We start from the raw sequence: 56,719 nt of genomic DNA, 5'->3' as shown, positions 1-56,719 counted from the left end.
CCGCCGCCATCAACGCGGCCTTGAGCCGGTCACCCGACCAGTCGGGCTGCTGCTGCGCGAGCAGCGCGGCGGCGCCCACGACGTGCGGTGTCGCCATCGACGTGCCGGAGGCGGCCATGTGGTCCGCCGGACCGGCCCCGGGGACGCCCCTCGACTTCGCGGCCACGATGTCCACGCCCGGCGCGGTGATGTCGGGCTTCACGCCGCCGTCGCCGGTGCGCGGGCCGCGGCTGGAGAAGTCCGCGATGCTGTCGTCCCGGTCGACCGCGCCGACGGTCAGCGCGGCCTCCGCGCTGCCCGGCGACCCCACGGTCTCCGGGGCGCCGCTGTTCCCGGCCGCGATGACGAACAGCGTGCCGTGCGTCGCGGAGAGGGTGTTGACCGCTTCCTCCAGCAGGTCGACCTCCGGCCCGTCGGCGCCGCCCAGGCTGACGTTCACCACGTCCGCGCCCTGCTCGGCGGTCCAGCGCAGGCCTTCCAGGATCGCGGACTCGGGGCAGCCCGCCTCACCGCACACCTTGGCGTCGAGCAGTTGCGCGCCGGGCGCGACACCGCGGTACCGCGTGCCGTTGCTCGCGATGGTCGACGCGACGTGCGTGCCGTGGCCGATGGTGTCGGTGGAGTCGGGGTCGCTGGTGAAGTTGCGCTCGGCGATCTCCCTGCCCACGAGGTCCGGGTGTCCGCCGTCGACACCCGTGTCCACGACGCCGACCTTCACGCCCGCCCCGGTGTACCCGGCCGCCCACGCGGCGGGCGCGCCGATCTGCGCGACGCTGCGGTCCAGCACGGGCCGGCGCACGCCGTCCAGCCAGACCTTCGCCACGCCGGGAGCGGTCAGCAACGCCTGCCAGTCGGCCCCGGACGCCTTGGCCGCCGTCGTGGCCACCGCCCGCACGGTCGGCAGGTCCCGCTCGACCCGGAGCGCGTCCAGCGACGCCGCCCGGTCGTCGGAGCGCTTGACGATCAGCGGCACGCGGTCGCGGCGCGCGTCGTCGTAGCCGGCCTCGACCAGTCCCGTGACGTCGAACAGCCGCGCGTCGAACCGGCCCTCGGCGAGCGGACGCGCCGCGTCGCGCGGGACGACGTGCACGTGGCCCCGGCGTTGGAAGGTCAGGTAGCCGATGCCCTCCCGGCCGGGGCCCGCGGTGACCGAGGCGACCCGGTCCCCGTCGAGCACGACCCGGTCCCCGCTGACGAGCGTGACGACCCGCTTCGCGCCTCCCGGCACGCCGCCGGCCGGCGCCGCCGCGGCGGGTGTTGCCAGGGGCGTGGCCATCGCGGCGACAACCCCCATGGTGAGCACCGCGGCCGGCCAGGCCGTCCGCCTTCGTGATCTCGAACCCGACACGAGTTCCTCCCCGTTCCTCCGGTGGTGATCGGCGCCGCGGAGCCGTGGGCGGTGCGTCGTGCACGGAGCGTGGAACACGGGCTCGTCGGCGCTGACCGGGTCGGACGTTAGGGGCTTCGGCGTTGTTCAGGCTCGTGGCCGATGGGCTGAACAACGTTCTCCGAACAACGTCGGGCCTCGCCACCTGATCGGCTCGTGCACCGGGTGTCCGGCGTGCCAGGGTGTCGCCGGCCGGACCGCGCCGGACGGGGGGTGGAGGCAGTGGCGGTGCTGCGCCAGGTTCGCGCCGGCTTCGACCGCGACACGATTCGGGTGTACCAGGCCTATCCGGCCGCGATCGCGGACCCGGCGCCGGCCGCGGGCCGGTTCGTGGCGCCGTTCTCGTTCACCCGCATGACGTGGATCAAGCCGTCGCGGCGGTGGTTGGCGCACCGCGGCGACTGGGCCCGCAAGCCGGGGTAGGAACGCATCCTGGCGGTCGGCGTCACCCGCGCCGGCTGGGAGCAGGCGCTGTCGCGAGCCGTGCTCACCGCGCCCGAACCGTCCATCCACGGCAGCGCGGCGGCGTGGAGCGCGGTGTTCGAGCAGGCCGACGTCCACGTGCAGTGGGACCCGGAGCGGACGTTGCGCGGCGCTCAACCAGTACAGCATCCAGGTCGGCATCGGCCGCGCGCTGATCAGGACCTACGCCGAGGACTGGGTGGTCGGCCTGACCGACCTCACCCCGACCGTGCACAAGATCGCGGCACTGGTCCGGACCGGTCGGCACGCCGACGCGCAGCGACTGCTGCCACCGGAACGCCCCTACCCGCTCCCCTCCCCCATCGCCCGGCGGATCCAAGCCGACACCTGACCCGAGCACCCACGCGTGCTGCACCCCGGGACGACTGTTGACCTGGAGCGCGCTCCAGCCACTAGCGTCGCGGCCGTCGATGGCGGAGCAGGTGGAGAACGGAGCACGACGTGCGACTGGGTGTGCACATCAACCGGTTCAACCAGGGTGCGGCGCGGCTCGGTCCCGAGCTGGCCGCCGCCGGCGCGGCGGCCGAGGCGGCCGGGGTCGGGTGGCTGTCGGTCATGGACCACTTCTTCCAGATGGAGCACAACGGCGGCGCCGAGGACCCGATGCTGGAGAGCTACACCACGCTCGGGTTCCTCGCCGCGCACACCTCCACCATCCGGCTCGGCGCGCTCGTCACCGGCGTCACCTACCGCCACCCGGGCCTGCTGGCCAAGAACGTCACCACGCTGGACGTGCTGTCGGGCGGTCGCGCGACGCTGGGCATCGGCGCCGCCTGGTACGAGCGCGAGCACCGCGGGCTGGGCGTGCCGTTCCCGCCGTTGGGCGAGCGCTTCGAACGGCTGGAGGAGGCACTGCGGATCTGCCTGCGGATGTGGGACCCGGCGGACAACGGCCCGTTCGAGGGCGAGCACTACCGGCTGGCCGAGACCCTGTGCGAGCCCGCGCCGGTGAGCGCGCCGCACCCCGAGATCATGATCGGCGGCAACGGCGAGCAGAAGACCCTGCGGCTGGTCGCCCGCTACGCCGACGCCTGCAACCTCCTGCTCACGTCCCCCGCCGAGGTGCCGCACAAGCTCGACGTGCTGCGCCGGCACTGCGACGACCTGGGCCGTGACTACGACGCGATCCGCAAGACCGTGGTGCACCTCGGGGACCTGCCCGACGACGCGGACGGGTGCGCCGAGGCCCTGGAGGGCTACGCCGACCTCGGCGTCGAGACCGTCATCCTGCGATCGCCGGACGGCGACCAGGCCGCCTGGATCGAGCGGGTGCTCGCCCCGATCACCGGTCGTCTGGCCGAGCTCGGCTGACGGGCCACGGCCTGGGCGTCGGGGGCGGCTGGTGCTTCCCCCGGCGCCCGGTCGGGTGTCGGCCGTGGATTTACGGGCACCAGGCCGCCACGGGATTCGAAGAATGCCCGGGAAATATAGTTTGACGACACCCGTGCCGGTCGGCACGATGGGCGCACACCGAGCCGAGGAGCGGACATGACGAACACGCGTCGACGCCGTCCGGGCAGCCCGTGCTCCCCGCCGTGACCTGTTGAAAGGTCCGGCCCAGGGAGCCGCCCGTCGGGGAACCGACCAGGGCGGCTTTCTCTTTTCGCGCACCACGGAAAGGGCATCGGAAACATCGGGGAAGTCATTTTTCGGCAACCCCGGAGAACTACCGCACGACCAGGCCCCCATAGCTCAGCAGGACAGAGCGCGCCGCTACGAACGGCGAGGTCCCAGGTTCGACTCCTGGTGGGGGCACCGCTGGAACCCCGTGCCACCGCGTCTCGCCGGGACGAGCCCGGCGGGGCGCGGTCGGCGGTTCCAGACCAGCACCGCCTTCGCGCGCGGCGGGCGAGAATAGCCGCGTGGAGCATTCCCGGTTACCCGGAATGGGTCTCCGGTGACACATATGTGAACTCGTCCGTCGAATAGGGCGGCCACATATGTGAACCTCGAACCGGGGTCGCCACGGGCCGTTGACACGCCGGAAACATGCGCTACGGTGCGATCAGAGAGCGCTTTCCCGATAACCCCTGCACTCACCCCTCATACGGGAGAGGAAATAGCCATGCCCACATCTTTCGGGAACCGGCGCGCCCTGCTGAAGGTCGTCGTGGCCGCCGCGCTGGCCACGACCGCGGCCACCGTGCCCGGCGCCGCGCCGGCGTTGGCCGCGACCACCGCGGACGGGTTCGCCTCGGTGAACGCACTGGGACAGAACGGCACGACCGGAGGCGCGGGCGGTGCCGTCGTCACGGCCACCACCACCGCGCAGTTCCTGGCCTACATCGCCCGGCCGGAACCGCTGGTCGTGCAGGTCAAGGGCACGATCACGCTGCCGACCGGCACGTCGGACGGCATGCACGCCGTCGCCTCGGACAAGACCATCATCGGCCTCGGCTCCGACGCACGGCTCGTCGGCGGCGGGCTCACCATCGGCCTGCCGGTGGACGACGACGTCACCTCTCCCCCGGCCGACGCCGTGCACAACATCATCATCCGCAACCTCGCCCTCACCGGCGCCACGGACGACCTGATCAACGTGCAGATGTTCAGCCACCACATCTGGATCGACCACAACGACTTCTCCAACGGCGACGACGGCGCGGTCGACATCAAGAGGGGCAGCGATTTCGTCACCGTCTCGTGGAACAGGTTCCACGACCACGACAAGACGCTGCTGCTCGGGCACGACGACGACAACGGCGCGCAGGACATCGGCCGCCTGCGGGTCACCTACCACCACAACTACTTCGACGGCTCCGACCAGCGCAACCCGCGCGTCCGGTTCGGCGAGTCCGTGCACGTCTACAACAACTACTACCGCGACAACAGCTACGGCGTGGCCTCGGCGATGAACGCGGGCGTGGTGCTGGAGGGCAACTACTTCTTCAGCGTCAACAACCCGGGCCGGGTCGACTTCAGCGGCGACCTGGGCCGGATGGTCGCCCGCGACAACATCCTCGTCGAGTGCAACCACGAGATCGAGCTCCGCGGCTCCGTGGTCGAACCCCGCACCTACTACGCCTACGCCCTCAACCGCGCCGCCGAGGTCCCCACGATCGTGCCCGCCGGTGCGGGCACCGGTCGCATCTGACAGGAGCACCGACGATGAGCGACATCAGCAGGCGCAGCCTCCTCACCGGCGCCGCCGCGACGGCCCTCACCGCCGTCGCCGCACGCGCCGCGACCGCCGAACCCCTCCGCACCGGCCCGGTCACCACGAGCCCGGCGTGGGCGGCGCCGTTCCACACCGCCGACGGGTTCGCCGGTACGAACACCCTCGGCCAGAACGGCACCACCGGCGGCGTCGGCGGGCCCGTGGTCACCGTGCGGGACACCGAGACGTTCCTGGACTACTGCGACCGCAACGAGCCCTACGTGATCCAGGTCGACGGGATCATGACGTTCAGCAGCAAGCAGGGCCTGCGGTCCAACAAGACCGTCATCGGCCTGCCCGGCGCGGAGATCCGCGGCGGCGGCCTCGACATGTACCGCAGGCAGAACGTGATCATCCGCAACCTCAGGTTCACCGGCGCGGACGACGACGCGATCAGCATCCAGCAGTCCTCGCACCACATCTGGATCGACCACTGCGACCTCAGCGGCGGCGCCGACGGCCTGATCGACATCGTGCGCGGCGCGGACTTCATCACGGTGTCGTGGAACAACTTCCACGACCACAGCAAGACCGCGCTGCTCGGCCACTCCGACTCCAACGCGGGACCGGACACCGGCAAGCTCCGCACCACGTTCCACCACAACTACTTCAACGCCACCGAGCAGCGGCACCCGCGCGTCCGCTTCGGCGAGCCGATCCACGTCTACAACAACTACTTCCGCAACAACCGCCTGTACGGGGTCGCGTCCACCGAGAACGCAGGCGTCCTGGTGGAGGCCAACTACTTCGAGAACGTGCCGCACCCGATCTACTCCGGCTACGACGAGAGCGGACCGGGTCGCGTCGTGCAGCGCGACAACGTCTTCGTCAACTCCGGCACGCCGCAGACCCTCGGCACGGTCGTCGAACCGCGCACCTACTACGCCTACACCCCCGACAACCCGTCGACCCTGCCCACCACCGTCCCCGCCGGTGTCGGCGTCGGCCGGATCTGACCCCAGGAGGACCAGGACCATGAGCGCCATCAACCGTCGTCGGCTGCTCGCCGGCACGGCACTCGCCGCCGTGGCCGCCGCCGTGCCACGCGCCGCCTGGGCCGGAGTCGGCCCGCTGGACGCCGCCAACGGGTTCGCCGGGGTCGACGCGCTGGGCCAGAACGGCACCACCGGCGGCGCGGGCGGCCAGTCGGTCACCGTGACCACGGCCGCTGCCCTCGCCGACTACGTCGGCCGCAAGGAGCCGTACGTCATCTCCGTGTCCGGCCGGATCCAGACCGGCGACGAGATGCTGACCGTCGTCGCGAACAAGACCATCGTCGGCGTCGGCTCCACCGCCGAGATCACCGGCGGCGGGCTGCAACTCGGCTCCACCACCCGCCCCGGCAACAACGTGATCATCCGCAACCTGCGGTTCACCAACGCCTCGGACGACTCGATCAGCGTCACCAACTCCGCGCACCACGTGTGGATCGACCACTGCGACCTGTCCGACGGCTACGACGGCCTGCTGGACATCAAGCGCAACTCCGACTACGTCACCGTGTCGTGGAACCACTTCCACCACCACAGCAAGGCCGCGCTGCTCGGCCACTCCGACACCTACACCAGCGACAAGGGCAAGCTGCGCGTCACCTACCACCACAACTTCTTCGACGGCACGGACCAGCGCCACCCGCGCGTGCGCTTCGGCGAGCCCGTGCACGTCTACAACAACTACTACCGGGGCAACTCGCTCTACGGCGTCGCGTCCACCATGGACGCCGGGGTCGTGGTCGAGGGCAACTACTTCGAGAACGTCGCCCACCCGGTCCTGTCCGGCTACGACAAGAGCGGGCCGGGACGGGTGATCGAGCGCAACAACGTCTACGCGGGCTCCGGCGCGCCGGAAACGCTCGGCACCGTCGTGGAACCGCGCACCTACTACAGCTACACCCTGGACGACCCCGCCTCCGTGCCGCGCATCGTCACGGCCGGCGCCGGTGTCGGCCGCGTCCAGGGGGTGGCGCGGTGAAGACGAGCACCGCTGTCGCGCTCGCCGCGACGCTGATCGGAAGCTTGGCCGTGGCGACGCCCGTCACGGCCACCGCCGCGGACAGCGCGCCGATCGGCTTCGCCGCCGTCAACGCCCTCGGCCAGAACGGCACCACCGGCGGCGCCGGCGGCCCCGAGGTCACGGTGTCCACCGCCGCCGACCTCATCGCCGCGATCAAGGCGACCGGGCCGCGCGTGGTGCGCGTGCAGGGCATGATCACGCTGCCGGCCGGCATGCACGACGTCAGCTCGGACAAGACCATCGTGGGCGTCGGCGCGGCGTCGGGCGTCACCGGCGGCGGGTTCAACATCGGCCTGCCGGTGAGCGAGACGACCACTCCCCCGGCGGACGCCGTGCACAACGTGATCATCCGAAACCTGGTGTTCCGCAACGCCACCGACGACTCGATCAACGTCCAGATGTTCAGCCACCACATCTGGATCGACCACAACGACCTCTCCCGCGGCTACGACGGGCTGATCGACATCAAGCGCGGGTCCAGCTACGTCACGGTGTCGTGGAACCACGTCCACGACCACGCCAAGAACATGCTGCTCGGGCACTCCGACAGCAACGGCGCGCAGGACACGGGCTACCTGAAGGTCTCCTACCACCACAACTTCTTCAACAAGACCTCGCAGCGCAACCCGCGCACCCGGTTCGGCAACCCGGTGCACATCTTCAACAACTACTTTCTCAACAACAGCGACACCGGCCCGGCGTGCCAGGCCCAGTCCGGCTGCTGGATCGAGGGCAACTACTTCGACAACGTCGAAGAGCCGATGACCAACAGCTACTCCGGGCCCAAGGGCAACATCGTCGAGCGGAACAACGTCTACGTGAACAGCGGCGAGCCGGTCGTCGGCGGCACGGTCACCGACCCGCGCACCTACTACCAGTACGCCCTCGATCCCCCGGCGAACGTGAAGGCGCTCGTCACCCAGGGAGCGGGCACGGGCAAGGTCTGACGAACGGCGGTATTCCGCACGCACCACCCTTCCCCGGGGTGCGGATCAGGGCGGCCGACCCTATAGTTCGGCCGCCCTGATCCGCGTTCCGAAGGGAATACCGACGATGTCGAGACGATTAAGACGAGCGTTGCTCTCGTTGTCCGGCTGCGTGGCGCTGGTCCTCGCCGCGAACGGCACGGCGTCCGCGAGCGGTTCGGCGTGGCAGGCGATCGCCGCCGTCGACCCCGTGGTCGGCGCCCGGCTCCAGCCCCACCAAGGCCTGTTGAGCGCACCGACCACGATCACGACCCCGCTGCCCGCCGACCCGGTGGGCGCGCTGACCACCGCCGTGTCCGCCCTCTCCGCCGGGGTCGGCCTGCCGCAGGACGCAGCCGCGGCCATCGGTTCCTCGGGCCTCTCCACCGAGGTCGCCGGTCGGGTCGCGAACCTGCTCACCGCGATGACCACCTGCCAGCAGGTCACCGAGACGCGCTTCGCGGCCATCCCGACCGGCCTGCTGCCGCTCGTGCTCAAGACCGGCGGCGCCCTGGACGCCTTGGCGCACGCCGGCATCCGGGCGTGCGCCGAGCCGGTGTGGCGGCGGACGGTCGAGCTGCAACTCGTGCTGGACGACCTGGCGTCCGGCCAGGCGGCCGCCTCGTGCGCCGTCCCCGGCGTCTCCGACCTGGACCTCTGGCCCGTGCTGCGGCTGGACGGCAGCACGTGCGACGACGACACCTACGCGCACGACTACCTGCTGGTCATCGACCTCGGCGGTGACGACACGTACCGCAACAACGCCGGCGGCAACATGGTCGACCTCAACTTCTCCCCCGCCGGCTCCGCCGTCACGGGCCTGCGCGGCACCGGCCCCGCGCGGGGGTGCCAGCGCGCCATCCCCGGCCTGACCGCGCTCGACTGCGTGCCCGCGGTCGGCATCCTGCTCGACCTGGCGGGCCAGGACACCTACGGCGTCAAGGAAGCGCCGGACCACGACACCGGTTGCACCACCGACCCGGTCGTGCGCCGGATGATGACCGCGGGCGCGGGCTTCCTGGGCGTGAGCGTGCTGCGCGACTCGGGCGGCACGGCCGACGTCTACACCGGCAAGACCGGCTCGCTCGGTGCGGGCCACATCTTCGGCGTCGGCCTGCTGTCGGACGACGGCGGGGACGACACGTACTCCGCCGTGCGCAACAGCCAGGGCTTCGCGCTGGTCGGCGGTTTCGGCCTGCTGCACGACCAGGCGGGGGCGGACACCTACGACTACTACATGCCGGCCCCGATCACCCCGTCGGCGCCCAACCAGACGGAGGGGGCGGGCGGCGTGCGGGACGACGAGGGCGAGGGCCTGTGCGACCGGATCCCGCGGTTCGTCCAGGGCACGGCGAACGTGCTGCCCGGCACCACCGGCGTCCTGATCGACGAGTCCGGCGCGGACAGCTACCGCGGCGCGTTCGCCGGTGAGTTCGTCGGCCCGATCCAGAACCCGAGCACCAGGGCGGGCAGCCTCGGCTTCGGCAACAACCAGGGCCTCGGCGTCTTCCTCGACCGCGCGACTTCCGACGACACCTACGTGGTGGACGGCGAGCCGACGGTGGTGGGCGTGCCGGCGCGCGGCGACGACGTGACCGTGCTGCCGGGCAACGACTCCTCCGGCTCCGGCCTGGGCCAGGGCTTGTTCATCGACCAGTGACGGCAACGGTTCCGCGCCCACCCCTGCCCGGGTGGGCGCGGAACCCTGCCCGCCTACTGGAAGATGACGTCGCTGCCGAAGGCGGGGGGGGCGGCCCCCCCCCCGCCCCCCCCGGGGCCCCCCCCCCCCCCCGGGGCGGGGGGGCCCCCGCAACCCTGCCCGCCTACTGGAAGATGACGTCGCTGCAGAAGTAGTACGACTGGTCCGAGTGGCTGGCCTGCCAGATCGCGAAGACCACGTGGCGGCCGGTGCGGCTGCCCGCGTTCACCGCGACCCGGTAGTGGTCCGACGGCGCGTAGCGGCCGGTCGTTGCGACCAGGTCCAGGTGGTTCCAGCCCAACGGCGTCGTCGTCGCGTCATAGCCCTGCTTCGACACGTACACCCGCAGGTAGTCCGCGCCGTGCCGGGCCTGGTCCCAGATGTCGAGCGTGAACTGCCGCGGCTTGGTCGCGGCCTTCCACTGACCCGGGTTGTCCAGCGCCGCGTACCGCATGCCACCGGTCCGGCCGCCGCTGCACAGCTGGCCGTTGGGGATGGCGCCCTGGTGGTTGCCCGCGACACCTTCGCGGTACAGGCCGTTCCAGTTCCACATGGCGGTGGTGTCGGCCTGCCACGCCTGCCAGCACATGGGGTCCTGCTGGGCCATCGTCGGGTTCTGGAAATCGTTGCCCCACCGCTGCCAGCAGCCGTAGTTGCGCGACGGCGGGTCGACGGTCGACCCGTGCGCCTGGGCGACGCCGGTCATCATGCTCGCCATGAGCCCGGCGACGGCCGCGACCGTCGCGAAGACCTTGGCCAGCGAACTCTTGTTCGCACGGACGGATATGAGCGCCACTCTCTCCTCCTCGTTGAGGACAACCATGTTGGTAGTGACCATGGGTGGGCTGGGAGCGCTCCCAAATCGCACTGTAACCAAGCGTGCGCGGAAATGGGAAGTGGTGGCGCACAAGGCGTTCGCATTCGACGCGCATTCGACCGCAATTCGACGAAACGCCCTCCCGACAGCCGCCGGGAGGGCGTTTCGGGAGCGTCTCCCCCGCTACAGCGCCGACAGGTCGACGGCCTCGGCCATCGCCCGGTAGCCCGCGTCGTTCGGGTGCAGGTGGTCGCCGCTGTCGTAGGCGGGCCGCAACGCGTCGGGGTCCACCGGGTCGGCCATCGCGCGGTCGAAGTCGACCACCGCGTCGAACTCGCCGGAGGTGCGGATCCAGGCGTTCACCTCATCCCGCACCGCCTCACCCGGCTCGGTGTGGTACGCGGCGCCCTTGAAGGGCAGGAGCGTGCCGCCGACCACGCGCACGCCCTTCGCGCGCGCCTCGCCGATCAGCTCCCGGTAACCCTTGATCAGCTCGGCCGCCGTGACCACGGGGTTGGGCGCGGTGCAGTCGATGGGGAACTGGCTGAACCCGATGTCGTTGATGCCCTCCAGCACGATCACCGTGCGCACGTCCGGCTGCGCCAACGCGTCGCGCTCGAACCGCGACGTCGCCTTCTCGCCGAAGCACGACGAGTCGTTGAGCACGCGGTTGCCGCCGATGCCCGCGTTCACCACACCGCGCCGTCCGCCCAGCCGCTCCGCCAGCTCGTCCGGGTAGCGGTTGTCGCCGTCCACAGTGGACGCCGTGCCGTCCGTGATGGAGTCGCCGAACGCCACCACGACCTCGCGCCGCGGCGTCGGGTCGACGACCTCGACCGCGTTGAGGTAGAACCACGACGACGACGTCTCGGTGAACGCGTCCGCCGCCGCGTCCGCCCGGTGGTCGCCAGACGCCCGCCAGCTCGTCGCGCTCGCGAACGTGTGCCCGGTGGCGGGCCCGGTCTTCCCCGCCAGGTACAGCGTCACGGTCACCCGGCTCAGCGGCGCCACGGCCAGCGGCGCGAGGTCGCCGACCGCCTCACCGCCGACCGGCACCGTCACCGTGCGCCGGCCGCCGAACGTCAGGTGCCGCACCGTCTCCGGTCGCACCGCCGCGCCCTGCGCCGTCCGCGCGATCGTCGCGCCGGTCACGACCAGCGGGGACGTGCCGTAGGCGTTGGAGAGCCTGATCCGCACCGCGGCGCCGCCGTCGCTGACCCGCACGACCTGGCGGACGGTGTGGTCGTCGAAACCGACCGTTCCCCAACCCGGCCCGAACGCGTCGGTCGGCGCGTGCGGCGAGGCGGCCCACGTCGCGTTCCACCCGTGGCCCGAAGCCCCGGCCGAACCCGCCGCCCCGCCCGGTACCAGTGCCAGTCCCAGCACGGCGACCAGCGCTACCGCCAGTTTCCTCATGTGCACGCCCCCGGTCGCTCACTCGCCCGTTCGGCGACCACGGTAGTCCTCGACCCCGACAAAACTCTCCGACCAGCACCGACGGTCAGTCGTGAGTACTTGACGAAGGCTTGACGATCGCCCGGCGGCCGTCTTAGGGTCCGGCATCTCGAAAATTGCCGGAACAATGACGAAACTTTCGAACGCCGCCGCTGTAGTCGTCCGAGAAAGCGAAGACCGCCATGAAGCCGATCCGCCTCGTCACCGCCGCGCTCGCCGCGATGGCGTCGACGTCTCCGCTGGCCCTCGTGGCCGCGGCCTCCCCCGACACGGGTGACCTGGCCGCGGGCCACGCGAAGAAGGACAGCCTCCGCTGGGTGGCGCCCAAGGGGTTCTACATCGGCACCGCCGCTGCCGGTGGCGGGCACCACGAGGACCAGCCCTACCCCGACCCGTTCACCAAGGACCTCGAGTACCGCTCCGTGCTGGCCAAGGAGTTCAGCTCGGTGTCCGCCGAGAACCAGATGAAGTGGGAGTACATCCACCCGGAGCGCGACCGCTACAACTTCGGGATGGCCGACGCCATCGTGAAGTTCGCGCAGCGCAACCGCCAGGTGGTCCGCGGGCACACGCTCCTGTGGCACAGCCAGAACCCGACGTGGCTCGAGCAGGGCGACTTCTCCGCCGAGGAGCTCCGCGAGATCCTGCGCGAGCACATCACCACCGTCGTCGGCCGCTACAAGGGCAAGATCCAGCAGTGGGACGTGGCCAACGAGATCTTCACCGAGACCGGCGCGCTGCGCACCACCGAGAACATCTGGATCCGCGAGCTCGGCCCCGGCATCATCGCGGACGCGTTCCGCTGGGCGCACGAGGCCGACCCCAAGGCCGACCTGTACTTCAACGACTACGGCGTGGAGAGCGTCAACGCCAAGAGCAACGCCTACCTCGCGTTGATCAAGGACTTGAAGGCGCAGGGCGTGCCGGTGCACGGCTTCTCCGCCCAGTCGCACCTCAGCACCCGGTACGGCTTCCCCGGTGACCTGGAGGCGAACCTGAAGCGGTTCGCCGCCCTCGGTCTCGGCACCGCCATCACCGAGCTGGACGTGCGGATGGACCTGCCGGCGAACGGCGTGCCGACCGCGGAGATGCTGGCCAAGCAGGCCGACTACTACAACCGCACGTTGGTCGCCTGCCTCAACGTCGAAGGCTGTGACTCCTTCACGATCTGGGGCTTCACCGACAAGTACTCCTGGGTGCCGGTGTTCTTCGCCGGCGAGGGCGCGGCCACGGTGATGTGGGACGACTTCACCCGCAAGCCCGCCTACGACGTCATGCAGTGCACGCTGGCCAAGGAGTCGGTCGAGCGCGGCGAGCGCCACCCGCACCTGCCGGCCTGCGCCAAGTAAGACGCGACGCGCGTTCCGACAGCGTCGTTCGCAAGCCGTCGGCCCCCGTCCGGACTTCGAGTTCGGGCGGGGGCCGATCACCATTCGCGGGTCGGTGCGGCACGGGTCAGGCGCCGAACGCGATCACCGCGCAGGAGGTGGCCAGCGCCAGGCACAGCGGCGAGTAGAAGCGCAGGTCGAGCCGGGCGAACTCGGTCGACTTCCGGGACGAGACGGCGAGGCCGCCCGCCCCGCGCAGCAGGAACACCGCCGCCACGCCCGCCGTGCCCGCCACCGTCAGCCACGCCGGCCCGGGTACGCCCACCAAGCCCGCACGGCCGGCCACCAGGTACGCGGCCACGCCGAGGAGCACGGCCACCGCGAGCGTGAGACCCGCCGAGGGCAGCTTCTCCGGCGGCACGTCCACCACCCGCCGGGCGAACTCCTCCCGCGTCCGCAGCGGCCACGGCGAGAAGGTCCACAGCACGTGCAACGCGCCCACGAGCACCAGCACACCCGCCGTGAGCAGGGCCAACACCGTCATACGACACCCCCGTACGCTTGCGTATGGTCAACGCGCCGTACGGTAGCGTACGGAAGCTGAGGAACCGTGACGCACGCCACGGCGAGGCGGGAACACCGAGCGCCCACCGGCCGTTGGAACACTCGGTCGGTGCGGTCGTGTCCCCGGGCCTCACCCAGCGCCTTCGCGGAATACCGTTCGGCTGGAGCCGCGTCGAGCCACTCGCCGAGAGGCGACCGCCGCGCCGACCCTCAACTTCCCGCGGCGACGCTGGTGACGTCCCGGAGCAACCCCCGGACGTGGTCGTCCCCGGCGAGCGTGCCGTGCAGCAGGGTCAACGTGGCATCGGTGATCCCGCAGTAGTGGGACACACCCACCCGCAGCTGCCGGTCGAGCATGTCGTCCATGCCGCGTTCGACGAACGTCTCCCGCGTCTCACCCGCCAGCCCGATCCACCGCATCCGCTTGCCGGTCAGGCGGGATCGGCCGCGGCCGTAGGCGAAGCCGTGGTTCCACACCCGGTCGATCCAGCCCTTGAGGATCGCGGGCGGGGCGAACCACCAGACCGGGAACACCACCAGCAGCAGGTCCGCCGCCTCGATCCGGGCCATGTGCTCCCGCACCGGCGCCGAGTACACCTTGTCGCGGTCGGCCCAGTCGGGTTCGTCCTCGACCGTCATGCGGGGGTCGAACCCCTCGCCGTGCAGGTCGAGCAGGTCAACCTCGACGTCTTGCGCGGTCAGGTGGTCCACCAGCCTGGACGCCACCTGTGACGTGAGCGAGTCGGCGCGCGGGTGGGCCACCACCACGAGCGCCTTCACCGCGCGTCCAGGCGGACGAGCATCTTGCCGGTGTTGGCGCCGCGCAGCACGCCGAAGAACGCCTCCGGCGCGCTCTCCAGCCCATCGGACACGGTCTCCTCGGTGCGCAGACCGCCGTCCGCCAGCCACCCGGCGGCACGCTCGACGTACTCGGGGAACCGGTGCAGGTAGGAGCTGACCACCATGCCGCGCAGGCTGAGCTGCTTGGTCGCGGCCGGGTACAGGTTCGGCCCCGGCACGGGCCCGGTCGCGTTGTACTGGCTGATCGCGCCGACCAGCGCGATCCGGCCGCCGTCGCGCATCGCCCCGATGGCCGCCTCCAAGTGGTCACCGCCGACGTGGTCGACGTAGACGTCGATACCGTCGGGCGCCGCGGACGCCAACTGTTCGGCGACGGGACCGGCCTTGTAGTCCAGTGCGGCGTCGAACCCGAACTTCTTGATCAGCTTCTCGGTCTTCACCGGCCCGCCCGCCGAGCCGATGACCCGGGACGCGCCGAGCCGCCGGGCGATCTGCCCGGCCACGCTGCCGACCGCACCCGCGGCGGCGGACACGAAGACCACGTCACCGGGCCGCACGGGCGCGATCTCGGTCAGGCTCACGTACGCGGTGAGCCCAGGCGTGCCGAGCACGCCCAGGTAGGCGGACGCGGGCGCGATCGCGGTGTCCACGACGGTCACGGCCGACGCGTCAACGACCGCGTGCTCGCGCCACCCGAGGAAGTGGGCCACGGTCGCGCCGACCGGCACGGCGTCCGACCTCGACGCGACGACCTCGCCGACCGCGCCGCCCTCCAGCGCCGCGCCGAGCCGGAACGGCGGGATGTACGACTCGCCGTCGTCCATCCGGCCGCGCATGTACGGGTCGACCGACATCCACGTGTTGCGCACGAGCACCTGACCGTCGGCCAACGGGGGCAGTCCGACGGTCGCGAGCGTGAAGTTGCCGGGTACGGGCTCGCCGACCGGGCGTGACGCGAGCCGGATCTCCCGGGTGGTGGTGATGATCGTCATGATGTGCCTCCGAGCAGCGATTTCGTCTGTGGGACCACCTTGCCGACGCCTTGTTCGGGTTCTGCTCGGGTCCTGTTCGGACCGCCTCGACTACGGTTGCGGCCATGCGTTTCGGGGTGCTCGGTCCGCTGGACGTCCGGACCGCGGACGGCACGCCCGTCAAGGTGCCCGAGCGCAAGGTGCGGCTGCTGCTCGCCGACCTGCTTGCCGACCGCGGCCGTCCCGTGTCGGCGGACCGGCTGGTCGCCGACCTGTGGGGCGAGGACGGCCCCGGCAACCCGCTGCGGGCGCTGCACGCGAAGGTGTCGCAGCTGCGCCGGGCGTTGGAGGAGGCCGAGCCGGGCGGCCGTGACCTGGTCGAATCACGATCACCCGGCTACCTGGTCCACGCCGACTCGGTGGACGCCGACGTGTTCGCGGAGCTGATCGCGCGGGCGCGGGCGGCGGGCGACCCGGCGGCGCGGGCCGCGTTGCTCACCGACGCGCTGAACCTGTGGCGCGGCCCGGCGTTCGCGGACTTCGCGGACCTCGACTTCGCCCGATCGGCGATCACCCGGCTCGAGGAGCAGCGGCTGGTGGCGCTGGAGGACCTGGCCCTGGCGCGGCTCGACCTCGGCGAGCACGCGGCCGTGGTGTCCGAGCTCGCGGACGTGGTCGCGCGGCACCCGTTGCGGGAACGCCTGCGCGCGATCCACCTGCGCGCGCTCTACCGGGCGGGACGGCAGCACGAGGCGCTGGCGGGCTACGACGACCTGCGCCGTCGGCTGGCCGACGAGCTCGGCGTCGACCCGAGCCCCGAGCTGGCCGCCCTGCACCGCGCCATGCTGGCCCAGGACCCGCGCCTCGCGCCGCCGGTCCGGCCGGGCACCAACCTGCCGAACCCGCTCACCGCGCTGGTCGGCCGGGAGCGGGACGTGGCCGAGGCGCGTCGGCTGCTGGCCGGGCACCGCCTGGTGACGTTGACCGGACCGGGTGGTGTCGGCAAGACGAGGCTCGCGGTGGAGACCGCCCGGCAGGTGGTGGACGGGTTCCCGGACGGCGTGTGGGTGGTCGAGGTGTCGGCGCCGTGCTCGCTGCCCGACGTGGTCACCGCGGCGCTGGGCATCCGCGACGACGGCGCCTGGGGCGGTGAGCACGTCGACGCGGCCGACCGGCTGACGACGGCGTTGCGGGACAAGCGGCTGCTGCTCGTGCTGGACAACTGCGAGCAGATGATCGCCGAGGTGGCGGAGCTGACCGCGGCGGTGCTGCGCAGCGCGCCGCACGTGCGCGTGCTGGCGACCAGCCAGGAGCCGCTGGCCGTGGCGGGCGAGGTGCGGCACGCCGTCGCGCCGCTGGCCGAGTCCGCCGCGGTCGAGCTGTTCGTCGCCCGGGCCGGCGCGGCGGGCGGGTCCGCTTCGGACCTCGCCGCGGTGGCCGCGATCTGCCGGCGGTTGGACGGCATCCCGTTGGCGTTGGAGCTGGCCGCGACCAAGGTGCGCGCGTTGGGCGTGACCGGCGTGCTGTCCCGGCTGGACGACCGGTTCCGCGTGCTGGCGGGCGGGTACCGCGACGCGCCGCCCCGGCAGCGGACCCTGCGCGCGATGATCGACTGGAGCTGGGAGCTGCTGGACGACGCGTCGCGGGTCGTGCTGCGGAGGTTGGCCGTGCACCACGAGGGCTGCGCGTTCGAGGCGGCCGAGGCGGTGTGCGGCGGTGACGACGTGCTCGACGTGCTGGCCGGTCTGGTCGACCGGTCGCTGGTGGTCGTGGTGGAAGGCCCCGGTGGCACCCGGTACCGGCTGCTCGAATCCCTGGCCGCGTACTGCGTGGAGCGGCTGGACGAGGCGGGCGAGCTGGACGAGGTCCGGGCACGGCACGTCGAGTACTGCACCGGCCTGGCCGAGCAGGCCCGGTTGCGCGGACCGGACCAGCACGAGTGGTTGCGGCGGCTGGACGCGGAGTCGGCCAACCTGCGCGGCGCGCTGGACCACGCCGTGCGCCGCGGGTTGGTCTCGCCCGCGTTGCGGCTGGTGGACGCGCTGGCGTGGTACTGGGTGCTGCGCGGCAGGCTGGGTGAGGCGCGCCGGGCGTTCGACGCCGCGCACGCGCTGGGCCGGACCGGCGCCACCACGGCCTGGCACACCGCGATCCGCATCCTGACCGGTGACGGCGCGGACCGGGTCGAGCGGATCGAGGCCGCGCTGCGGTCGTGTCCTGAACCCCACGCGTCCTGGTTCCTCGGCCACGCGCTGTGCGAGATCGGCGACATCACCTCGGCGGAAGGCCTGACCGACCGGGCGTTGGCGGGCTTCGCCGCGACCGGCGACCGCTGGGGCACCGCGGCGGCGCTCGGCGACCGGGCGCTCCAGCACTTCGTGCGCGGCGACCTGTCGGCGGCGGCACGGGTGGGCGAGCGCAGCGTCGTCCTCTTCCGCGACCTCGGCGACACGTGGGGCCAACTGCGCGGCACGCGGGTGCTCGCGTTCGTGGCCGAGGCGTTCGGCGACCACGAGGAGGCGGCCGACCGGTTGCGCACGGGCCTGCGGCTCGCCGACCGGCTCGGGCTGTGGCCGGAGGTGTCCGACCTGACCTCGGGCCTCGGCCGCATCGCGCTGCTCGCCGGTGACCACGTGCGGGCTCGGGAGCACCACGAGCGCGCCATGCACTTGGCGGCGCAGCACGGTTTCCGGGCCGGTGAGGTCAACGCGCGGCTGGGCCTGGCGCTCGGCGCACGCCGTGAAGGTGATCTCGACACCGCCGAGGAGCTGCTGCACACCGTGCTGGACTGGCACGACGAGGTCGGGCTGACGAGCGCGAACGCGCTGGTGCTCGCCGAACTCGGCTTCGTCGCCGAACTGCGCGGCGACTTCGCCACCGCCGCCGCACGGCACCGGGAGAGCTACGCGGTGGCCGCGGACACCGGTGACCCCCGTGCGCTGGCGTTGGCGCTGGAAGGTCTGGCCGGTGCGGTCGACCCGGCGGACGCCGCGGCCCTGCTCGGCGCGGCGGACGCGGCCAGGCGGTTGCGCGGCGCTCCCCTGCCGCCCGCCGAACGGGGCGACGTCGACCGCATCACCGCGCGTGCCGCCGGAGCGCTGGGGCCGGAGGCGTTCGCCGAGCACTTCGCCCGCGGCTCGGCCCTCGCCCCGGATCAGGCGCGGGCGTCAGCGGGCGCGAACGGTGAACTCGGGGTACCCGAGCGTTCGACACGCGGGACCTGAACGTTCGACACGCGGGACCTGAACGTTCGACACGCGGTCAGGGTTGGTTGTCCGGGTCGCGGTCGCGCAGGTAGCGGGTGTGGTCGGCCTGCTGGTTGACGTCGGCGGCGTACACGCGTTCGGCCAGGCGGTGGGCCTCGGCCTCCAGCAGGCCGAGCTGGGTCACCAACTCCTCCCCCGGGCTCGGCTCGCCGCCCGCGCGCTGCTTCACCGCGAACCACCACGGCAGGTTCAGGTAGGTCTGCACGGACAGCGGCAGGTCGGTGCGCGCCAGCCGGACCACGGTGTGCCGCAGGTCCGGGTTGGCGGCCAACGCCTCGTGCCGGGCGAGGAGGTCGCCGAGCACCGCGCCGATCCGGCCGACGGCGGCGACCGCGGGCTCGGGCACCCGGGACGACTGCGCGCCCACCTCGCGCACCAGCTCGTCCAGTTCCGCGTGGAGCAGGCCGGCCTCGGTGACCGCGTCCACCGGCACCAACCGGATCTTCTCCGGCGGCGCGAGCAGCGCGCCCACCGCGTACAGCCCGGCCACCACGACCGGCCACACGCCGCCGACCGCGCCGGTCAGGTGCAGCAGCACGCCGAGGAGGCCGCCGACGCAGCCGACGAGGTTCTTGGTCGAGCCCAGGTAGCGGATCATTGGTAGCCGCGGATCTCCTGGAACACGTCGCCGAGTTCGGTGGCGCGCGCGTCGAACACCTTGCCGCCGGTCATGGTGGCCACCTGGCCCAGCTCGGCGCTGCTGCCCTCGCCGAACAGCACGGTGAACACGGGCACCTGCCGCAGCGACCCGGGCACCGCGCCGAACGACGCCTGGAACTCGGCCAGGCCCGAACCGTTCGCGTTCTCGCCGTCGGTCATCAGCACGATCGAGGTGAACCGGTCCGGGTCGGCCGCGACCAGCGGCTCCATCACCTCGTAGGCGCGGGACAGGCTGTCGTAGATGGCCGTGCCGCCGCCTTCGACCAGCCCTTCGGCGTACGCCTTGATCTCCGCCAGCTCGGCCTGCGGGTCGCCCTCGGGCAGGGTGAACGTGCGCGGCGTGCCGGGCGAGGTGTTGAACGGCAGCATGGTCACCTCCTCCCGGCTGCGGAACCGGCGGAAGCGGCCGGTGAGGGAGTCGTCCGCGCCGGTCAGGCCGACCAGCGCGGACCGGAGCGACGCGATGCGGTCGCCGGCCATCGAGCCGGACGTGTCGAGCACGTACAGCGTGCGCGACGGGCGCCGGATCTCGTTGAAGTAGGCCGAGAGCAGGGCGTCGACGGAGTCGCGCGCGGCCGGGAACGGCAGCTCGACCAGGTCGCGCACGGCGAACCGGGAGTCCAGGTCGACACCCGGCACGACCGGCCGCCGGTGCGTGGTCTCCATGATCTTGCGCTGCACGTCCGGCGTGCGCAGGTGGTCAGTGAGGCGCTGGTGCGCGGCACGGGCGTCGTCACCGGAGTCCGCGAGCAGGGTCAGCGGGTAGTCCGCGGTGACCACGCCGTCCTCCGGGTAGACCAGCGTGAGCGGTTCGGGCAGGTCCTTGGACGCGTTCAGGGACAGCAGCACGGACTCGTAGTTGATCAGTCCGTCGACGCGCGCGCCGGGGTCGTGGCCGGTGGCGCGGCGCAGGTAGGCCTCCGACAGCCAGCCCGACGACCCGGCGGACAGCGACTGCGCGGCGAAGAAGCCCTTCAACCGCGGTGTCACGGCCGCGATCTGGCCCGCGTCCACGGCGTTGCCCGCGCCCGCCAACGCCGACGCCACGCCGACCAGGGCGGAGAAGCCGGAGTTCGAGGACGACGGGTCGGTCATGCCGTAGCTGAACGCCTTGCGCCCGGCCTGTTCGGCGATCTCGCCCCAGCCGACCCGCCGGTCAGCCCACCCCAACCGCTGCGCCGACGACGTCGACAGGCCGAGCACCACCGGCGAGCTCATGATCTTGACCTGGTTGCCGAGCCGCTTCGCGGCGTCCGGGATGCCGGCCGGGTAGCGGTTGGACGAGAACCAGACGGCGTCGTACTTGCCGTCGACCTCGCCCTTCGCCAACGCTTCGGCGCCCTCCAGCGTGCCGGTGAAGGTGAACTTCACCTCGACGCCGGTGGCCTCGGCCGCCTCGTCCAGCACCGGTTGCAGGTCGGTCAGCTCGCTGCCCGCCAGCACCCGCAGCACCCCCGGTTCCGCAGGGCCGGCGGGCTGCGCCGGGTCGGGCTCGGCCTCGCCGGTGCACCCCGCCACCACCAGCACGGCGGCGAGCACGAACGCTGTCCTCATCGGTCCCCCTCGACCGCCGCCGCGTCGTGCGAACGGCGCAAGTGCTCTTCCGCGCGGCGGAGCTCCCCCGACAGCGACTCGACGGTCACGGCCATCGTGCGCACCGCGTCGGCCCGGTAGCCGTCGACCGCGTCGATCGCCGCGTAGATCCGGTCGAACGACGCGCGGATCGTCTCCACCGCGACGGCCGGGTCGCTGCTCGCCCGGCGGATCTCCGCGCCCTGCAGGTCGAGCAGTTCGGTGTTGGCGCGGATCAGGCCGTCCGTGGTGGCCTGCAACGCGGCGACCTCGTCCAGCACGTCGCGCTGGCTCGCCAGCGCGCCGCTGACCAGCAGGGCGATCCGCAACGCGGCCACCGTCGTGGTCACCGCGCGTTCCACGCCCCGGATCAGCTCGTCGTTGTTGCGCCGCACCAGGTCCAGGGCCAGGTAGCCCTGCGCGCTGACGGCGAGCTGCGTCAGCAGGTCCTGGTGCCGTTGCCGGATGGGGTGCAGCACGTCCGCGCGCAGCGCCCGCGCCCGTGCCGGGTCGGTCAGGTCGAAGATCCCGGCCTGCCGGTCGATCGCGGCGTCCACCGCCTCGGCGAACGCGGCGGCCTCGGCCAGCTTGCCCATGGCCCGCCACAGCCGCTCGCGCTCGCCCTTGATGACGGCGTTGTCGCGGCGCAGCACGTCCTGCCGGTTGCGCAGGTCGACGACCAGCGCGTTCACCGGCTCGCCCGCGGCGCGGTAGCGGTCGAGGGCCTTCTTGGCCGCGTTCGCGGCGGGGAAGACCTTCAGCAGCTTGCGGCCGGTGATGGGCAGCTTGGCCGGGTCCAGCTCGGCAACGGTGCGGCGCAGGCCCGACAGCGACGTGGTGACCTGGACCTGCGGCGAGTCGTCGCGCAGGGCGCGGGCCGAGCGGTCGAGCATCGTCCCCGCCACGCCCGCCGCCGCACGCATGTCCGCCTCGCCGACGGCGAGCACGTCGTCCAGCACGGCGGTGAACTCCGGTGACCGGACGTCCAGCTCCTGGAGGCGTTCGGCGAACCGCTCGGCGCGGCGGTCGACGTCCGCGCGCACGTCCTCGCCGAGCGCGATCAGGCCGGCCGCGCGTTCGACGGGGATCGGCGTCACGGGCTCCGGCGGGGTGAGGGTGAACTCGTCCATCACGCGGCGACCGCGTCGAGCAGGCGTTCCAGCGTCTCGAACGACGGCGGCTCGACCGCGTCCACCAGGTCCGCGGGGGCCTTGTCGCCGACCACCTCGGCGAACACGCGCGGGTCGGACGTGCGGAAGCCGAACGTGGCGGCGAGCCTGGTCAGCTCGGGATCGGTGCCCAGCAGTCGGCCGACCTGGTCGCCCTGGTCGGACAACGGGACCAGGGTGTGCTTGGAGTAGACCGTCGGCGCGAGGTAGAGCAGGCGCATGTCGGCGCGGATCGAGCCGTCGGCGCGCTGCACCCGGTCGAGGTACTGGGACTCGTAGATCAGCGCGAGCGGCGTCTTGCCCATGCCGGCCGCGAGGTAGTCCTCGAACGGGCCCTCGGTGCTGTTCTGCGTGTAGCCCTGGTCGCGGAAGAGCCTGGCGACGTCGGGCAGCACGGCCGCCTCCTGCTCCGGCGTGCCGACCACCGTGTTGCCGTTGGCCACGAACGACACGATCGCCAGGTACATCGCGGCGGAGTTCGACTCGCCCGGGTTGGTAGTGGTGACGAGGACGTTCTTGCGGGCCGGGTAGGCGGTGTTGCCGGGCAGCTGGTCCCAGCGCGTGCCCGCCTTGGTCAGCTCCAGGTACTTGGCCACGTCGAGCACCTGGTAGTCGCCCGCGCCCTTGGTCACGACGCCGGCGGCTTCGAGCAGCCCGACGATCGGCTCGAACGTCGCCACGGCCATGGGCGACTGGAACGGCGTGTGCGCGGCGGTCGTCCTGCGGTCGCGCTGGATCCGCTGCGCGGCGGGCGAGGACGACGGGAACGCGAACGCGTACTTGCCGAGGTCGACGGAGGTGGCGATCTGCCGTGAGCCGGCCGTGTCCACCTCGACCTTCAGGCCGTGCTTCGCGAACGCGTCGACGACCCTGCGGTCGCTGAAGAAGGCCAGCTTCTCCGACCCGATGACCCCGCGCACGGTGGTCAGCTCACCCTGCGCGCCACCTTCCGCGTCATCCGAGCGGCCCCACACGACCACCGCGACGACGGCGGCCAACAACACCACGGCCAAGCCGATGGACAACCGGCGCTTCACTTGACCCGCTCACCCCCGTGTTCGAGCCTGATCATCTCGTTCGCTCGACTCGTTTGACGCGCGAAGCGGCGATCACGGGGCGAACGGTTGATGAACGGAAGGTGTCGATGCCGCGTACACGGCGGCCACCACGGTGACCGCACACGCCGCGTACGCGGTCGTGCGCGCAGAGGTGAGCTCCGCGAGCGCCGGGCCGGCCAGCGCACCGACGAACGTCGCCGCCGCCTCACCCGTGAACATCACGGCGCCCACGCGGCCCAGCACGTCGGTCGGCGTCACCCGTTGCAGGGCGGTCTGCGTGACGACCAGGGCCGCCGATCCGGCCAGCCCGATCAGCACGGCGGCGAGCAGTGCGGCGACCGGCGACCTCGAACCGAACAACAGCACGAAACCGATGGAGGTGGCGGCGAGCGCGCCCGCCAGCAACGGGCCCGACGACAGGCGGTCGACCAGGACTCGGGTCGCCGGCGCGCCGAGGAGGAAGCCGACGCCCAGCGCGGACATCACCAACCCGACCGACCCCTCACCGCCCCACGCGGTCATCCCGAACGGGACCAGCAGCGCGGTGAGCGAGGCGTTCGCGGCCAGGAACAGGGTGCTGACGACGAGGAGCGTCCTGGCCGTCCGGCCCGATCGCAGGAACGCGAGTCCCGCACGGAGTTCGTCGCCGACGCCCGACCTCTCGTCACCGCCTGCGCCGCGGGGCAGCAACGCGAGCAACCCCGCCGAGACCACGTAGCTCGCCGCGTCCGCCACCACCAGCGCGGGGAAGCCGACCAGCCCCACCAACGCCCCGCCCAGCGGTGCGCCGACCAGCCGCGCCACGCCGTCGGTGACGGAGTTCAGGGCGTTGGCGCCGCTCAGCGCCGTGCCGGTGCCGACCACGACGGGCGTGTGCGCCTGGGCCGCCGGTCGGAACACCACCGTGCCCGTGCTCTCGACGACCACCGCGACGTACACGAGCCAGAGGTCGCCGGGATCGCGGGCGAACAGCAGCAAGGTGACGGCGGCGGCGCGCAGCACCTCGGCCGAGACCATCGCCCGCCGCCGGTCCCACCGGTCGACCAGCACGCCCGCGACCGGCCCGAGCAGCAACGGCGGCAGGAACTCCGCCGCCAACGCCGCACCGGCGGCCAACACGGAGCCGGTCAGGTGGAAGACGTGCGCGGGCACGGCGACGACGAGCAGCCAGGAGCCGAACACGCTGACGGTCCGCGCCGCCCACAGCAGCCGGAAGTCCCTCACGCGCAGCGCGGTCACCATCCGACGACTATCTCCAGAAAATAGTCATCGCGAACAGTGTTCTGACAAGATTGGTCCCGTGGGACACGAACTGGGCCGACGACTACGGGCGCTGCGGGCCGCGAACGGGCGGACGGTGGCCGCGGTCGCCGCCGACGCGGGGCTCTCGGTGCCGTACGTGGCGAACCTGGAGAACGGCCGGGGCAACCCGACCGTCGACGCGCTCGCCCGGCTGGCCGGTGCGCTGGGCACGCGGCTCACCGTCGGGTTCGCCGATGACGACGAACCCGCACCCACGCCGACTCCCACCGAACTGCCTGCGGCGCTGGTCCGCCTCGGCCGCACCGCCAGGTTCCGCCGCGACGCGCGCACCCTGGCCGAGGCGACCGGTCAGGACGACGCCGACCTGACCGGACGACTGCTGGACGCGCTGGCCCGCCTGTCCGCCCTCACCGGCCGCGACCTCACCGAGCCGGACTGGCTGCGGCTGCTCGACGCGCTGCTGCTCGTCGGCGTGCACCCCTACCCGGGCGAAGGGCTCAGTAGGCCATGAACAGGATCTCTTCGCGCGAGTAGTCGTGGCCCGGGTGGTTCTCCTTGAGGTGCTTCTGGGTCTTCTCCACCAGTTCGTCCTCGTCCTTGCCCTGGATCGGCTCGCCGCAGGGGCAGGTGATGTTCTGCTTCATCGCAATCCTCCGCTGGTGATCTCTCCCCTTCGACTCTACTGAACGTGACGACGTTGTCGACCGAGCGAGTTCGGGACCGCCGGCGCGCGGAGCACCGCCGCCACCAAGCGGTGGTTCTCCGCCGCACCGCCACCACCGCCGACGGCGAACCTGCGCCGGGTGTAGCTGTAGGCGGTGCCGCTGCGCGGATCGGCGAACGCCTGCGCGCCCACCGCGCCGCTGTGCCCGAACGCGTCCGCGCCGAGCCCCGCGTACCGCACGCCCTGCGCCTCGAAGCCGAGCAGGAAGTGGTCCCGCTCCCCCGTCACCAGGTCGACGCCCGTCGAGTGCGGCCGGGTGAACTCGGCCAGCACGTCCGGCCCGAGCAGCGGCGCCCGACCGTCCACGGGACCGATCGCCGCCGCGTACATCCGGGCCAGCCCACGCGCGCTGCCGACGCTCCCCGCCGACGCCTGCCCCAGCTCGCGCACGCGCCGCGTGTTCGCGAACGCCACCAGGTCCAACGGCGTGTTGAACGCGAGCGCGGTCAACCCCTCCGGCGTCGGCCGCGGCGAGGCCGGCGGCTGCACGGGTGCGTACCGGGGTTCCAGGTCCGCCGGCAGCCCGAGGTGGAAGTCCAGCCTGTACGGCGCCCGCACCCGCTCCTCGTACACCTGGCGCAACGTCCGCCCCGTCGCCCGGCGCACCACCTCGCCGGTCAACGCGCCGATCGTCAGGGCGTGGTAGCCGTACCCGTCCCCGAACGCCGGGAGCTCACCGGCCAGCCGTTCGGCGAGGAGCCGGTCGTCCGCCAACTCCTCCTCGTCGAACCCGCCGGTCACGCCGACGAGCCCGGCCCGGTGCGCGAGCAGGTCCCGCAACGTCACCCGTCCCTTCCCGCCGGCGGCGAACTCGGGCCAGTACGACGCGACCGCGCGGTCCAGGTCGAGCACGCCGTCCTGCACCAGCAGCGCCACCACCAGGTGCGCCGCGCCCTTGCCCGAGGAGTACAGCGCGAGCAACGCGTCCTCCGCCAACCCCGCCCAGAGGTCGACCACCAGCTCCCCGTGCCGGTAGACGGCCAGTTGGGCGCCGAGACCGGGCTCGGCGGCCACCACCGCCGCGAACTCCTCGCGCACGCCTTCGTAACCCGGCGCGACGACGCCCTGGACGGTCATCACGCCGCCGCGACCGCGCGGGCGAAGCGGACCACGCGTTCGGCCTGCACCCGTGCCGCCGCGCGCACGGTGTCGTCCACGGCCGCCGTGCCGCCCGCGTCGTGGTGCGACGTGCCGTACGGGTTGCCGTCGGCGAACTTGTCCGGGTGCGTGTAGCCCGGCGCGACCACGATGCCGCCGAAGTGGTGGAAGGTGTTGGCCAACGCCAGCAGCGTCGACTCGTGGCCGCCGTGCAGCGTGCCGGTCGACGTGAACCCGCTGTAGACCTTGTCGGCCAGCAGACCCCGCTGCCAGACGCCGCCGAGCGTGTCGAGGAACTGCTTGAGCTGCGAGGCGACGTTGCCGAACCGGGTCGGCGTGCCCATGATCACCGCGTCGGCCCAGACCAGGTCGTCGGCGACGGCCACCGGGAGGTCGGCGGTCGCGGCGTCGTTGGCGGCCCACGCCGGGTTGGCGTCGATCGCGGACCGCGGTGCGAGCTCGGCGACCTTGCGCAACCGGACCTCGGCGCCCGCCTTCTCCGCGGTCTCGGCCATCTCCTGGGCGATCCGGGCGATGTTGCCGGTGGCCGAGTAGTACACGATCGCGACCTTCACGCTGCCGTCCACGACAGTCCCCTCCTGCTGCTTGATCATGACCACGACGATATAGTCATAGGTGGTGATCGTCAATAATGGTGACTATCACCATAGGTGACCAAAGGAGGGTCATGCGGCGAGGCGAACGCAAGCACACCGATCCCGACCTGGGCGTGCTCACCGGCCGGCTGCTGTTCGCCGTGCAGGAGGAGCTGTTCGACACCCTCGCCCGGGACGGCTACCCGGACCTGCGCCCGCAGCACGGCGCGGTGCTCGCCTACCTGGACGAGGAGGGCACCCGGGCCACCGACCTGGCCCGCCGGTCGGGTCAGCACAAGCAGGTCGTCGGCAAGGTGCTCGACGAGTTGGAGGCGCTGGGCTACGTCACCCGGCAGCCGGACCCGGACGACCGGCGCGCGAAGCTGGTCGTGCCCACCGAACGAGGGCTGGCCCAGATGAGCCGGTCGGACGCGATCGTGGCCGCCATCGAGCGCCGCCACGCCGAACGCGTCGGCGAGGACGCGTTCGACGGGTTCAAGCGGCTGTTCCGGGAGGTCGTGGCCGGCCAGCGGTCCTGGCGGGACGGGTGAGCTAGCGCCGGCGCAGCACGCGTGGGTCGGCGTCGAGGTCGTCCCCCAGGCGCAGGGTGATGAACTCGTTGTTGTCCGGCTTGCCCGGCGTGCGGCCCGACGAGGACGGGAAGTTGTTGTCGTTGAGCACGCCGATCGTGCGGTCGTCCAGGATCACCACGTCCTCGATCGTGGTGAACGGGAAGGTGAACGTCGTGCCGAAGCCGCCGAGCCCGCGCGGGTTCGCGATGTCGAGCAGGTCGGCCACCAGCGTCTTGTCCAGCGCGCCGTCCCGGTCGCGGTCGCGCTTGTCGACCAGGTAGACCCGCTTGACGCGCGCGTCGACGCCCTGTGCGCCGTCCCGTTCGATCACCAGCAGCCGGTTGCGGTCCACCGCGACCGCGTCGCCGATCGCGTGCTCCGGCTTGTCCAGCCGGTAGGTCCAGCGCACGCCGGTGTACCGGCCGCGTTCGAGGTCGAACTCGTTGAGCCGCAGCGTGCCGGGCGCGTCGCCGGCCACCGTGCCCTCCAGCAGGGCGTCGAGCGTGCGGCCGTCGGCGGACAGCGCCAAGCCCTCGTAGCCCTTGCTGCCGCCCAGGTTCGGCGTGCCCGCCGGGTTCTCCGGCGCGAAGACGTCCGGCAGCGGCACGGGCGGCGCGAGCAGCCGGCCCGCGCGGTCGAAGTGCAGCAGGTAGGGGCCGAACTCGTCGCCCATCCAGTACGTGCCGTCGCCCGCGCGGACGATCGACTCGACGTCGAAGTCCGCGCCGGTCAGCACCCGGTCGGGACGGGTGAGCGGGAACGGCACGTGGCCGTTCGGGTCGGTCAGCGTGATGCCGCCGAGCACGTCGACGGCGCCCGTGCCGAAGTCCGGGCCGATCCGGTGCACGCGGAGGGTGAAGTCCGCGCTGTTGGCCTTGGTGCCGTACCCGTTGTCGGAGAGCACGTCGAACGTGCCGTCGGCGTTGCGCAGCACGCCGCTGAAGCCCTGCACCGGCTGGTCGGCGAACGGCGGCACGACCCCGTTGACCGGCGTGGTGCCCAGGGCCGCGCCGGACGGCTCGCTCCCCGGCACGAACGTCACCGCGGGCAGCGCGGCGAACCCGGTCAGCGTGGCGCGGCCGAAGTCGTGGCGGCCGGTCGGCGCGGCCGAGCCCGGCACCGCCACCGACGCCAGGACGAGCGCGGACAGACCGATGACCAGCGGTCTCCTCATGGGTGTTCCCGTTCTGCTCGGCACGCCGCACTTCAGGGCGCGCGGTGCGCGGAACGGTAGGCGGGCCGGGTGAACGGCCGGGGCGTTCGCGGTGACGCGGGGGTGGTCCGGCCGGCGTCGTCGCCGTGGGACCACCCCCGGCCGAGGAGTCAGCCCGCGTACGCCTCGAACTCGGCGAGCTGCGCGGCGGGCCAGCCCGTGTTGCCGGTGAACGTCAGCCGCAGGAAGCGGTGGTCCGCCGGGACCGGGATGCTCACCTGGTTGCCGGACGCGGGGTCGAACCGGAACCCGGCCGACGCCACGAGTTGGCCGTAGTTCGCGCCGTCCGAGCTGCCGGAGACGCTCAGGGTCTGCGTGCGTGCGGCCCACGCCGTGGCCGGTGGGAGCTTCAGCACGATCCGGTTCACCGCGATCCGGCTGCCCAGGTCGACGGTGAACGCCTGCGGGAACGCGTTGTTCGGGCTCTCCCAGTAGGTGTTGGCGTCACCGTCCACCGCGTTGCCACCGGGGAAGCCGCCGTTGGCCGAGGCCTGGACCGGCTTGCCGCGCGCCACGTTGCCCTGCGGCGGCGGTGAGGTCGTGGTGGTCGTGGTCGTGCCGTAGACCTCCAGTTCGGCCAGTTGGGCGGCGGGCCAGGCGGTGTTGCCGGTGAACGTCAGCCGCAGGTGGCGGTGCGTTCCGGAGACCGGGATGGTGACCTGGTTGCCGGAGGCGGGGTCGAAGCGGAACCCGGCCGAGGCCGCGAGTGGGGTGTAGTTCGTGCCGTCGGTGCTGCCGGAGACGCTCAGGGTCTGCGTGCGCGCTTCCCACGCGGCGGGCGGCGGGAGCTTCAGCACCAAGCGGCCGACGTTCTCCGAACGTCCCAGGTCGACCGTCAGCGACTGCGGGAACTGGTTGTTCGCGCTCTCCCAGTAGGTGCTCGCGTCACCGTCCACGGCGTGCGCGGCCGGGAAGCCGCCGTTCGCGGTGGAGGCGCTGACCGCCTTGCCCCTGGCCAGGTTTCCGCCCGGCGGAACGGTGGTCGTGGTCGTCGTCGTGGTGGTCGTGGTCGGCGGGTTGGTCGGGTCGGTGTAGATCGGGTCCGGCCACGGACCGCAGTACGACGGACCGTCCCAGCCGGAGTTGCCCGCGCCCTTGGTGAGCTGGAACCCGTTCTCGCCGAGGCAGCTGTAGACGCCCGCCCGGCCGAGGCCGGTGGCGGTGACGTTGGTGAACGACGCCGCGCCCGGCGACTGGAGCTGGATGCCGAACGTGCCCGCGCCGTTGATCCGCACACCGTTGAAGTGGACGTTGGTGATCGTGCCGCTGATGAACTGGATGGCCTCGTAGTTGCTGTCGATCAGGTCGGTGTCGGTGACGTCGATCCGGCCGTTCATCGCGCCGTCGCGTGCGTCGAACCACAGCGCGCCCACGCCGAACTGCCAGTTCGAGTCGAGCACGCCGGCGCGCAGCGTGGTGTTCTTCGACAGGGTGGTCGTGCCGGACAGGGGCACCGAGGAGAAGCGGTTGCCGACGTGGATGCCGCCGCCCTGGTCCTGGGTGTCGGCCACGACGTTCTCGGTGGCGACGTTGTCCCGGCCGCCGTAGATCGCGATGCCGTTGGCCTTCATCGGCACGACCACCGTGTTGCGCCGGATGGTGTTGTTGTGATCGGCCTGGTGCTCCGACCAGAACGCGATGCCGTCGTCGCTGATGTTGCGGAACAGGTTGTGCTCGATCAGCACGTCGCTGATGCCGCGGTGCAGGTTCATGCCGTCGGCCAACTGGTCGACGACCTTGTTGTGGCGGATGGTGAGGCCGGAGAACGGGCCGTCCAGCCACAGGCCGACCTTGGTGTGCTGCAGGAACATGCCGGAGATCACCGAGCCGCCGCCCAGCGCGCCGCCGATGGCGTTGGTCTGGTCGCAGTCGACCCGGTTGGTGACCTCGCCGATGATCGCGAAGTCGTGCAGGCCGACGCGCGTGCTCACGCCGGAGTTGCCGCCCTGGCCGCAGCTCGACGGCTCGCCGAGGCCGTAGAAGCCGACCCGGTCGCCGGTGACCACGCTGTGCCAGTGACCCGCGCCGCGGACGGTGACCTGGTCGACGGTGACGTGCTTGGTGACGGTGAACCGCCCGGCCGGGATCCACACCTCGCGGCCGGACGACTTCGCGGCGGCGACCGCGGCGTCGAAGGCGGCGTTGTCGTTCGTGCCGTCGTTGGGAGTGGCGCCGTGGTCGGTGACGGAGACCGAGTTCGCGGGCCGCGTGGCCGCCGGGGCGACGAGCTCGAAGTCGGCGAGGTCGATCGTGTAGGACGGCGCGGTGTCGCCCGCGTCGACCTGGAGCTTGACCTTCGAACCGGCGGCGAGCGTGCGGCCGAACAGGGCGCGGGTGGAGTCGTAGAGGTGGTGCGGCTTGCCCTGGTTCGGGTCGTTGGCGTAGGGGTAGCCGCCGTAGCGCCACGCGTACTTCGAGGTCAGGGTGAGGCTGCCGGTCTTCGTGCCGTCGAGGTAGAGCGACAGGGGCGCGGTGATGCCCGCGCCGCCGTTGCCGTCCGGGACGCTGTAGCGGAGGTCGATCGAGTTCGCGGGCTCGGTGAGGGTGAACTCGACGTAGCGGCCCTGGCCGGACAGGGTCACGGCGCGGCGGCCGGACGCCTCGCCCTCCAGCGTGCCCTGGCGTCGGCCGGGTCCGATCTTCGTGCCGTTCGTGGCGGCGGCCTCGGCCTCGTGCTCGACGAACGGCACGTCGGCGCCCCGGCCGGGGATCTCGAACGGCGACGTGGCCGCCGCGGCGACCTGGGCGGCGACCTCGCCCGGCGCGGCGGCGATCGTCAGCGCGGCGAGCAGGGACGTGGCCACCGCCGCCGCGCCGAGCGCCAGGGGACGCCGGAGGGTGGGGTTGACTCGCATGGGTTCAGCCCTTCGTTGGACGGGACCTCGGACTGCGGGCAGGGATGTCACCGAGTGTGGCGTGGCGCACACCATAAGCAGCACGAGCAACCGGCCGCAACATGTCTACTGAACTACGCAAAAACTTGACTGCTGTGAATCAAGGGTCGCCGAATCGACCGCTTGCGCTGAGCTTGCGGAAACTTGCGTTCGCTTGCGCCGACCGTTCGGCGATCTTGCGACGGGTCAGTAGGCGCCGCTGAGCTTGCGGTGGTCCCACGAGACGACCGAGGTGGGCGCGAACCGCAGCCCGACCCGTTTCACCGCCTGCGCGGCCACGAACGCGTCCAGTTCCGGCCCGCTGTGCCCGGAGTAGCGCGCCGCCACCGCCGCGCCGATGCGGGCCACCTCGGCCCGCTCCTCGACCAGCCGCGCGTCGCACTCCATGGCCACGCCGCGCAGCTGGTCGTAGGTCTCCCCCGCCTCCAGCTGCAACGTCGCCTCCGGCTTGCGGCGCAGGTTCGCCACCTTCTGCGACGACCGGTACGTCCAGCCGACCAGGTCGCCGTCCTCCACCACGAACCACAGCGGCACGAGGTGCGGCCTGCCGTTCGGGCCGATCGTGGCCACCGTGACGACGCGCTGCTCCTCCAGGAACGCGCGCACCTCGTCGGTCGTCATCGTGATCAGGGCCCGGCGCGACATGGCGTCAGGATAGGCGGCTGTCCTCTCGCGACACCGCCGTGCCGGGTCCGGCGGACAGGTCGCCGACCGCGCCCTTCTCCAGCAACGCCAGGAACACGTCGACCAGGTCCGGGTCGAACCGCGCGCCGCGGCCGGAGCGCAGCTCGCGCACGGCCTGCTCGTGGGTCAGCGCGCGCCGGTGCGGCCGGTCGGCGCGCATCGCCGCCCACGCGTCGCACACCGACAGGATCCGCGCCTCGATCCGGATGCCGTCGCGGGCCAGGCCGTTCGGGTAGCCGGCGCCGTCCCACCGCTCGTGGTGCTGGCGGATGACCTCGGCCACCTCGCCGTGGTCGGGCAGCACGCCGACCATGCGCGCGCCGCTGTCGGGGTGCTCGTGCAGCAGGTGCCACTGCTGGTCGGTGAGCGGGCCGGACTCGGTGAGCAGGTCGTCGGGCAGCACGATCATGCCGACGTCGAGCAGCCGTCCCGCGCGGTGCGCGTTCTGGACCTCGGCCGGGTCCCGCTTCAGGTGCTCGGCGACGGTGCGCGCCCACTCGGCGATGGCCAGGCTGCGCCCGGGACTGGCCACGCGCAGGTCGACCAGGTCCGCGACCTGGTTCAGGTAGTCCACCGCGACGTCCTCCCGGTGCTCGGTGAGCGATGTGCCACCGGCGACCGCCCGGTCCCGACCGAGATCCTTGGCCAGGTACAACGCGCGGTCAGCCGCCGACACCAACGCGGACGCCGTGCCGTAGTGCGGCGCGAACGCGGCGGTGCCGGCGGAGAGCGTAACCGTCACCGATCTACGACCGCTCACGGCGATCGGATGGTGGGAGACCCCGTGCCGCAACCGTTCCGCGAGGCGGCCCAGGTTCTCGGCGTCCACACCGGTCGCGATCAGCGCGAACTCCTCGCCGCCGTACCGGGCGAGCACCCGGCCCTGGCCCGCGATCGCGCGCAGCCGGTTGGCCACCTCGACCAGCACCCGGTCGCCGGCCGGGTGCCCGAACCGGTCGTTGATCGACTTGAACCGGTCGACGTCGAGGATCACCACGCCGAGCGGGAGCCCGGTGCGCCTGGCCCGTGCCAGGTCGTCGGCGAGACGTGCCTCGAAGTAGCGGCGGCTGCGCAGCCGGGTGAGGCTGTCGGTGATGGCGAGGCTGCGCTGATCGACCGCGAGGCCCGCGAGGCGGGTGGCGGTCAGGGCGAACAGCACCGCGCAGCCCGCCGCGATCACCGGCACGTCACGGCGCACGCCTTGGGCGTTCTGCACCAGCAGCAACGCCGGCCCGATCAACGCGCCGCCGGACAGGATCGCCAGCCGCGGCCAGCTCAGCCTCAGCGCGGGCACGTCGACGGCCTGCGCCATCCGCCCCATCGACGGGTGCAGGGCGCACGCGCCGAGGGCCAGGTTGCCGGTCAGCCAGATCGCGTCCAGGAAGTTGCCCGCCGCGTAGCTGAGGTCGAGGCGCTGCAACACGTACACGGTGTCGGCCGTGAGGATCGCGGCCAGCCAGAGGACCAGCAGCACGAAGGACGCCTCCCGCCGTCCGCCGCCGAACAGCAGCCGCAGGGCGACCAGCAGCATCACCAGGTCCATCAGCGGGTAGGCCAGCGACACCATCTCGACCAGCAGCGGCGTGCCGAGGCGGGTCTGCGGGCCGATCACGAAGACCCACGACAGCAGGCCCGCGACCACCGTGAGCGAGACCGCGTCGAGGAGGCCGGGCAGGTCGCGGTCGGTGCGGCGCTGCCGGATCAGCATGAGCAGGCCGACCACGACGAGCGGGTAGTGGCCCAGGTAGAAGGCGTCGGCCACGGACGGGTAGCTGGCGTCGTTGAGCACGTAGTGGGCGATGTAGAACGTGGTGTCGGCCAAGGCGTACACGAGTTGGCTCAGGCCGAGCACGATCCACGGCGCGCGGGGCTCGGGCCGGTTGCGCCGCACGCCCCACCACACGGCGAGGGCGGCGGACGTGCTCACCGCGCAGTAGACGACCACCCGGAGCGGAATCGTGCCGACGAAGATCGGCAGCGCGTAGTAGACCCCGACCGATAACAGGCCGAAAACCAGGTATCCCATCCACAGCTGATGCTGTTCACCGATCGGGATTTCGCCGTTTTCGTCCGACGTTGCTCCGGCGACGCGCAATCCCGGCACTCCCCACTGAGGTGACGCTGACGTTCGACAAGGCGGGGCCATGAGACCGGTAAAGGGGAGTCCGCGTCAATCCCTGTTGCCGAGTCTTCATCCGCAGAACCGATGCGCATGGCCCATCCGCGCGGCTTCCGGGGGCTCTATAGAGTGCCTATTGGTCATGCCGCCGTCGCCGGTGACGGGCGGTGCCCGGACGAGGGGGAACGATGACGAAGGACGCGAAACACCTGTTGGAGCGGGTGCGGGAGGAGTTGAAGGGCGAGGGCGGGACGAACCGGCTGGTGCCGTTGATCGCATCCGGCGAAGCGCCGCTCGCGACGTTGCAGGCGTTGGCGGCCGAAGAGCACCGCATCGTGCAGAGCGATTGGCGAGCGTTCCTCACGTTGGCCGCGCAGTCTCCCGTGCCCGCGCAGCGCGAGTTCTTCGCGACGGTCGCGGGAGGCGAGGGGCTGGCGTTGGCCAAACTGGCCGATTTCGCCGCCGCGTGCGGCCTGACCCCGGACGACGTGGCCGAGTACCGGCCGTTGCCGGGGTGCCAGGCATATCCGTCGTACGTGGCCAGGCTGGCGTTGGACGGCAATCCGCACGACGCGCTCCTGGCGATTCTGGCGAACTTCGCGGAATGGGGTGGGTATTGCGCGACGATCGCCGCCGCGCTGCGCGAGCACTACGGTTTCGACGACGCGGGCTGCGCGTTCTTCGACTTCTTCGCCGAACCCTCGCCCGAACTGGACGCCTTGAGCCTGCGCGCCCTGACCGACGTCCTCGCGACGGGCTGGACCCCCGACTCCGCCCTACCCGCCGCCCGCCTCCTGCACTCCTACGAACTGATGTTCTGGAACACCCTGGCCGACCTCCCCTGACCTCGAGAGTCCTACGTTCACGTCGCGAGAGTCCTACGTTCAGGACCACTGAGTTCTACGTTCAGGCATCGCCGAGCGTTCAACTCGGGGTGCGCGAACGTAGGACTCTCGCGCGCTGGACGTAGGACTCTCGGGTCAGTGGGGGACGGAGGGTTGGGTGTCCCAGTTCTCGGCCAGGTCGGGGCGGCCGAAGAGGTAGCCCTGGGCGTAGGCGCAGCCGGCGTTGCGGAGCCAGTCCGCCTGGGCCTGCGTCTCGATGCCCTCGGCGACGGTGTGGGCACCGAGGACTTCCGCCAGGTCGATGATGCAGCGCACGACACCGGCGGTGCGGCCGGTCTCGGCGAGGGCGTTGGTGAACGACCGGTCGATCTTCACCACGTCGAACGGGTAGCGCTGCAGGTAGCTGAGCGACGAGTAGCCCGTGCCGAAGTCGTCCAGCGCCACCCGCACGCCGGTCTCCCGCACCTCCATCAGCCCGCGCATCGCCGCACCGTCGGCCCACACCGACTCGGTCACCTCGATCGTCAACCGCTCCGGCGGCAGGCCCGTGGTCTTGAGCACCCGGTCCAACGACGGCAGGAACGCGGGCGCGGACAGCTGCCTGGTCGACACGTTCACCGTCACGCCGAGCGAACGCCCCTGCTCGCGCCACCGCATCGCCTGCTCGCACGCCCCGGCCAGCACCTTGTTGCCCAGCGCCACGATCAGGCCGGTCTCCTCCGCCAACCCGATGAACTCGCCGGGCCCGAGCAACCCGTGCCCCGGCCGCTGCCACCGCACCAACGCCTCCGCACCCGCCGCCTCCGACGTCGCCAGGTCCACGATCGGCTGGTAGTGCAGCACCAGCTGCCCGTCGGACACCGCCGTGCGCAGGTCGGCCTTGTCGCGCTGCCGGGCCAGCACCCGCTCGCCCATCTCCGGCCGGAACAGCCGGACCCGCCCGCCGCCCTCGCGCTTGGCCACGTACATCGCGGTGTCCGCGTCACGCAGCAGCTCCGCCGTCCCCGCCCCCGGTGACGACACCGCGATGCCGACGCTGGCCCGGATCACCGTGTCGTGCCCCAACCCGGTCAACGGCCGCGCCAACTCCGACAAGATGCGGGTGGCCAGCCGTGCCGACTCACGCACGTCGTGACCGGGCGCGAGCACGGCGAACTCGTCGCCGCCGAGCCGCGCGGCGGTGGCCACGGGCCCGACGGCCCGGCCGATCCGCTCGGCCGCCGACACCAGGTACCAGTCGCCCGCCTCGTGCCCCTCGGCGTCGTTGACCTCCTTGAACCCGTCGAGGTCGATCACCAGCAGGCCCACCGCCTCGCCGGCCAGCAGCGCCTCGTCCACCAGGTGCAGGAAGTGCGTCCGCCCGGCGAGCCCGGTCAACTCGTCCCGCTCGGCACGGGTGCGCAACGCGTCCTCCAGCTCACGGCGCTTGCTCACGTCCAGCGCGGTGACCAGGGTGTGCTGTTCGGAGACGTGCTCGACCGGTACCGCCTGCACGGCGAGCACGCCGGTCGTGCCGTCCGCGCGGGTCACGCGGACCTCCACCGGGTCGTCGCCCGCACGGCAGCCGTGCTCGCAGCTCGTGATGTCCGGACCGTGCGGGCACGGCACCCGCCCCGACTCGTCTCCGCGCCAGTCCAGCAGCTCACGCGCACGGTCGTTGTGCAGTCGTGGCGCGCCGAAGACGTCGAGCAGCACGAGCCCGATCGGGCTGGCCCGCACCACGGCCTCGACAGTGCGGTGCGCGTCCTCCATCAGCCGCACCGAGCGCACCGTCTCGTGCAGCGCCAGGGCGGCGACCGCCAAGCCCATCAACGGCATCACAACGGACGCGACGAGCGGACCCGTAACCACGACCGGCTTGAACGCGATCCACGCCACGAAGCCGGACACGTACCCCAGCATCGCGGGCACCACCTTGACCGGGAACCGCTCCTGGCTGCCGAACAGCGCGCGTCGCATCGTCACCGCGAACAGGAAGTTGATCACGGGCGCCGGGTTCGGGAGTACGAAGACCGCGCCGTGGACGATCACGCCTTCCGCCAGGGCGACAGCCCAGCCGCCCCGGTTCGGCCACAGTCGCCAGGCCGCGAGCATGACCGGCACGAGCAGGATCGGCACCAACCGCTCGTGCCCCGTGCCCACGAAGAGCAATTGCAGGGTGAACACCGTGACGCTGAGGTAGGCGTACACCTCGGTCAGTCGCCGGATCCGTCGCAACCCGGTCTGGGCGGGTGACGCGGGCAGGTGGTCCACCACGGCGCGCGTTGGACGTGCCACGCCCCGTTACCCCCAAGTCAAGCGGTGATCGATTGAACGTCCCCTCGCGGGGGAGAACGCACTATCCATACCGATGTTCCCGGTACGCAACCGCCATTCGGGTGAGTCCACTGTGGACCGGCCGAAACAGGGGCAGGAATCGAGCGCGGGTCACGATCCGGGGGTGGACTCCTGCGGCGGCCCGCTGTCGGGCAACGGGTCCGGCGTGGTCCTGGCGAGGTCCGCGGCGACCGCCTTGGCCTCGTCGATCTTGCGCCGCGAGGCGGCCAGCCGCTCGTCCTCCTCCGGCGTCTCGACCCGGAAGTCCTCCGGCGAGTGACTCTCGCGTTCGCGCTCGTCAGCCATGTGACCGGGGTTTCCGCGCACCCCGGCGGCAAACTTGGACACCGGCCGCACGGCGGGTTACCGTCGATAAGAGCCCGCTGGTTCGTAAAGCCGCCGAGGAGATCCGATGTCGAGCACGACGACCGCGCCACCCCGCCCGTCCGCGCGGCGGCGCGTGATCTTCACGGCGGTGCTGCTGACGGTGACCGCGCTGCTGTTCTGGGTCCCGTGGACGGGCTTGCTCGCGCCGGGCGCGCGGTGGCCGTGGCCGGTGCAGGTCGTCGGCACGGCGTTCTTCGTCGTCACGTCGGTGGCGTTCCCGCTGCTGCTGGTCCGCGCGCACGGCCGCCGCCACTCCGACCGGGCGTCACGGGTCGCGCACCTGATGCTGGGCGTCGCGTGGGTGTTCTTCGCCTGGACCCTGATCACGCACGTGCTGCGGATCGTGCTGGCGGTGGCGGGCGTGGAGAACCCGTTGCGGGCGCGGTTCGTCGCGGTCACCCTGCTCGTCCTCGGCCTGGCGCTGGTCGCGCACGGCATCCGCGAGGCGCGCCGCGTGCCGCGGGTGAAGCGGACGGACGTGCCGCTCCCCCGGCTGGACGCGGCGTTCGACGGCCTCACCATCGCGGTGCTCGCGGACACCCACTACGGCGCGATCGACCGCACGAAGTGGTCCGCGGCCACGGTGGCGGCGGTCAACGCCCTCGACCCGGACGTCGTCGTGCACGTCGGCGACATCGCGGACGGCACGGTGGCGCAACGCCGCGGCCAGGCCGCCGCGCTGGGCGACGTCCGGGCACGGCACCGGTTCTACGTGTCGGGCAACCATGAATACATCAGCAACGCCCAGGCGTGGCTGGACCACATGACGGAGCTGGGCTGGACGAGCCTGCACAACCAGCACCGGGTGCTCGAACGCGGCGACGCGCGGCTGGTCTTCGCGGGCGTGGACGACGTCACCGGAGCTCACTCGGGCGAGACCGGACACGGCGCGGACCTCGACGCCGCCCTCGCGGGCACGCGGGCGGACGACCCGGTGGTGCTGCTGGCCCACCAGCCCAGCGAGATCCCCAAGGCCGTCGCGGCGGGCGTCGACCTCCAGTTGTCCGGCCACACGCACGGCGGCCAGATCTGGCCGTTCCACCTGCTGGTGCGGCTCCAGCAGCCGGTGCTGGCGGGGTTGAGCCGCCACGGCGAGCGCACCCGGCTGTACACGAGCCGGGGCGCGGGTTTCTGGGGTCCGCCGCTGCGCGTCTTCGCGCCGAGCGAGATCTCGTTGCTCACCCTGCGCGCCGCCTGATCCACCGCCCGTGCGCGGAGGCGTGCACCGGGAGGATTTCGGCCCTACCCACACGGGTGTACGCCTCACACGAACGGGTGAGCACCGTTGTTCGGTGGCGGGAGCAGTCGCACGCTCGGCAGCAGAGGTTCGGCAGGTCGCGGTAGCGGTCACGACGCCGTCGGGGGAAACCTCGACACACCCGACGCCGCCGAAGGACTCCCATGAACGACATCTCCCGTCGAGACGTGTTCCGGCACGGCGCGACCGCCGCCCTGATCGCGATCACGGCGGCCGGTTTCGCCGGCCTCGCCTCCTCCGGCGCCACGGCCGGTCCGAGCAGGGTCGCCGCCCTCGCCGATCCCCGTGACTTCGAGGAGACCTACAAGGGGAAGAAGATCAAGGGCGAGCACGACAAGGACAAGGGCAAGCACAAGGTCCACATCAACGGCCGGAAGCTCGGCGTCATGCAGGTCGAGCTGCCCGTGGGACCCGACTCGGCCGCGACCTACACCGCGGTGCTCAGCACGCTCAACCACTTCGACCCCATCCCCCTGGACGAGGGGAACAACCGGGACGGCCTCAAGAAGCTGGCGAAGCTCGCGGTGGACCAGCTCGGCGACCAGGAGCTGACCCACGACGCCGACCACCCGCACCCGTGACCGGCGCCCGACCGCCCGCGAAAGGAACGAGCCCATGGGCACCCGCAAGAGCGCGGCCGCGCTGACCGCCACCGAGAAGTCCGACTTCGTCGCCGCCGTCAAGGCGCTGAAGGCGCAGGCCAGCGGCCGCAACTACGACTGGTTCGTGCGCACCCACATGACGTACTTCAACGCGGTCAACAGCCACAACTACGCGCACATGTCGTCGTCGTTCCTGCCGTGGCACCGGCGGTTCCTGCTCGAGCTCGAGAACGGCCTGAAGGCGATCAACCCGGCGGTGAACCTGCCGTACTGGGACTGGACGGCCAACCGCTCCACCACCGGCGCGCCCTTCACCTCCGACTTCATGGGCGGCAACGGCTCCGGCGGCAACGGCGCGGTCCTCAGCGGCCCGTTCGCCGGCTCCACGAGGTGGCGGATCAACGTCAGCGCCACGTCCTCGACGTCGTTGCGGCGGGCCATGACGCTACGCGGCTCGCTGCCCACGACGTCCGACGTCGACTCCGTCATGGGCGTGTCGACCTACGACGTGTCGCCGTGGAACTCCTCGTCCAGCAGCGGCATGCGCAACCGCGCGGAGGGGGGCCTGTCGCCGAACCTGCACAACCGCGTCCACGTCTGGGTCGGCGGGCACATGGCGCAGGTCGACTCGCCGAACGACCCGGTGTTCTTCCTGCACCACTGCAACATCGACCGGCTCTGGTCCCGGTGGCAGGAGCGCTGGGGCTTCGGCGCCGACCGGTACCGGCCCGGCGGCGGCGTGGCGAACGTGGTCGACGTGGACGAGCCGTTGGACCCCTTCGGCGTCACCGTGTCCTCGACCCTGGACCACCGGGGCAGCTACACCTACGCGTGACGGGACGGGCATGATCGGCCCGTGAAGGTCCTGGTGGTGGGTGCGAGCGGGTTGGTCGGGCAGCACGTCGTCGGGCGGTTGCGGGCAAGGGGGCACGAGGTGACGTCCGTGGCGCGGACCGCGCGGGACGACCTCGACCACGCCCTCGACGCGACGACGGCGACCGAGGCGGAGTTCCGGGCGTTGCTCGCGGGTCACGACGGCGTGGTGTTCGCGGCCGGTGCGGACGACCGGGAGGTGCCGCGCAGTCCCGCGTACCCGGTGTTCCACCGGGGCAACGTCGCACCGGTCGTGCGGCTGCTCGCCGCCGCGCGCGAGGAGGGGTTGAGCCGGGCGGTGGTGCTCGGGTCGTACTACACGCACTTCCACCGGCTGCACCCCGAGTGGCGGCTGGTCGACCGCCACCCGTACGTCCGCAGCCGGGTCGAGCAGGCACGGGAGGGCCGAGCGGCGGCGGGGCCGGACCTGCCGGTGGCGGTGCTGGAGCTGCCGTTCGTGTTCGGCCGGGCCGGTGACCGGCTGCCGAACTGGGCGGGCCCGCTGGACAAGTGGGTCCGGTCGCGGTCCCCGCTGCTCGCGCCGCCCGGTGGCAGTGCCGCCACGACGGCCGCGCAGGTGGCCGACGTCGCGGTCGACGCGCTGGAGCGGGCGTCCGGCGAGGACATCCCCGTGGCGGCCGAGAACCTGACGTGGCCGGACATGATCGGCCGCATCGCGACCGCCGCCGGTCGGCCGCGGGAGGTGCGCCGCCTGCCGGGCGCGGTGGTGCGGGTGGCGTTGCGGGTGACGGGGCTCGTGCAGCGGGTGACGGGCAAGCAGTCCGGCATCGACCCGGCGCACGCGGGCGCGCTGCTGCTGCGCGAGCTGTTCGTCACACCGATCCGGCCGGTTTCGGTGGACGACGCCATCGCCGAGACGTTCCCCCGGGCCTAGTAGGCGCGTCGACGGGGGTCGGGCGGGTCGTAGTCGTAGTCGTCGTCCTCGGGCACGTCGAACGGGAGCGGGCGGTTGGTCCAGGAGTCGATGAGCACCACGATGGCCGCGCAGACGATGACGACGACGCCGACCCAAGCCAGGCCACCCCAGATCAGGATGCCCGCGATCAGCACCAGCGGCAGGACCATGAACAGGCAGAACGGGTCCACCCGCCCGAACTGCCGCCGTGCTCCGGAACTCGCCATCTACGCCCTCCCAGTCAAGCGCCTCCCCGGGTGAACTTACGCGACGTGGTCCGCGCGGCCTCCAGCCGGGCGGTCACGCACCGCGTTGTTCGCGGCCGGGGTACCGGCCTCGGGCGCGTTCGGCGGCCGTGGCGGGCACGGCCGAGATGATCATGCCGGCTCCGCGTCCGACGTGCGGCAGGGTGTCGGCCGGGGTGAACGGGAGGCTACCGGCGGGCGGGTGGCGAATCGGAGATCACATGACTCCGCAGGTGCGGCGTTACACTGCTCGATGTGCCGAATCTGCGGATCAGTGACGCCGCCTCCCTGCTCGGGGTGAGCGACGACACCGTGCGCCGGTGGATCGACCAGGGCCGCTTGGCCGAGGTGCAGCTCGACAGCGGGCGCAAGGGTGTCGACGGCCGCGAGCTGGCCGAGTTCGCCCAACGCCTGGCCGAGGCGCCGGAGCCCGGCGTGACGGTGGCCGCGTCCGCGCGCAACCGGATGCGCGGGATCGTCACGCGCGTGGTCAAGGACGGGGTCATGGCGCAGGTCGAGCTGCAGGCCGGGCCGTTCCGGGTGGTCTCGCTGATGAGCCGCGACTCGGCCGACGAACTCGGCCTCGAGGTGGGCGCCGTGGCGGTCGCGTCGATCAAGTCCACGCACGTCGTCGTCGAGATCCCGGAGGCGTGATGCGCGCGCTGGCGCTGGCGGCGCTGCTGGTGGTGGCCGGTTGCGGCGCGCCGGGAACCACGGCGGCCGGCCGCGTCACGGTGTTCGCGGCGGCGTCGTTGACGGAGGCGTTCACCAGGCTGGGCGAGGACTTCGAGGCGGCCCACCCCGGCGTGGAGGTCGCGTTCAACTTCGGCGGCAGTTCGGCGTTGGCGCAGCAGATCGGGCAGGGCGCGCCGGCGGACGTGTTCGCCTCGGCCGCGCCCGCGAACATGGCGCAGGTGGCCGACGCGGGCGGGACGGCCGCCGAGCCGGTCACGTTCGCGCGCAACCGGTTGGTGATCGCGGTGCCCGCGGGCAACCCGGCGGGGATCACCGGGCTGGCGGACTTCGCGGACGACGGGGCCAAGATCGCGTTGTGCGCGGCGCAGGTGCCGTGCGGCGCGGCGGCGGAGCGGGCGTTCGAGGCCGCCGGGGTGACCGCGCGGCCGGACACCGTGGAGCAGGACGTGAAAGCGGTGCTGACCAAGGTGCGGCTGGGCGAGGTCGACGCCGGGCTGGTGTACCGGACGGACCTGGGGTCCGCGGCCGGCGAGGTCGAGGGCATCGGGTTCCCGGAAGCCGACCGGACGGTCACCGACTACCCGATCGCGCCGTTGGCCAAGGCCCGGAACGCGGCTGGCGCGCGGGCGTTCGTGGACCACGTGCGGTCCGACCGGGGTCGGGCGGTGCTCGCCGAGGCCGGGTTCGACGCGCCGTGACGTCGACCCGCCGTCGGACCGGGGGCCGCCTGCCGGTGGCGCTGGTGCTGCCGGCCGTGCTCGGGCTCGCGTTCCTGCTCGTCCCGTTGGTGGGCCTGCTGGTCCGCGCGCCGTGGAGCACGCTGCCGTCGCGGCTTTCCAGCCCGTCGGTCGGCGAGGCGCTGCGGCTGTCGTTGGTGTGCGCGAGCCTGGCGACGGTGGTGTGCCTGGTGCTGGGCGTGCCGCTGGCGTGGCTGCTGGCGCGCGGTGACGTGCCGGGGCGGGGCGTGCTGCGGGCGTTGGTGACGGTGCCGCTGGTGCTGCCGCCCGTGGTGGGTGGGGTGGCGTTGCTGTTCGTGCTCGGTCGGCGGGGGCTCGTCGGGCAGTACCTGGACGCGTGGTTCGGCGTCTCGCTGCCGTTCACCACCGCCGGGGTGGTGCTGGCGGAGGCGTTCGTGGCGATGCCGTTCCTGGTCATCTCGGTGGAGGGCGCGCTGCGGGCCGCCGATCCGCGTTACGAGGAGGCCGCCGCGACGCTGGGCGCGTCGCGCTGGCTGGCGTTCCGGCGGGTCACGTTGCCGTCGATCCTGCCGGGGGTGGTCGCGGGCACGGTGCTGTGCTGGGCCCGGGCGTTGGGCGAGTTCGGGGCCACCATCACCTTCGCGGGCAACTTCCCGGGCGAGACGACGACCATGCCACTGGCCGTGTACCTGGCCCTGGAGACCGATCCGGACGCGGCGATCGTGTTGAGCGTGGTGCTGCTGATGGTGTCCGTGGGTGTGCTGGCCGCGCTGCGCGACCGGTGGATCAGCGGGCCGTCATGACGCTGCACGCCGATCTGAGGGTCACCCGCGGCGCGTTCCGGCTGGGCGCGGAACTGGTGGTGGAGCCGGGTGAGGTGGTCGCCCTGCTCGGCCCGAACGGCGCGGGCAAGAGCACCGCGCTGCGCGCCCTGGCGGGACTGCTCCCGTTGAGCGGCGGGCACATCCGGCTCGGCGACCAGGAGTGGGACGTGCCGCCGACCGTGTTCCGGCCCGCCGAACGGCGTCCGATCGGCGTGGTGTTCCAGGACTACCTGCTGTTCGCGCACCTGTCGGCGCTGGAGAACGTCGCCTTCGGCCTGCGGGCGCGGGGTGCGGGCCGTGCGGACGCCCGAGCGGAGGCGGGACGGTGGCTGGACCGCGTCGGGCTGACCGCGCACGCGAAGGCCAAGCCGCGCGCGCTGTCCGGCGGGCAGGCGCAGCGCGTCGCGCTGGCCCGCGCCCTGGCCACCGGGCCGGACCTGCTGCTGCTGGACGAGCCGCTGGCCGCGCTGGACGCCGCTACCCGGCTGCACGTGCGCGCCGAACTCGGCAGGCACCTGCGCGACTACCCCGGCCACACGCTGCTCGTCACGCACGACCCGCTGGACGCGATGGTGCTGGCCGACCGGCTGGTGGTGCTGGAGCACGGCCAGGTCGTGCAGGAGGGCGCGCCGACCGAGGTGGCCCGCCGCCCGCGCACGGACTACGTCGCCGACCTGGTCGGCCTCAACCTGTACCGCGGCACGGCACGCGGCACGACCGTGTCGTTGGACGCCGGCGGCACGCTCACCGTGGCGGCGCCGGCGACCGGGCCGGTGCACGTGGTGTTCCCGCCGAGCGCCGTCGGCCTGCACCCCGAGCGCCCGGCCGGCAGTCCGCGCAACGCGTGGCGCGTCACCGTGGCCGGGATCGAGCAGCACGCCCACACCACGCGCGTGCGGCTGGACGGTGTGCCGCCCGTGCTGGCCGACATCACCACCGCCACCGTCGCGGACCTCCGGCTCCGGCCTGGTGACGAGCTGTGGGCCGCCGTGAAGGCCACCGAGGCACACGCATACCCGTCGTAACAAGTGTGAGTAACCAACCACTCTTCTGCTGATCTGCCTTGACAGGACCCTCACTCTCAGCGTTGACTCAAGTGTGAGTAACTGACCACTCACATACTGGAGGAAGCGATGAGCGAGCAGTCCGCCGAGCAGGTCCTGGAAGTCGTGCTGCCGGGCGTGGTCGAGCCCGAGGGCTTCCGGCTGCGCCGCCGCGAGCGCCCGACCCCCGGCCCGGGGCAGGCGCTGGTGCGGGTCGAGGCGTCCGGCGTCTCCTTCGCCGAGAAGCAGATGCGCAAGGGCAAGTACTTCGACCAGCCCCCGTTCCCGTTCGTGCCCGGCTACGACCTGGTCGGCACGGTCGCGTCGGTCGGCGCGGGCGTGGACCCGGGCCTGGTCGGCGGGCGGTTCGCGGCGCTGACCAAGACCGGTGGCTGGACCAGCCACGCGGTGGTGGACGCGGCCGACCTGGTGCCGGTGCCGGCGGGGGTCGACGTGGCCGAGGCGGCGGCGCTGGTCGTCAACGGGGTCACCGCGTGGCAGCTGGCGCACGGCTTCGCCGAGGTCCGGGCCGGCCAGACCGTGCTCGTGCTGGGCGCGAACGGCGGTGTCGGGTCGCTGCTGGTGCAGCTGGCCGTGCTCGCCGGCGCACGGGTGATCGGCACCGCCTCGGCGCGGCACCACGACGCGGTCCGGGCGCTGGGCGCCATCCCGGTCGACTACCGCGACGCCGACGTGCCCGGCAAGGTCCGCGAGCTGGCCCCGGACGGCGTGGACGCGGTGTTCGACCACGTGGGCGGACCCGGCCTGGTCGACTCCTACCGCCTGCTCGCCCGCCGGGGCGCGCTCATCGCGTACGGCAGCGCGTCCACGAAGGACGAGCCGGGCTCGGCCATGCTGCCGGTGCTGAAGCTCGTCGTGCGACTCCTGTGGTGGAACGCGCTGCCGAACGGGCGCCGCGCCACCTTCTTCAACGTCTGGGCGGGCAAGCGCAACCGCGCCAGGTTCCGCGCGCGGCTCGCCCGCGACCTCGGTTCGGTGTTCGCCCTGCTCGCCGACGGCTCCCTGTCACCCAGGATCGCCGCTCGCGTGCCGCTGGAGCGGGTGGTGGACGCCGTGCGCCTGGCCGAGTCCGGCGCCGTCACCGGCAAGGTGATCCTCCTCCCGCAACGCTGGACGGAGTAGTCGCGCGCCGCAACACCCACTCGGGGTGTCCTTTCCATCACCGGTGCGGGTCGCGGAAACGACGTGGTGAGCTCAACGCCGACCTGTCCCAGCGCATCCACTCCCGCACCGGGCCGGCGACCCCGGACGACATGGACGCGCTGCTCGCCGCGGTGTGGAAGGAGCCGACCTTCTTCCTGACCCACCCGCGCGCGATCGCGGCGTTCATGAAGGAGTGCGGCAAGCGCGGGGTGTACCCGAGCGGCGTCGACCACAACGGTCACCAGATCCCGGGCTGGCGCGGCGTGCCGATCTTCCCGTGCGGCAAGATCCCGGTCAGCAGGACCAGGACCAGCTCGATCATGCTGATGCGCACCGGGGAGGACGCGCAGGGCGTGATCGGCCTGCGGCAGACCGGGCTGCCCGACGAGTACCAGCCCGGGTTGAACGTGCGGTTCATGGGCATCGACGAGAAGGCGATCACGTCCTACTTGGTCGGCGCCTACTACTCGGCCGCGATCCTGGTGCCGGACGCGCTCGGTGTGCTGGAGGACGTGGAAGTCGCCCGGGAGTAGCCCTGCGACGGCGCCGACCCTGGTCGGCCGAGGGCCCGTGGAGCCTGGGACAATCGCCTGCCTACGAAGGAGGCTGTGTCAGGTGAGTGCCCACCACCAGGACGTGCCGTCGCTGCTGGAACGGATCGCCACGACGATGTCGGAGGCGATCGGCCGGGTCCGTGAGGACCTGGCGGGCGCGGATCCGGTGGTGCGACGATCCGATCGCGCCGATTTCCAGTGCAACGCTCCCCTGGCGTTGGCCAAGCGCGTCGGCGTGCCGCCACGCGACCTGGCCGCGCAGGTCGTGGCCGGGCTCGACGTCGAGGGCGACGCGGTGATCGCGGCGGTGGAACCGTCCGGTCCGGGCTTCCTCAACGTCACCGTGACCGGCGCCGCGGTCTGGGAGCAGGTCGCCGCCCGCCTGGCGGACGCGCGCCTCGGCGTGGGCGTGACCGAACCGGGTCGTCGGGTGGTGATCGACTACTCCGCGCCCAACATCGCCAAGGAGATGCACGTCGGGCACCTGCGCACGACGATCATCGGCGACAGCCTCGCGCGCGTGGTGGGTTTCCTCGGCGCGGACGTGCTGCGGCAGAACCACCTGGGCGACTTCGGGACGCAGTTCGGGATGCTGATCCAGTACCTCGACGAGCACCCCGATGCCGCGTGGCACCAGGACGAGCTGGGCGAGGGCACCTCGGCGGTGTCGGCATTGGACGGTCTGTACCGGTCGGCGCGGGCGGAGTTCGACGCCGACCCGGAGTTCGCCGACCGGTCGCGCTCGCGGGTCGTCGCCCTCCAGGCCGGCGACCCGGCGACGGTCGCGGTGTGGCAGGACATCGTCGCGGAGTCCGAGCGGTCGTTCAGCGCGATCTACGACCGGCTCAACGTGCTGCTGACGCCCGAGGACTCGGTCGGCGAGTCGTTCTACAACCCGATGCTGGGCGAGACCGTGCGGGAGCTGGTCGACGCGGGGCTGGCGGTGGAGAGCGACGGCGCGCTCGTCTTCTACTCCGACGAGGTGTCCGGGCCCGAGGGCAAGCCGGTCACCCTGATGGTCCGCAAGCGCGACGGCGGGTACGGCTACGACACCACGGACCTGGCCACCATCCGCTACCGCCTGCGCGACCTCAAGGCCAACCGGTTGATCTACGTCACCGACTCGCGGCAGGCGCTGCACTTCCAGCTGGTCTTCGAGGCGGCCCGGCGGGCGGGCTGGCTCACCGACGGCGTCACCGCCGAGCACGCCGCCTACGGCACGATCCTCGGTCCGGACGGGACGCCGTTCAAGACCCGCGCGGGCGGCACGGTCCGCCTGATGGACCTGCTCGACGACGCGGTGTCGCGCGCGCGGGCGATCGTGGCGGAGAAGAACCCGGACCTCGACGCGGCCGAGCTCGACCGGATCGCCGAGTCGGCGGGCATCGCCGCGGTCAAGTACGCCGACCTGTCGACCTCGCGGGTGAAGGACTACTCGTTCGACGTCGACCGCATGGTGTCCTTCGCCGGCAACACCGGGGTCTACCTCCAGTACGCCCACGCCCGGGTCAGTTCGATCCTGCACCACGCGGGCGATTCGGGCACGACGGTCGACCGCGCGGTCCCGATGCACCCCGCCGAACGAGAGCTCGGCTTGGCGCTGGACGCCTACGGCGCCGTCGTCACCGAGGTCGCCGACACCCTGGAACCGCACCGGCTCTGCGGCTACCTCTACGACCTGGCCCGCGCCTTCACCGCCTTCTACGACGCCTGCCCCGTCCTCAAGGCCGACGAACCGGTGCGCGGCAACCGAGTGGCCCTGTGCCGGCTGACCGCGCGGACCCTCGGTCACGGGCTCGAACTGCTGGGGATCACCGCGCCGCAACGGATGTAGCCGACCGGTTCGGTGGTGCATGCTCGTACCCGTGATCGACGACTTCGCCAAGCAGTACCTGCACGACGACCTGCGAGAGATCCGCGAGGTGGTGCTGCGCAAGCTCGACGGGCTGTCCGAGTACGACGTCCGCCGTCCCCTGACCGCGACCGGGACCGGGACCAACCTCCTCGGCCTGGTGAAGCACCTGGCCGTGTCGGAGTCCCGGTACTTCGGCGAGGTCTTCGACCGGCCGTTCCCCGAGGCCCTCCCCCGGTGGGACGACCTCGCACAGCGCGGAACCGACATGTGGGCGACCGAGCACGAGACGCGTGAGGACATCATCGGCCTGTACCGGCGCGTCGGGCGGCACTCCGACGCGACGATCACCGAGCTCGCCGTCGACGCGCCCGGTCACGTCCCCTGGTGGCCGCGTCCGGACGTGATGCTGTTCAACGTCCTGGTCCACGTGCTGACCGAGACCAGTCGGCACGCCGGGCACGCCGACATCCTGCGCGAACAGCTGGACGGCGAGGTGGAGATGGACGCGGCGAGCATGGCCCGGCAGGGGCGGGACGCGGCGTTCTGGGCGGACCGGCGCGCGGAGGTCGAGCGGGCGGCCAAGGCGGCCGAGGCGACGACGGCCTGACCGGTCGCCTGGTGCGACGACCGGCCCGGTCGCCTGGTGCGGTGCTACGCTGAGGGTGTTGGAGACCCCTTCCGCACGTCGGACGCGTCTGCCGTCGTCACGTGGAAGGACAGGCGACTCGTGCCACATCTTCACGGTCCCGCGCACTTCACCGAGGACCCGTACTCACACATCGTTTCGCCCCGCGGCATTCCGGTGGACGACCTCGTCTCGGTCCTGCAGAAGGACATCAGGCGCGGTCGCGTCGACAACGCCGTGCTGGCCGCCTACGAGATGTTCACGACCTCGCCGGACGTCGCTCAGCACCTGTGGCGGCGGCTGCGGATCATCGCGGTCGAGGACGTGGGGATGGGTCTGCCCCTCGGACCGCTGCTGGTCGACGTGCTCCACCGCAACTCCGACGCCACGCGCGGTGGGGACTGGATGATGGCGTGCCACGCCGTGCGCCTGCTCGCTTCCGCGCCCAAGGACCGCACCGGTTCCGAGCACGCCGATTGGGTCGCCACGAAGGTCGCGCTCGGGGAAGCGCTGGTCGAGGTCCCCGACTACGCCCACTGCGTGCACACGCGCGCGGGTCAGGAGTTGGGCCGCGGCTTGGTGCAGTGGTGGGAGAACGGTGCCCTGGTGCGCGACGAACTGCCCTCGGCGGATCACCGCTACCGCGAGGAGCTGATCGAGATCCACCGCCGTGACGAAGCGGAGAACGGGACCGCGCCGCGCCCGTCCCGGTGGGCGAGCGCCACCGGGACTCCCGACCACGGCTGACGGACGCCTGCGGAACCGCCGGCCGGTGCGGGCGGAACGACCGATCTCCGATCACGGCCGTCGGCCGTCGGGGTCAGAGGTAGGTGACGCCGGTCAGTTGCTCGGCGGCCGCCCAGAGTCGCTTGCCGATGGCCGGGTCGGCTGCTTCGCGGCCGAATCGGGCTTCGGTGACCGGGCCCATCGTCTCCCAGAGCCTGGACGGCCCGAAGAACTGGCCGCCCCGCACCCCGGGTGCGGTCGCGGCGTGCAGCTGCGGCAGCGCGCCCTGCTCGACCGACTGCGTGGCCAGCAGGCCGACCCGTGCGATCACCTGCCCGAACCGGCCGCGGTGCTCCCAGGCGCGCGGGGTCAGGTTCGTGCGGGTGACGCCGGGGTGGGCCAGCACGCCGACGATCGGCGACCCGGCGGCGCGCAGGCGGCGGTCCAGTTCGACGCCGAGGACCGTGGTGGCGAGCTTGGACCGGCCGTAGGCGGTGGTGGCCCGGTAGCGGCGTTCGGACATCAGGTCGTCGAAGTCGAGGTGGGCGTTCCGGTGGGTGATCGAGCTGAGGCTGACCACGCGGGCGTCCCCGGCCGCGGCCAGGTTGTCGAGCAGCAGGCCGGTCAGCGCGAAGTGGCCCAGCACGTTGGTGGCGAACTGCAGCTCGAAGCCGTCGGCGGAGGTGCGGCGCGGGCCGAGCAGGACCACGCCGGCGTTGTTGACCAGCAGGTCGATCGCCGGGTGGTCGTCGGCCAGCCCGGCGGCGAACGCGCGCACCGAGTCGAGGGACGCCAGGTCCAGCTCGCGGACCTCGGTGTCACCGCCGATGCGCAGGGCGGCCCGCTCGCCGGCGGCGGTGTCGCGGACGGCGAGCACGACGTGGGCGCCGCGGCGGGCCAGTTCGGTCGCGGTGACCAGGCCGAGGCCCGAGTTCGCGCCGGTCACGACGGCGACCCGGCCGCGCTGGTCGGGGATGCGGTCGGCGGTCCATCCGGTCATCTGCTGCTCCTGGAGGTGTCGGTGTCCCGCCGACGTTAGGGGCGGTTCGGGCCGGTTCGGTCGGTGTCGGTTTCCTGGGTCTGCGAGACCTACCTCGGGCGCCCGGCGGCGAGACACACTGGTGGCATGAGCAGTCCCCATCCCTACGCCCGCGAGCTCGGCGACTTCCTGCGCGCCCGGCGCAGCCGGCTGCGCCCGCACGACGTCGGCCTGGAGCCGGGCGGCCGGCGCAAGGTCTCCGGGCTGCGGCGCGAGGAGTTGGCGTTGCTGGCCGGGCTGAGCACCGACTACTACCAGCGGATCGAGCAGGGCCGGGAGGTGCGCCCGTCCGACGACGTCCTGGACGCGCTCGCCGGCGCGCTCGGCCTCGGCGACGAAGAACGGCGGCACCTGTTCACCCTGGCCCGCGCGGCCCGCCGGCCGGCGCCCGCCCGGGTGCACCGCGATCCGGAACGGGTGCCGGCCGGCACGCGTCGGCTGCTGCGGGTGACGGGCACGCCGGCGGTCGTGCTCGGCAGGCACCTGGACCTGCTGGACTGGAACCCGATGGCGGAGGCGCTGTTCGGCGACCCGGGCGGCTACCCGCCCGACCGGCTCAACATGCTCCTGCTGCTGTTCGACGACGCGCGGACCGGCGCGCGGAGCTGCCCGGACTGGGAGCGGCAGGCGTTGGACTACATCGGCATGATGCGCGCCGCCGTCGCCACGGACCCGACGCACCCGCGGGCCACCGCGATCGTCGGCGAGCTGAGCATCCGCAGCGCGGAGTTCCGCCGCCTGTGGGCCCGGCACGACGTGCGCGAGTCGGTCAGCGGCACCAAGACGTTCCGGGTTCCGGAGGTGGGCGACATCGTCCTGGACTGGGACAGCTACCCGCTGCCCGGCAACCCGGGACCGGTGCTGCTCGTCTACACCGCCGAACCGGGCAGCGCCGACGCGGACCGGCTGCAGCTCCTGGCGTCGTTGCACGCGACGCGCTCGGCGTCCGCGGACTGACTACTCCCGGGTCGCCGGCGCGGTCACACGTCGAAGTGGTGTCGATCGAGTTCGGCGCGGAGCCGGTCGAGCCACTCCGCGCCGAGCCTGCGGCCGTCCGGGAACCGGTCGTCGCGGTCCCAGCGCCAGGTGGTGATCATCGCCAGGACGAGGAGCCTGCACTCGCGCAGCAACTCCCGGTCGACGCCCGGGTAGTGCTCCTCGACGTGCTCGGGCGCGTGGGCGAGGTCGAATTCGACGGGTCCGAGGCAGCACGTCTCGAGGTCGATGAACAGGGGTCCGCTCTTCGTGGTGAGCACGTTGCCGGGGTGCGGCTCGCCGTGCAGGAGCTGTTCGGCGGCGCCGCGCCCGGTGATCGCCCGTCGCAGGCCTCGCAGCGCGTCGCCGAGGAGCCGCCGGTCCGCGTCGACGAGCGCCGGGGTGAAGTCGCGGTGCGCCACGAGCCGTCGGGCCTGCTCGATCCGATCGGTGAAGTGCGGCGCGGGGACGTCGACCCGGCGCATGCCGGCGTGCAGCCGTTGGAGCGCGTCGGCGTAGTCGGCTGACGGGATCTCTTGTGCGTCGCGGATTCGTAGTAGGTCCACAGCGTGATGGCGAAGCCGTCGCGTTCGTGGACGCGTGGCTCGACTCGTGGCTCCAGTGCCGCCACCGGACTCCCGGAGGCGGCGAGCCGTTGTGCGAGGTCGATCTCGAACTGCGCGACCTGGTGCGCCACCGGCGCCACCCGGGCCAGCACGTCGCACGGCAGCAGGCGCAGGGTGAGCGTGTTCGAGGCTTGGAGGACGACCGTGTCGTCGACCGCCAGCCCGAGCGCGGCGGCCGTGGAGACGCTCGCGGCCACCGCACGTGGCACGTCCGATGCCTCCATCGTCCCCCTCAGGTCGCGCGGCCAGGCCATTGTCCGGCAGGACGTCCGTCGGTCGGAAACGACTTTCTCGGGCGGCTTCCCCCGATCCGCGGGGTCAGGGGGCGGCTGACCGGGTGAGGACCAGCGCTTCCCAGGGCCGGAGGTCCACTCGTCCGGGCGAGATCAGCGCCTCGTCGGTGTTGGCCAGGACGACGTCGGCGGCGGACCACTCGCGGTCCAGGTCGACGGTCTGCGGTGTGCCGCCGAGGTTGGCCACGACGAGCAGGCGGGTGTCGTCCAGGGTGCGTTCGTAGGCGTAGACGTGCGGGTGGTCGGGCAGGAGCATGCGGAAGTCGCCGAGGGCGACGACGGGGAGTTGGTGGCGCAGCCGGATGAGCTCGCGGTAGTGGTTGAAGACGGAACGGGGGTCGTCGTACTGGGTCCGGGCGTTGAGCCAGGTGTGGTTGGGGTTCACGGCGAGCCACGGTTCGCCGGTGGTGAAGCCGGCGTTGGGGGTGGCGTCCCACTGCACGGGGGTGCGGGCGTTGTCGCGGCCCATCGCGCGCAGGCCGCGCAGGACCGCTTCGGGGTCGGCGCCGGCGGCGACGGCTTGGCGGTAGTGGTTGAGCGATTCGACGTCGCGCATCTCGTGCACGCCGGCGAACGGCGCGTTCGTCATGCCCAGTTCCTCGCCCTGGTAGACGTACGGCGTGCCCCGGTGCAGGTGCAGCACGGTCGCCAGCGCGGTCGCCGACTCGCGCCAGTGCTCGCCGTCGTCACCGAACCTCGACACCACGCGGGGCTGGTCGTGGTTGTTCCAGTAGAGGCTGTTCCAGCCCACGTCGGCCAACGCCGTCTGCCAGCGGCCCAACGACGCCTTCAGGTCGCGCAGGTCCAACGGCTTCGGGTCGAACTTCCCGCCCGGCCCCTGGTCGAGCCAGACGTGCTCGAACTGGAACACCATGTCCACCTCGCCCCGCGCCGGGTCGGTGAACAGCCGGGCCTGCTCCCACGTCACGCCCGGCATCTCCCCCACGGTCAGGAACTCGCCGGCGCGTCCCGCGAACACCTCGCGGTTCATCTCGCGCAGGAAGTCGTGCACGCCGGGGCGGGTGGCGACGTGCGGGAACCCGTCGCCGAGGCCGCCGACACCGGTGGTGGCACCGTCGGGCAGGTCGGGGTCCTTGGAGATGAGGTTGATGACGTCCATCCGGAAGCCGTCCACGCCCCGGTCCAGCCACCACCGCATCATCGCGTAGACGGCTTGCCTGACCTCGGGGTTCTCCCAGTTCAGGTCCGGCTGCTTGCGGTCGAACAGGTGCAGGTAGTACTCGCCCGTGGCCTCGTCCAGCGTCCACGCGGGGCCGGAGAAGAACGACCCCCAGTTCGTCGGCTCCGCGCCCGGCTGACCGGCTTCGAAACCGTCACGGGGCGGACGCCACCAGTACCAGTCCCGCTTCGGGTTGTCGCGCGACGACCGGGACTGCACGAACCACGGGTGCTCGTCGGAGGTGTGGTTGACCACCAGGTCCATCACCAGCTTCATCCCGCGGGCGTGGACCTGACCCACCAACGCGTCGAAGTCCGCCAACGTGCCGAACACCGGGTCGATCGCCTGGTAGTCCGAGATGTCGTAGCCGTTGTCCGCCTGCGGCGAGGCGTAGACGGGCGAGAGCCAGATCACGTCCACGCCGAGCCGTTCCAGGTGGTCCAAGCGCGACGCGAGCCCCGCCAGATCACCGACGCCGTCACCGTTCGAGTCGGCGAAGCTGCGCGGGTACACCTGGTACACCACCGCCGAGGTCCACCACGGCGCCGTGGTCGGGGTCGTTGCCCGGGCCTGCTCCAGAGTCATGTTCCACCCTCACCTGGTTCGTCGGACGTCGTCCCAGTCCACCACTACCCGCGCGGCACCGCACCCGACACCGCCGTCCCCCGTCCGGACGCACGCCCCGACCGCCGGCACGTCGGTCCGATGTGGACGGTCAGGGCGGCCGCCGACCGAGGTCCGGTCAGGCGGGCCGGCCCACCGCGGTGTGCGCGGGCACGCGGAGCAGCGTGATGGCGGCGGGTGTGCGCACCCGGAAGCCCAGCGACTCGTAGAGCCGGATCGCGGAGGTGTTGGTGGCGGCGGCGTGCATCAACGCCTGCTCGCCGCGGGCGCGGATGCCGGCCGCGACGGCGAGCACCAGCCGGGTGGCCAGGCCTTGGCCGCGGTGCGCGGGATCGGTGCACACGGCGCTGATCTCGGTCCACCCCGGCGGTCGCAGGCGTTCGCCGGCCATCGCGACCAGCGCGCCGTCGCGCCGGATGCCCAGGTAGGCGCCCAGTTCCACGGTCCGCGGCCGGAACGGTCCGGGTTGGGTGCGCTCCACCAGGTCCAGCATCTCCGGCACGTCGGCAGGCCCGAGCCGGACCGCCTCGGCGTCCTCGGCGACCCGCAGGCCGTCCTCCACCAGCTGCACCACCTCGATGCGCTCGACGACCTCCCAGTCGGCGGGCGGGGCGAGCGTCGAGGTGATCGGCACGATCGCGTCCGGTCCGGCGAGCGCGGCGACGTCGGACCACACCCGCTCGTCCGGGCGGTCGGGCAGCCCCACGAACGTCGCCACGTCCAGCGGGTAGCGCGCCACCTGCCCGTGCCGTTCGGCGAAGTGGGCGTGCGGTCCGGTCAACGACGTCCAGGCCGGGTTGTCCAACGGCGAGGCCATGCGCGGGTACCCCCCAGTAGTTCGCGACTGCGCGAATCATCCGCGCCGCCGGGCCGGTCTGTCCACCACCTCATCGCTCTCGGCGGAATCCGTCCTGGGCTGAACGGGGTGTCGATCCGCGTGCCCCGGGTGGGCGCGGTCGCTGACGTCCGCTTTGCCCGTGGTCTACGCCTGCCTGTTCCTGCTCGGGGTCGGCGAGACGATCGCCGCCAACGCGTCGTCGGCGGTGGTCGCCCCGGAACTCGTGCCGCGGGCAAACTCGCGCTTGGTGGCGACGCACATCCTCGGCAACCAACTCGTCGCGCCCTGGTCGGCGCGGCGGTGTTCGTGGTCGCCGCCGCGGTGCCGTTCGGGCTGGACGCGGCCAGTTTCGTGATCGCCGCGGTGCTCGTCGCGGCGCTGCGGGGCCTGCCGGCGCAGGCGCCGGTGCAACGGCGGACGGTGCGCGCCGAGATCGGCGAGGGGCTGCGCCGGCTGTGGCGGCACGAGGTGCTGCGGACGCTCGGCCTCTGCCTGTGCCTGTGCCTGATGAACCTCACGCTCATGGGCGCGTTGTCGATCATGGTGCTGTACGCCGGTGAGCGGCCGGGCCTCGACCCGCGGTGGTTCGGCCTGCCGCTCAGCACGATCGCGGTCGGCGGCGTGCCCGGCACGGCGGTCGCCGGCCGGTTGGTCGACCGGTTCGGGCCGACCGCGCTGCTGCGGGTCGGCCTGGTCGTCGAGGCGGGCACCCACCCGGGGTTGGCGCCGGCCCGCGACGTGTGGGTCGCGGGCGCCGTCCTCGCGGTGTTCGGCGTGCACGCGGTGGTGTGGAACGTGATCACGCAGTCGATCCGGCAGCGGGAGGTGCCCGACGAGCTGCGCGGCCGGGCCGGTAGCGCCTTCTTCCTGCTCAGCGTCGGCGGGTCCGCGCTGGGCGCGCTCGTCGGCGGGCTGCCGGCCCGCCAGTTCGGCATCACCACGCCGTTCTGGTTCGCGGTCGTGGTGGTGGCGGGCGTGGCGGCCGTGGG

50 protein-coding genes, 1 tRNA gene and 2 pseudogenes (1 of these 53 cut by a window edge) are annotated in these 56,719 nt (G+C 72.3%); 28 read left to right on the top strand and 25 right to left on the bottom strand.

Annotated features, from left to right (window positions below; translation table 11 throughout):
• A protein-coding gene (locus LNK82_RS19245; protein ID WP_230568391.1) for a S8 family serine peptidase crosses the window boundary here: on the bottom strand, nt 1-1,294 show its 5' portion. Its footprint begins 1,898 nt before the window's first position; 1,294 of the gene's 3,192 nt are visible here — the first part of the coding sequence; the start codon lies at nt 1,292-1,294; its stop codon lies off the left edge, out of view.
• A 249-nt stretch (nt 1,295-1,543) separates the two neighbouring features.
• On the opposite strand from LNK82_RS19245, the pseudogene LNK82_RS48310 reads away from it, so the two are divergent.
• The 8 genes and pseudogenes from LNK82_RS48310 to LNK82_RS19195 all read left to right on the top strand — a co-directional run bounded on the left by LNK82_RS48310 (nt 1,544) and on the right by LNK82_RS19195 (nt 9,665).
• Nucleotides 1,544-2,201 (top strand): annotated as a pseudogene (locus tag LNK82_RS48310) (DUF4291 family protein).
• 110 nt (nt 2,202-2,311) lie between these two features.
• Nucleotides 2,312-3,181: an LLM class F420-dependent oxidoreductase gene (locus tag LNK82_RS19225; RefSeq protein WP_372470521.1), complete on the top strand. Its 870-nt coding sequence runs from the start codon at nt 2,312-2,314 to the stop codon at nt 3,179-3,181.
• A gap of 370 nt (nt 3,182-3,551) precedes the next feature.
• A tRNA-Arg gene (locus LNK82_RS19220) sits at nt 3,552-3,625 on the top strand.
• 310 nt (nt 3,626-3,935) lie between these two features.
• Nucleotides 3,936-4,964 carry a pectate lyase family protein gene (locus LNK82_RS19215; RefSeq protein WP_230568389.1) on the top strand — a complete coding sequence of 343 codons (1,029 nt, stop codon included), beginning with the start codon at nt 3,936-3,938 and terminating at the stop codon, nt 4,962-4,964.
• Nucleotides 4,965-4,978: 14 nt separating this feature from the next.
• Nucleotides 4,979-5,983 (top strand): pectate lyase family protein, encoded by a 1,005-nt coding sequence (locus LNK82_RS19210; protein WP_230568388.1) that lies wholly within the window; start codon nt 4,979-4,981, stop codon nt 5,981-5,983.
• A gap of 19 nt (nt 5,984-6,002) precedes the next feature.
• The gene (locus LNK82_RS19205; RefSeq protein WP_230568387.1) at nt 6,003-6,998 is read left to right on the top strand and encodes a pectate lyase family protein; all 996 of its coding nucleotides are present in this window, start codon (nt 6,003-6,005) and stop codon (nt 6,996-6,998) included.
• Nucleotides 6,995-7,987 (top strand): pectate lyase family protein, encoded by a 993-nt coding sequence (locus LNK82_RS19200; protein WP_230568386.1) that lies wholly within the window; start codon nt 6,995-6,997, stop codon nt 7,985-7,987. The genes LNK82_RS19205 and LNK82_RS19200 overlap by 4 nt, the downstream gene beginning before the upstream one ends.
• 106 nt (nt 7,988-8,093) lie before the next feature.
• Nucleotides 8,094-9,665, top strand: a complete 1,572-nt coding sequence (locus LNK82_RS19195; protein WP_230568385.1) for a hypothetical protein — start codon at nt 8,094-8,096, stop codon at nt 9,663-9,665.
• A 163-nt stretch (nt 9,666-9,828) separates the two neighbouring features.
• On the opposite strand, the gene LNK82_RS19190 is transcribed toward LNK82_RS19195, so the two are convergent.
• Nucleotides 9,829-10,422 (bottom strand): lytic polysaccharide monooxygenase auxiliary activity family 9 protein, encoded by a 594-nt coding sequence (locus tag LNK82_RS19190; RefSeq protein ID WP_230568550.1) that lies wholly within the window; start codon nt 10,420-10,422, stop codon nt 9,829-9,831.
• Nucleotides 10,423-10,704: 282 nt separating this feature from the next.
• Entirely contained in the window at nt 10,705-11,937 is a 1,233-nt protein-coding gene (locus LNK82_RS19185; protein WP_230568384.1) for an SGNH/GDSL hydrolase family protein, read from the bottom strand.
• 221 nt (nt 11,938-12,158) lie between these two features.
• On the opposite strand from LNK82_RS19185, the gene LNK82_RS19180 reads away from it, so the two are divergent.
• Entirely contained in the window at nt 12,159-13,325 is a 1,167-nt protein-coding gene (locus tag LNK82_RS19180) for an endo-1,4-beta-xylanase (RefSeq protein WP_230568383.1), read from the top strand.
• A gap of 106 nt (nt 13,326-13,431) precedes the next feature.
• On the opposite strand, the gene LNK82_RS19175 is transcribed toward LNK82_RS19180, so the two are convergent.
• From LNK82_RS19175 to LNK82_RS19165, 3 genes are all read right to left on the bottom strand, one after another.
• Entirely contained in the window at nt 13,432-13,848 is a 417-nt protein-coding gene (locus LNK82_RS19175; protein ID WP_230568382.1) for a DUF3995 domain-containing protein, read from the bottom strand.
• Nucleotides 13,849-14,078: 230 nt separating this feature from the next.
• Nucleotides 14,079-14,648, bottom strand: coding sequence for an NAD(P)H oxidoreductase (locus LNK82_RS19170; RefSeq protein WP_230568381.1), 570 nt, complete (start codon nt 14,646-14,648; stop codon nt 14,079-14,081).
• Entirely contained in the window at nt 14,645-15,661 is a 1,017-nt protein-coding gene (locus tag LNK82_RS19165; RefSeq protein WP_230568380.1) for an NADP-dependent oxidoreductase, read from the bottom strand. Before LNK82_RS19165 ends, LNK82_RS19170 begins: the two co-directional genes overlap by 4 nt.
• Before the next feature lie 104 nt (nt 15,662-15,765).
• Here LNK82_RS19165 and LNK82_RS19160 point away from each other — a divergent pair, with 104 nt between their 5' ends.
• A complete protein-coding gene (locus LNK82_RS19160) occupies nt 15,766-18,864 on the top strand; it encodes an AfsR/SARP family transcriptional regulator (protein WP_230568379.1) in 3,099 nt (1,032 codons plus the stop codon).
• 37 nt (nt 18,865-18,901) lie between these two features.
• Here the strand turns inward: LNK82_RS19160 and LNK82_RS19155 are convergent, their stop codons facing one another.
• From LNK82_RS19155 to LNK82_RS19135, 5 genes are all read right to left on the bottom strand, one after another.
• Complete coding sequence (locus LNK82_RS19155; protein WP_230568378.1) at nt 18,902-19,504, bottom strand: hypothetical protein; 603 nt, start codon at nt 19,502-19,504, stop codon at nt 18,902-18,904.
• Nucleotides 19,501-21,120 (bottom strand): vWA domain-containing protein, encoded by a 1,620-nt coding sequence (locus LNK82_RS19150; RefSeq protein WP_230568377.1) that lies wholly within the window; start codon nt 21,118-21,120, stop codon nt 19,501-19,503. The genes LNK82_RS19155 and LNK82_RS19150 overlap by 4 nt, the downstream gene beginning before the upstream one ends.
• Nucleotides 21,117-22,268, bottom strand: coding sequence for a toxic anion resistance protein (locus LNK82_RS19145; RefSeq protein ID WP_230568376.1), 1,152 nt, complete (start codon nt 22,266-22,268; stop codon nt 21,117-21,119). Before LNK82_RS19145 ends, LNK82_RS19150 begins: the two co-directional genes overlap by 4 nt.
• The gene (locus tag LNK82_RS19140; protein WP_230568375.1) at nt 22,268-23,344 is read right to left on the bottom strand and encodes a hypothetical protein; all 1,077 of its coding nucleotides are present in this window, start codon (nt 23,342-23,344) and stop codon (nt 22,268-22,270) included. Before LNK82_RS19140 ends, LNK82_RS19145 begins: the two co-directional genes overlap by 1 nt.
• A gap of 72 nt (nt 23,345-23,416) precedes the next feature.
• On the bottom strand, nt 23,417-24,607 hold the full coding sequence (locus LNK82_RS19135; protein WP_230568374.1) for an MFS transporter: 1,191 nt from the start codon (nt 24,605-24,607) through the stop codon (nt 23,417-23,419).
• 58 nt (nt 24,608-24,665) lie between these two features.
• Between LNK82_RS19135 and LNK82_RS19130 the strand changes: the two genes are divergently transcribed.
• Nucleotides 24,666-25,139, top strand: coding sequence for a helix-turn-helix domain-containing protein (locus tag LNK82_RS19130; RefSeq protein ID WP_230568373.1), 474 nt, complete (start codon nt 24,666-24,668; stop codon nt 25,137-25,139).
• Here LNK82_RS19130 and LNK82_RS19125 read toward each other — a convergent pair.
• From LNK82_RS19125 to wrbA, 3 genes are read right to left on the bottom strand one after another with little or no spacing between them, the layout of a single operon-like run.
• Nucleotides 25,126-25,272, bottom strand: coding sequence for a DUF1059 domain-containing protein (locus tag LNK82_RS19125; RefSeq protein ID WP_230568372.1), 147 nt, complete (start codon nt 25,270-25,272; stop codon nt 25,126-25,128). The genes LNK82_RS19130 and LNK82_RS19125 overlap by 14 nt on opposite strands.
• Nucleotides 25,273-25,307: 35 nt before the next feature.
• Complete coding sequence (locus LNK82_RS19120) at nt 25,308-26,429, bottom strand: serine hydrolase domain-containing protein (RefSeq protein ID WP_230568371.1); 1,122 nt, start codon at nt 26,427-26,429, stop codon at nt 25,308-25,310.
• Nucleotides 26,429-27,064, bottom strand: a complete 636-nt coding sequence (gene wrbA / locus LNK82_RS19115; protein ID WP_230568370.1) for an NAD(P)H:quinone oxidoreductase — start codon at nt 27,062-27,064, stop codon at nt 26,429-26,431. Before wrbA ends, LNK82_RS19120 begins: the two co-directional genes overlap by 1 nt.
• A gap of 74 nt (nt 27,065-27,138) precedes the next feature.
• Here wrbA and LNK82_RS19110 point away from each other — a divergent pair, with 74 nt between their 5' ends.
• Nucleotides 27,139-27,597: a MarR family winged helix-turn-helix transcriptional regulator gene (locus tag LNK82_RS19110; RefSeq protein WP_230568369.1), complete on the top strand. Its 459-nt coding sequence runs from the start codon at nt 27,139-27,141 to the stop codon at nt 27,595-27,597.
• Between the two features lies 1 nt (nt 27,598).
• On the opposite strand, the gene LNK82_RS19105 is transcribed toward LNK82_RS19110, so the two are convergent.
• From LNK82_RS19105 to LNK82_RS19090, 4 genes are all read right to left on the bottom strand, one after another.
• A complete protein-coding gene (locus LNK82_RS19105; RefSeq protein ID WP_230568368.1) occupies nt 27,599-28,792 on the bottom strand; it encodes an esterase-like activity of phytase family protein in 1,194 nt (397 codons plus the stop codon).
• Between the two features lie 149 nt (nt 28,793-28,941).
• On the bottom strand, nt 28,942-31,686 hold the full coding sequence (locus LNK82_RS19100) for a discoidin domain-containing protein (protein WP_230568367.1): 2,745 nt from the start codon (nt 31,684-31,686) through the stop codon (nt 28,942-28,944).
• A 225-nt stretch (nt 31,687-31,911) separates the two neighbouring features.
• Nucleotides 31,912-32,370 (bottom strand): pyridoxamine 5'-phosphate oxidase family protein, encoded by a 459-nt coding sequence (locus LNK82_RS19095; RefSeq protein ID WP_230568366.1) that lies wholly within the window; start codon nt 32,368-32,370, stop codon nt 31,912-31,914.
• Nucleotides 32,371-32,374: 4 nt separating this feature from the next.
• On the bottom strand, nt 32,375-34,435 hold the full coding sequence (locus tag LNK82_RS19090) for a diguanylate cyclase (RefSeq protein WP_230568365.1): 2,061 nt from the start codon (nt 34,433-34,435) through the stop codon (nt 32,375-32,377).
• A gap of 281 nt (nt 34,436-34,716) precedes the next feature.
• Between LNK82_RS19090 and LNK82_RS19085 the strand changes: the two genes are divergently transcribed.
• Nucleotides 34,717-35,373 carry a thiaminase II/PqqC family protein gene (locus LNK82_RS19085; RefSeq protein ID WP_230568364.1) on the top strand — a complete coding sequence of 219 codons (657 nt, stop codon included), beginning with the start codon at nt 34,717-34,719 and terminating at the stop codon, nt 35,371-35,373.
• Between the two features lie 135 nt (nt 35,374-35,508).
• Here the strand turns inward: LNK82_RS19085 and LNK82_RS19080 are convergent, their stop codons facing one another.
• Nucleotides 35,509-37,650 carry a putative bifunctional diguanylate cyclase/phosphodiesterase gene (locus tag LNK82_RS19080; protein WP_230568363.1) on the bottom strand — a complete coding sequence of 714 codons (2,142 nt, stop codon included), beginning with the start codon at nt 37,648-37,650 and terminating at the stop codon, nt 35,509-35,511.
• A 150-nt stretch (nt 37,651-37,800) separates the two neighbouring features.
• Nucleotides 37,801-37,995, bottom strand: a complete 195-nt coding sequence (locus LNK82_RS19075; protein ID WP_230568362.1) for a hypothetical protein — start codon at nt 37,993-37,995, stop codon at nt 37,801-37,803.
• Nucleotides 37,996-38,101: 106 nt separating this feature from the next.
• On the opposite strand from LNK82_RS19075, the gene LNK82_RS19070 reads away from it, so the two are divergent.
• From LNK82_RS19070 to LNK82_RS19055, 4 genes are all read left to right on the top strand, one after another.
• Complete coding sequence (locus tag LNK82_RS19070) at nt 38,102-39,274, top strand: metallophosphoesterase (RefSeq protein ID WP_230568361.1); 1,173 nt, start codon at nt 38,102-38,104, stop codon at nt 39,272-39,274.
• A 203-nt stretch (nt 39,275-39,477) separates the two neighbouring features.
• Nucleotides 39,478-39,915 (top strand): tyrosinase family oxidase copper chaperone, encoded by a 438-nt coding sequence (locus LNK82_RS19065; RefSeq protein WP_230568360.1) that lies wholly within the window; start codon nt 39,478-39,480, stop codon nt 39,913-39,915.
• A 34-nt stretch (nt 39,916-39,949) separates the two neighbouring features.
• Nucleotides 39,950-40,771: a tyrosinase family protein gene (locus tag LNK82_RS19060; RefSeq protein ID WP_230568359.1), complete on the top strand. Its 822-nt coding sequence runs from the start codon at nt 39,950-39,952 to the stop codon at nt 40,769-40,771.
• Between the two features lie 21 nt (nt 40,772-40,792).
• Nucleotides 40,793-41,704 (top strand): NAD-dependent epimerase/dehydratase family protein, encoded by a 912-nt coding sequence (locus LNK82_RS19055; RefSeq protein WP_230568358.1) that lies wholly within the window; start codon nt 40,793-40,795, stop codon nt 41,702-41,704.
• Here LNK82_RS19055 and LNK82_RS19050 read toward each other — a convergent pair.
• Complete coding sequence (locus LNK82_RS19050) at nt 41,701-41,952, bottom strand: hypothetical protein (protein WP_230568357.1); 252 nt, start codon at nt 41,950-41,952, stop codon at nt 41,701-41,703. The two genes, LNK82_RS19055 and LNK82_RS19050, sit on opposite strands and share 4 nt — an antisense overlap.
• A gap of 273 nt (nt 41,953-42,225) precedes the next feature.
• Between LNK82_RS19050 and LNK82_RS19045 the strand changes: the two genes are divergently transcribed.
• From LNK82_RS19045 to LNK82_RS19005, 9 genes and pseudogenes are all read left to right on the top strand, one after another.
• A complete protein-coding gene (locus tag LNK82_RS19045) occupies nt 42,226-42,624 on the top strand; it encodes a TOBE domain-containing protein (protein ID WP_230568356.1) in 399 nt (132 codons plus the stop codon).
• Entirely contained in the window at nt 42,624-43,364 is a 741-nt protein-coding gene (gene modA, locus LNK82_RS19040) for a molybdate ABC transporter substrate-binding protein (RefSeq protein WP_230568355.1), read from the top strand. Before LNK82_RS19045 ends, modA begins: the two co-directional genes overlap by 1 nt.
• Entirely contained in the window at nt 43,361-44,167 is an 807-nt protein-coding gene (gene modB / locus LNK82_RS19035) for a molybdate ABC transporter permease subunit (protein ID WP_230568354.1), read from the top strand. Before modA ends, modB begins: the two co-directional genes overlap by 4 nt.
• Nucleotides 44,164-45,213 (top strand): ABC transporter ATP-binding protein, encoded by a 1,050-nt coding sequence (locus LNK82_RS19030; RefSeq protein ID WP_230568353.1) that lies wholly within the window; start codon nt 44,164-44,166, stop codon nt 45,211-45,213. The genes modB and LNK82_RS19030 overlap by 4 nt, the downstream gene beginning before the upstream one ends.
• 108 nt (nt 45,214-45,321) lie before the next feature.
• A complete protein-coding gene (locus tag LNK82_RS19025; protein WP_230568352.1) occupies nt 45,322-46,374 on the top strand; it encodes a medium chain dehydrogenase/reductase family protein in 1,053 nt (350 codons plus the stop codon).
• Nucleotides 46,375-46,448: 74 nt separating this feature from the next.
• Nucleotides 46,449-46,928: pseudogene (locus tag LNK82_RS19020) on the top strand (Crp/Fnr family transcriptional regulator); the annotation flags it as partial.
• 82 nt (nt 46,929-47,010) lie between these two features.
• Nucleotides 47,011-48,783 carry an arginine--tRNA ligase gene (gene argS, locus LNK82_RS19015; protein ID WP_230568351.1) on the top strand — a complete coding sequence of 591 codons (1,773 nt, stop codon included), beginning with the start codon at nt 47,011-47,013 and terminating at the stop codon, nt 48,781-48,783.
• Between the two features lie 19 nt (nt 48,784-48,802).
• A complete protein-coding gene (locus tag LNK82_RS19010; RefSeq protein WP_230568350.1) occupies nt 48,803-49,411 on the top strand; it encodes a DinB family protein in 609 nt (202 codons plus the stop codon).
• Nucleotides 49,412-49,606: 195 nt separating this feature from the next.
• Nucleotides 49,607-50,176 carry a hypothetical protein gene (locus LNK82_RS19005; protein WP_230568349.1) on the top strand — a complete coding sequence of 190 codons (570 nt, stop codon included), beginning with the start codon at nt 49,607-49,609 and terminating at the stop codon, nt 50,174-50,176.
• Between the two features lie 73 nt (nt 50,177-50,249).
• Here the strand turns inward: LNK82_RS19005 and LNK82_RS19000 are convergent, their stop codons facing one another.
• A complete protein-coding gene (locus LNK82_RS19000) occupies nt 50,250-51,155 on the bottom strand; it encodes an oxidoreductase (RefSeq protein ID WP_230568348.1) in 906 nt (301 codons plus the stop codon).
• Between the two features lie 126 nt (nt 51,156-51,281).
• Between LNK82_RS19000 and LNK82_RS18995 the strand changes: the two genes are divergently transcribed.
• Entirely contained in the window at nt 51,282-52,151 is an 870-nt protein-coding gene (locus tag LNK82_RS18995; RefSeq protein ID WP_230568347.1) for a helix-turn-helix transcriptional regulator, read from the top strand.
• 23 nt (nt 52,152-52,174) lie between these two features.
• Here LNK82_RS18995 and LNK82_RS18990 read toward each other — a convergent pair whose 3' ends face one another.
• The 3 genes from LNK82_RS18990 to LNK82_RS18980 all read right to left on the bottom strand — a co-directional run bounded on the left by LNK82_RS18990 (nt 52,175) and on the right by LNK82_RS18980 (nt 55,709).
• Entirely contained in the window at nt 52,175-52,735 is a 561-nt protein-coding gene (locus LNK82_RS18990) for a phosphotransferase family protein (RefSeq protein WP_230568346.1), read from the bottom strand.
• 378 nt (nt 52,736-53,113) lie between these two features.
• Nucleotides 53,114-54,853 carry a glycoside hydrolase family 13 protein gene (locus LNK82_RS18985; RefSeq protein WP_230568345.1) on the bottom strand — a complete coding sequence of 580 codons (1,740 nt, stop codon included), beginning with the start codon at nt 54,851-54,853 and terminating at the stop codon, nt 53,114-53,116.
• Between the two features lie 157 nt (nt 54,854-55,010).
• Nucleotides 55,011-55,709: a GNAT family N-acetyltransferase gene (locus LNK82_RS18980; RefSeq protein ID WP_230568344.1), complete on the bottom strand. Its 699-nt coding sequence runs from the start codon at nt 55,707-55,709 to the stop codon at nt 55,011-55,013.
• A 327-nt stretch (nt 55,710-56,036) separates the two neighbouring features.
• Between LNK82_RS18980 and LNK82_RS47775 the strand changes: the two genes are divergently transcribed.
• Nucleotides 56,037-56,719, top strand: a 683-nt coding sequence (locus tag LNK82_RS47775; RefSeq protein WP_230568343.1) for an MFS transporter, incomplete at its 3' end; no start/stop codon positions are given.

Origin of the sequence: Saccharothrix luteola (assembly GCF_020859565.1) — a bacterium.
Classification (GTDB): domain Bacteria; phylum Actinomycetota; class Actinomycetes; order Mycobacteriales; family Pseudonocardiaceae; genus Actinosynnema; species Actinosynnema luteola.
Note: the sequence above shows the minus strand (reverse complement) of the source record. Positions and strands in the feature narration are given on the sequence as shown.

What these genes read in the sequence shown, in the direction of transcription:
- LNK82_RS19215 (WP_230568389.1), top strand. Translation starts at nt 3,936, where the DNA reads ATGCCCACATCTTTCGGGAACCGGCGCGCCCTGCTGAAGGTCGTCGTG.
- LNK82_RS19210 (WP_230568388.1), top strand. Translation starts at nt 4,979, where the DNA reads ATGAGCGACATCAGCAGGCGCAGCCTCCTCACCGGCGCCGCCGCGACG.
- LNK82_RS19205 (WP_230568387.1), top strand. Translation starts at nt 6,003, where the DNA reads ATGAGCGCCATCAACCGTCGTCGGCTGCTCGCCGGCACGGCACTCGCC.
- LNK82_RS19195 (WP_230568385.1), top strand. Translation starts at nt 8,094, where the DNA reads ATGTCGAGACGATTAAGACGAGCGTTGCTCTCGTTGTCCGGCTGCGTG.
- LNK82_RS19190 (WP_230568550.1), bottom strand. Translation starts at nt 10,422, where the DNA reads ATGGCGAGCATGATGACCGGCGTCGCCCAGGCGCACGGGTCGACCGTC.
- LNK82_RS19185 (WP_230568384.1), bottom strand. Translation starts at nt 11,937, where the DNA reads ATGAGGAAACTGGCGGTAGCGCTGGTCGCCGTGCTGGGACTGGCACTG.
- LNK82_RS19180 (WP_230568383.1), top strand. Translation starts at nt 12,159, where the DNA reads ATGAAGCCGATCCGCCTCGTCACCGCCGCGCTCGCCGCGATGGCGTCG.
- LNK82_RS19175 (WP_230568382.1), bottom strand. Translation starts at nt 13,848, where the DNA reads ATGACGGTGTTGGCCCTGCTCACGGCGGGTGTGCTGGTGCTCGTGGGC.
- LNK82_RS19165 (WP_230568380.1), bottom strand. Translation starts at nt 15,661, where the DNA reads ATGACGATCATCACCACCACCCGGGAGATCCGGCTCGCGTCACGCCCG.
- LNK82_RS19160 (WP_230568379.1), top strand. Translation starts at nt 15,766, where the DNA reads ATGCGTTTCGGGGTGCTCGGTCCGCTGGACGTCCGGACCGCGGACGGC.
- LNK82_RS19155 (WP_230568378.1), bottom strand. Translation starts at nt 19,504, where the DNA reads ATGATCCGCTACCTGGGCTCGACCAAGAACCTCGTCGGCTGCGTCGGC.
- LNK82_RS19150 (WP_230568377.1), bottom strand. Translation starts at nt 21,120, where the DNA reads ATGAGGACAGCGTTCGTGCTCGCCGCCGTGCTGGTGGTGGCGGGGTGC.
- LNK82_RS19145 (WP_230568376.1), bottom strand. Translation starts at nt 22,268, where the DNA reads ATGGACGAGTTCACCCTCACCCCGCCGGAGCCCGTGACGCCGATCCCC.
- LNK82_RS19135 (WP_230568374.1), bottom strand. Translation starts at nt 24,607, where the DNA reads ATGGTGACCGCGCTGCGCGTGAGGGACTTCCGGCTGCTGTGGGCGGCG.
- LNK82_RS19125 (WP_230568372.1), bottom strand. Translation starts at nt 25,272, where the DNA reads ATGAAGCAGAACATCACCTGCCCCTGCGGCGAGCCGATCCAGGGCAAG.
- LNK82_RS19120 (WP_230568371.1), bottom strand. Translation starts at nt 26,429, where the DNA reads ATGACCGTCCAGGGCGTCGTCGCGCCGGGTTACGAAGGCGTGCGCGAG.
- wrbA (WP_230568370.1), bottom strand. Translation starts at nt 27,064, where the DNA reads ATGATCAAGCAGCAGGAGGGGACTGTCGTGGACGGCAGCGTGAAGGTC.
- LNK82_RS19110 (WP_230568369.1), top strand. Translation starts at nt 27,139, where the DNA reads ATGCGGCGAGGCGAACGCAAGCACACCGATCCCGACCTGGGCGTGCTC.
- LNK82_RS19105 (WP_230568368.1), bottom strand. Translation starts at nt 28,792, where the DNA reads ATGAGGAGACCGCTGGTCATCGGTCTGTCCGCGCTCGTCCTGGCGTCG.
- LNK82_RS19100 (WP_230568367.1), bottom strand. Translation starts at nt 31,686, where the DNA reads ATGCGAGTCAACCCCACCCTCCGGCGTCCCCTGGCGCTCGGCGCGGCG.
- LNK82_RS19095 (WP_230568366.1), bottom strand. Translation starts at nt 32,370, where the DNA reads ATGTCGCGCCGGGCCCTGATCACGATGACGACCGACGAGGTGCGCGCG.
- LNK82_RS19090 (WP_230568365.1), bottom strand. Translation starts at nt 34,435, where the DNA reads ATGGGATACCTGGTTTTCGGCCTGTTATCGGTCGGGGTCTACTACGCG.
- LNK82_RS19085 (WP_230568364.1), top strand. Translation starts at nt 34,717, where the DNA reads ATGACGAAGGACGCGAAACACCTGTTGGAGCGGGTGCGGGAGGAGTTG.
- LNK82_RS19075 (WP_230568362.1), bottom strand. Translation starts at nt 37,995, where the DNA reads ATGGCTGACGAGCGCGAACGCGAGAGTCACTCGCCGGAGGACTTCCGG.
- LNK82_RS19070 (WP_230568361.1), top strand. Translation starts at nt 38,102, where the DNA reads ATGTCGAGCACGACGACCGCGCCACCCCGCCCGTCCGCGCGGCGGCGC.
- LNK82_RS19065 (WP_230568360.1), top strand. Translation starts at nt 39,478, where the DNA reads ATGAACGACATCTCCCGTCGAGACGTGTTCCGGCACGGCGCGACCGCC.
- LNK82_RS19060 (WP_230568359.1), top strand. Translation starts at nt 39,950, where the DNA reads ATGGGCACCCGCAAGAGCGCGGCCGCGCTGACCGCCACCGAGAAGTCC.
- LNK82_RS19050 (WP_230568357.1), bottom strand. Translation starts at nt 41,952, where the DNA reads ATGGCGAGTTCCGGAGCACGGCGGCAGTTCGGGCGGGTGGACCCGTTC.
- modA (WP_230568355.1), top strand. Translation starts at nt 42,624, where the DNA reads ATGCGCGCGCTGGCGCTGGCGGCGCTGCTGGTGGTGGCCGGTTGCGGC.
- LNK82_RS19030 (WP_230568353.1), top strand. Translation starts at nt 44,164, where the DNA reads ATGACGCTGCACGCCGATCTGAGGGTCACCCGCGGCGCGTTCCGGCTG.
- LNK82_RS19025 (WP_230568352.1), top strand. Translation starts at nt 45,322, where the DNA reads ATGAGCGAGCAGTCCGCCGAGCAGGTCCTGGAAGTCGTGCTGCCGGGC.
- LNK82_RS19010 (WP_230568350.1), top strand. Translation starts at nt 48,803, where the DNA reads ATGCTCGTACCCGTGATCGACGACTTCGCCAAGCAGTACCTGCACGAC.
- LNK82_RS19000 (WP_230568348.1), bottom strand. Translation starts at nt 51,155, where the DNA reads ATGACCGGATGGACCGCCGACCGCATCCCCGACCAGCGCGGCCGGGTC.
- LNK82_RS18995 (WP_230568347.1), top strand. Translation starts at nt 51,282, where the DNA reads ATGAGCAGTCCCCATCCCTACGCCCGCGAGCTCGGCGACTTCCTGCGC.
- LNK82_RS18985 (WP_230568345.1), bottom strand. Translation starts at nt 54,853, where the DNA reads ATGACTCTGGAGCAGGCCCGGGCAACGACCCCGACCACGGCGCCGTGG.
- LNK82_RS18980 (WP_230568344.1), bottom strand. Translation starts at nt 55,709, where the DNA reads ATGGCCTCGCCGTTGGACAACCCGGCCTGGACGTCGTTGACCGGACCG.